This is a genomic window from Oceanobacillus limi (assembly GCF_900111445.1).
Classification (GTDB): domain Bacteria; phylum Bacillota; class Bacilli; order Bacillales; family Amphibacillaceae; genus Ornithinibacillus; species Ornithinibacillus limi.
Map to the genome: position 1 here is coordinate 1 of NZ_FOHE01000015.1, position 57,671 is coordinate 57,671.

A 57,671-nucleotide genomic window follows, 5' to 3' on the forward strand; every position below is an offset into this window, starting at 1 on the left:
TTAAAAAAAGAGTTGATACAAGGTCGCCGGTTTCAAACGAAAAAACAGGCGTACACTGAAATCTATCGTTATATTGAGTTTTTTTATAACCGCAAAAGAATTCACGGATCAATAGATTATTTATCTCCAATTGAGTATGCAGAAAAATTTGATGAGGTGATTTCTGCATAAGTGGAGGATTGACATGTTGGTGGCTTGTCTAACTTAGCGACTAGCCAGATGATTCCGTGGATGGGTCAAGCGGTTTGGGCTTGACCCATCCACGGTGTCATCTACAATTAGAAAAAGTTAAGACAAGATTAACACCGTTTCGTTATTTAGGTGTCCACTTTCTTGACAGAGGTCCACATTGACCGTTATTTTACTCGATAAAGATGATCGACTTCCTAATCTCTTACCTCCTAATGACAAGGGCTATTGGATCAAGCGACCAAGTGCAGAGGAATTTTCAGATTGCTGTAATGAATTTTGGTGGGTTTCAACATACGTGGCAAAAGGTTTATGGAGAAAAGAAATCCTATATGCGCAAGAGCATCTATCTATTGTTCGGAATATGCTCTTAACAATGCTCGAATGGAAAGTAGGAATTGAAACAGCTTTCTCTGTCAGTAGTGGTAAGTCGGCTAAATACCTAGAAAAATACCTTTCTAAACGTGATTGGAAAAAAATGTTGGATACCTATCCTCGTGCAAGGTATGAATGTGTCTGGAAAGCTTTGCTTTCGATGGCTGATTTTTTCCAGGAAACAGCAAGATTTGTAGCAAGTTCCTGTCAGTTTAATTACCCAAATGAAGAATATCAACAGGTGTTACAGTATTTGAACCATGTAAAACGTCTTCCGAGTGATGCTGAAGAAATCTATTCGTATCGTTAGAGTCTATAGAAAACGCATTCCGGGACGGGGTTTGTAAAGTGAATGAATAGATGAGAAGCAAAAGACATACGGTCTTTTGCTTTGTTTTGATGTACTAAATGTCAGTTCGGAATTAATTGAATAAAATAATAATTGATAAAGTAAACAAGAACGAAGATAATAGTAAGGTAAAATGATAAGAGGGGATGACCACTTTCGAAACAATTGATTATTTGAAATTTGGTAGTGAGAAACAAAAAGTCGCTTTTCATACAATAAATGAGCTCGGGGTAATGGAGGACTTACTAGATTTTGACCCAATCTTATGTGGCACAATACCGCTTGGAATTGATGTAGATGGATCCGATTTAGACATTATCATGAAAGTTACAGATTATAAGTTATTTGAAACGAAAGTGAAACAATTATACGGAATGGAAGAAGAATTTAGAGTGAAACAAACATCTATTAGAGGTGTACCTGTTATGAAAGCTAATTTTTTGTACCATACATTTGAGTTTGAATTATTTGGTCACCCACAAGATGTAAAAAAACAAAATGCTTATCTCCATATGGTGATTGAAAATGCTATTTTAAAGAAACATCCAGAAATTAAAAAAGAAATAATCAAGTTGAAGGAGCTAGGGTATAAGACTGAACCAGCTTTTTGTAAGGTCTTAGGATTAACAGGAGATCCTTTTGAGACGTTAATAGCGTACGGAAAGCACAAAGAAATTATTAATTAATTTAATAGGAGTGTGGAGGATAGTGACGGACACTTTGCCCCAACAAGTAATTGACAAGCATTCTTTTATAAATAACAATTCTTCTGTTAAGGAGCTACATAAAGGATTTTCTTCTGATAACAAATATATCATTGATGATACCTATTTACTCAGAACTTTTTCTAGTCAAACAGCCACAGAACGCATGGAAGAGTTCGAGTATATTACCATTGCAGCTACTCATTCAGATTATGTTCCGAGAGCAATAGCATTTGATACGATAGAAGAACTAGGACTTAGTTATATGATTCTTACCTTTCTTCCAGGTGAGGATGGAGAAGTAGCTTTAAAGTATTTATCGGATAGAGAACAATACAAAGCTGGTTATCGAGCAGGGGAAGAATTAAGGAAGATACATCACATACCTGCTCCAAAGGAATATTCGGGCTGGTATGAGACGAAGAAAAAGAAAAGCGATAAGTATATTTCCCAATTGGAAAAAATTAACCTTGAAGAGGATATGAAGCTTTTACTGAAAGACTATATTAAACAACATGAACACCTAATGGTAGACCGACCAAATACCATACAGCATGATGATTTTCACCCTTCCAATCTATTAATAAAGGATAACCAGTTTGCCGGAATCATTGACTTTCAGCGCATGGATTGGGGCGATCCGGTTCATGATTTACATAAGTTAGGATTCTTTTCGAAACCGGTTAGTATACCATTCACGAACGGAATTATAGACGGTTATCACGGAGGAAGGGATCGTGTAACGATGGAGTTTTGGAGATTGTATGCATTATACAGTGCGATGCATGTTGTATCTGCATATGTTTGGGGACAAAACCAACTTCCCGAACAAAATGATTTGCTAAGGGAATATTCCATCGCCGTGCTAGACGACCATGATAATTTCAAACAAGTAATACCTAAATGGTATCCAAATTAAAACGGTGCCAGGCACTTGTCAAATATTCACAAGTGCCTGGCACTTAAATAATGGGGTGTTTTGGTGAAGGGGCGTTTACGTGTTCGAAAGTTAATGGAAGAGGATAAATCTGTATTAGTGGACTGGCTTTCCAATCCAGCAATTCTTGAATTTTATGAAGGAAGAGATAATCCTTTTAACTTAGAGAAAGTAAATAAAAAGTTTTATAATCGGAAGGATAAAGTGAATCGCTGTATTGTCGAGTATGAGGGTGTTCGCATTGGTTATATTCAATTTTATCCGATAAACCACCACACGAGTAATATTACAAATGATTCCAATGCGGATGTTGTTTTTGGAATGGACCAATTTATTGGTGAGACAATGTATTGGAATAAAGGGATAGGTACGGCATTAATACAAAAAATGGTGGATTATTTAATAGACAAAAAGAATGTGGACCGAATTATTATGGATCCACAAACAACAAACAAACGAGCCTTGACTTGCTATGAAAAATGTGGATTTAAAAAGGTGCGGATTTTACCAGGTCATGAATTACACGAGGGGAAATATCGGGATTGCTGGCTGATAGAATATGACACAAGAAATGGCTAGATTTGTCCTTATCTTCATGCTTGATCTACGAAATATGACAATGGAGGATAATTAAGGTATACTATATTCTTTGTAGAATTCACTTTTGAAGGTAGTGTTAAAACATGGAAACGAAGACAAAAATAAATTCGAAAATAATATTAGTAACTTTTTTGATTGGAGCATTTTTTGCGATATTAAATGAAACGTTATTAAATATTGCTCTCACGGAATTAATGCACGTGTTTTCGGTTGATCCTCCAACCGTTCAATGGATGGCTACGGGATTTATGCTTGTAATGGGTGTTTTAATGCCGATTTCAGCCGTATTAATACAATGGTTCACAACCCGTCAAATGTTTATAAGTGTGATGACGATATTCCTAATTGGTACGACAATTGCAGCTTGTGCGCTTAATTTCCCGATGCTATTAGTAGGGCGAATGACACAAGCGGTCGGTACAGGGTTGCTCATTCCAGTCATTATGAATACATTATTATTACTATACAAACCGGAAGTAAGAGGTAAAATAATGGGAACCTTTGGGTTAGTGATCATGTTTGCTCCTGCTATAGGGCCAACATTATCAGGGGTTATCGTTGACCTTCTCGGCTGGCGATGGTTGTTTATTATGGTTATACCATTTGCATTATTTTCTATTCTATTTGCATGGAAGTACTTACAAAATGTAGGAGAAGTGACTCGACCAAATGTAGATGTTTTCTCTATTGTATTATCAACGATAGGGATTGGAGGATTAGTCTACGGCTTTAGTAGTGCAGGGGAAGATCCGAATGGGTTTTCTTCTATTACCATAATCCTTATTATCGGAGTAAGTCTATTGAGTTTAGTATTATTTGTGCTAAGACAATTACGTCTAGAAGAACCATTGTTAGATGTTCGTGTATTTAAATATAATAACTATGCTAGAGGAGTCATTATCTTTGTCATTGTTATTATGGCGATGTTTGCTTCAGAAATTGTGATGCCAATGTATTTACAAGGACCACTTGAATATTCAGCTAAATTAACAGGATTATTACTATTGCCAGGTGCATTATTAAATGGACTATTATCTCCAGTTATGGGTACGTTATTTGATAAATACGGACCTCGTAAGTTAATTATTCCAGGAACCTTGGTATTGGTTGGAGTTATGATATTCTTCAGTAATATTTCACCAGCAGTTCCAGTGTGGTCATTTGTGATTGTTTATATTGCATTAATGGTTTCTATTTCTGCAATCATGATGCCATCGCAAACCAATGCGTTAAATGAGTTACCGAAGAAATTATATCCACATGGAACAGCTATTGCGAATACATTACAGCCAATATCAGGTGCTCTAGGAGTTTCTGTGTTTGTAAGTATTATGAGTCATGGTGAAAAATCGTACTTAGATAGTACACAAGGACCAGTGACAGAAAAAATAGCCAATGAAGCAATGACATTAGGTGTCCATCATGCCTATTGGTTTGCATTAGCTCTATGCTGTATAGCGCTTATCGTTGCATTATTCATCAATAGAGCAGTATCCCCAGATTTTGAAGAAGAGAATTAACCATTCGGTGCCAGGCACCTGTCGAAATTCGACGGGTGCCTGGCACTCATTCAATTCTGAAAATTATGATATATGAAGTGAAAGCTTTGCTCAATCATATTAATTGAAGGGGGGGTTTGCTAATCATGATTTCATTTGGTAAGAAGGAATGGGGAAAAACATATATTTTTCGTCCTGCTGTTTACGGTATATTGTTTACAAATAGGAAGAAAAAGGTAGCGTTAATTCAGACAAATGATGTTCATTTCTTTCTCCCTGGTGGTGGAATAGAAAAGAATGAGTCACATAAGGAATGTCTTATTAGGGAAGCAAAGGAAGAAATGGGAATGAAAATTTCCATTGGTCAGTTTATAGGAAGTGCACAGCAATATTTTTACTCGAAAAATGAGGATACACATTATCTTAATAGAGGTTATTTTTATTTATGTGATCCCGGGAAATTAATGGCAATACCAGTAGAGGAAGATCATAACTTAATATGGATCGATACAGAAGAAGCAATAATGAAGCTCGTTCATGAACATCAGCGCTGGGCAGTTCAGAAAAGCCTTGGGAGATTAGTAACATCTTATAACGAAGAGAGTGCATGCCGGGTTATCTACGGAAGGGGATAATTTTGAAAATTAGAGAGGCGGTATGCTCTTAGAATACATGACAGATGCCGACGTAATGTCTATAAAAAAAGATGTGGTAATGTAATACCGGGTATCGGAACAGTACAAAGATTTGATTGCAGAATACTTGAAACATTTCCGATCCTTCTGAAGTAAAAACAGGAAATGGACCAGAGAGGAGGACGGTATGAAAAAATGGTGGCATAGAAAGAAGCAAAGTACACGAAGAAGAAAAAAAGACAATGACAGACATACATTTATAGATTTCTTGGCCGATGTGTTGTTTTGGATTCCAGAGGTTATTATTTTCCCGTTTAGAGTATTAGTCTTCTTGATTAGAGGGTTAGGAAGATGGATAGGAGACTTATTTGATATTGTATAAGCATTGGTGATTAACAAAAAACGACAGGTGCCAGGCACCAAAGAGAAAGAGGGACCAAAGAAGAGTAGGAGGGGGTCGTTGGATGGGTTTTCGTGATCTGTCTGTTGAGGAGTTGTTGGATTTAGAGGAGGAACTTTTGAAGGAAAGGGATATTTCGGAGGATGTTTCTTTCTCCCGTTTGATTGGTGTTTATGAGGAACTTTATAAGAAGATTACTGCTAGCAAAAATAGTCATTATCGTTTTAGTCTACATAAGATTAGGGAACAATTGATTTTTTATCTTATAGAATATGGAACTTACTTAAAAACGGTATATAAAAAGGATGATCGCGCTGCTGAGATGAGTTTAAAAAAAGCGATTCGATATGAGCGTAACCTTCCTATTGCCTATTATCGTTTAGGCTTCCTTAACTATAAAAATAAAAATTATAGTGACTCCCTAAAATATTTTCAACATGCTATAAACTATCAACAACAGAATAATTCTACATATGAAATGAATGAGCAACAGCTTTATAACAGCCATTTATATTTGGCTAATTGTGGACTGTTTATTGCTGCCAATGCACACGAAAAACTTGATAAGCTGGGGATGGAAATGAGTAGGGAGGAGCTACCCCAATACGAAGTTTCGCCGTTATATCCCCTCATTAATGAGAATACGAAATATTTAGAAAGGCATGCATATAAAGTTGTAACAAAGGAAGAAAGTAAATACATGAGCAAAGAAGAATATGAAAATTTAATGGAACGCAAGAACACAATTATTTTAGATTTAACGGGTCGAGAGGATTTACTATCTTTTAATCATTCAGAAGTACGACTTAATAAAAATCAAGCAGAAATACTACGATATTTTTTTATGAAAAGTTCTAGGAATCAACCTGTAACAAAGTACGATATCTTTGATATTTTTGCAAAATCTAATAATTCTGGGGAAATTCCAACCAATACATATGTCCAAAATATAACGCGGTTACGCAGGAAATTACAGGACTTAAACATACAAGATAAGCTCATTGAAAATAAAAATGGGTCACGAGAGACCGCATATTTTTATAATGGTATGTTCGAGTATTGTATCATTCATCGCAGTGATGAAACATTTATTTTGCAGGAATGACAGGTCGGTCATCGCCCTTTTGCGATACTAAAATCACAAACAAAAGGGAGATGATGTAACGATGAAAAATTGGAATCAATTATTTTTACGACATGGATGGTTAATGAATCAAATAGGAAATTGTAGTTTTGATTGTAGAAGTGAGACCGGAGTGAATGTAGATTTTCTATTGGATAGCCTAGAGAAGCTTCATATTTCATATACTTTTGAAAGTGGACTACTAAAGTTATTGGATCAGCCAGTTACGGAAGAAGAATGGTTGAAAGCAGTCGATTATGAGGGGAGAGGTCGTGGAGAAGGGGTGTGGTTCCAATCTGGTAAAGAACAACCAATCGTTCAAGAGCTTGATACGTATATAAGTGGGGTTGTTAGGCAATTAAACCGTTTAGGATTTCATACGACGGGCTCTTGTGATGGTCATGGCAGACGAGTGCCACATGTCTTATTAACGAAGGATAATGATATCGAAGTGGTAACAGAGCTTTTTCTTGCATTGGGGATAAAACAAGTGAACTGTCGCAAGCGTAGGAATCATTACCATGTATCTTTGCACATAACATGTGCAGAACTTCTTGACCTCGCAGAAAAACTTGGCAAGGTAGACCAAAGCTGGCTAAGTCATGGCATCGAATATATGAAAGAGAAACGATTCTTATTTTTAATAGAGGAAATGCTTTCTATTCCAGGAAAAAGTGGTAATGAGGAACGGGTTAGAAGGGTTGTCCTCGACAAGCTAACACCATTTGTAGATCATGTAACCGTAGATCACGCAGGAAATGTTTTAGCTGAGAAAACGTATGGAACAGGTAACGGACCAACCATTCTATTAAACGCTCACCTTGATATCGCTCATGAGTTGGAGGATGAACGCAGCGTTATGAAAGAAGGTAACAGGTGGTATAGCAGTAAGGGAATATTAGGTGCAGATGACCGCGCTGGTGTAGCCATTCTTCTTCACGTTGCGGAATACCTTCACAATAACTCCTCATTTAGGGGGAGAGTTAAGTTTATTTTTACAGTAGAAGAGGAATGTGGATTAGTAGGAGCAAGAAAGGTAAATGATTACTTCCTTTGGGGAACAGATGCAGCGATTGTTGTTGACCGTAGAGGTACAGGAGATATCGTAACCACGTGTGGAGGATCAATCCCGTTTTGTCATGACGCGTATGGTGCCTTGTTCGAGGAAATTGCAGTTTTGGAAGGGATACCTGGTTGGAAGGTCACGACGGGAGGAAGTAGTGATACGAGAATATGGGCAGAACATGGAATACAAAGTGTGAATCTTTCTGTCGGGTATTCGAACGAACATACAGACTCCGAATTTCTAAATGTAGAAGCTGCCTATGGTACGGTAAAGTTGTTAGATGGAATTTTAAAAAATGAACGAAAACTAAAGCAAGTATTAAGGGAGATAAGACGTGAGAGAAGATTGGTGCATAGACGTGCAATATAGATCGTTTGTTAGAAGCTCTGAGATTTTTCAGAGCTTTTTTTTGGGTTGAAATTGGTGCCTCCACGTATTAATTAAAAAGATTAAATAAATTTTTCCATAGATGGGAAGTATATGATTAACCGAATAATTAGTGATACTAGGGAGTATTTTTTTGAGTTTTTAAGGATTAATCAATAATTTACAAAGGAAAATAGTATGGTTGGACAAATTACTGCAATAATTCTCTTTAATTATTTAGCATTCAAAACAAATAAAAACTTAAACGCAAGTCAAATTGCCCATATTTGGGTTTTTACGATTGCCTTTCAAATGAATTTTGATATCTTTGTTGATGTTAAGTATCATGGTTATTGGTATTTTAGTAAAGCGGTTGATTGGGCAGGCTTACCTGCCCATACAGTATTGATTCCACCAGTAAATATGATGTTTATAAACTGGTATCCGTTTGATGGATCTTTATGGAAGCAAATACGTTACTTTATTTACTGGGAAATTCCATTATTGATTTATGAGTTAATTACACTTTTCCCTCAACCATGGGGGTATTTTAACTATGGATGGTGGAGTATATGGCATTCATTAGCCATAAATCCTATTCTACTACTAATTTTGCTGGTATATTATAAAAAATTTATCAAGTAAGGTGCCAGGCACTTGTCGATATTCGACAGGTGCCTGGCACCTATTTGATTTAATCAATTGGAGGGGTGATTTTTTGTTCTTTATATAGACTTATAAATATATCTACTATTTCTGGATCAAATTGTGTTCCCTTATTTTCTTGCAGGACAGTCAACACAACGTTATAGTCAATTTCATCTCTATAGATACGTTTGGAGGACATGGCATCAAACACATCAGCTACGGATACAATACGGGCAACTAAGGGTATTTCTTTACCTTTTAGCCCTTTCGGATAACCAGTTCCGTCATACTTTTCATGATGATATAACACAATATGAAGGATCCCATCTTTTCGAAAAGAATCAATATGTTTGATCATGTCGTAGCCAATTATAGGGTGAGATTTAATGACCGCAAATTCTTCCTCTGTTAGTTTTCCAGGTTTATTTAAGATATACTCTGATATTCCTATTTTGCCTATATCATGGAGTAAACCACCAATTCGGATAGATTGTAAGATATTTGGTGGTAAGTTCATTTTTTCTGCAATTTGCACGGAATAGGCTGCAACGTTTTTGGAATGATTCATTGTATACTTGTCCCTAGAATCAATGGCATTTGAAAGTGCTGTTATTAAGGATAAATTATCCTTCTTTACTTGTTGGGTGCTTTTCATTAATCCGACAGAAATAAAAGTGATGGTAACGTACGTAAACAAATAGGCAATAAAGGCAGTAATGGTAAGATCAGGCTCTGAAAGTAGGAAGGATCTTGAAACTACAATGCCTAATGCAAGCAAGGCAATCAACCAAATTGAGCTATTATAGAAGCCAATACCTAAAAAAATTGAACTAAAGATGTATAGGATATAGAAATTGGATTGGCCATCAATCGAAAATTTACTTAAAATAATTCCGGAAAACATTAAGATGAAAAAACCATATTGAAACAGCGTAGGGTTAGAAAATAACCGATCAAATCGAATTTCCATAATACCTCCAGAATAATATTGATTATTCTTATTATGACAAGAGTGGATTTGGCTATCCTTACTAGAAATTGGTATATCCCAGATGAGTAAGCGGGAGTTCTTTTCTATTTGAAAAATGCAGTATTATTTCTACCATCTTTTTTGGCTATATATAACGCTTGATCGGCTTCATTAATTAACACATCTAGTGTTTTTCCTTTCGATTCTCCACTTAGTCCAATGGAAACAGTTATTTTACCAGTTGGTTGGGTTTCATCCCCTTTGAATTTATATTTTTCAACTGCTTCTCTAAATTGGTCTACAATTTCATAAGCTGTTTGTGATTTCGTTAGATTTGGTAAACAAATGATGAATTCCTCTCCTCCGTATCGTGCAAACAGGTCTTCTGATCGTAAGTTTTCTGTTAAAAGTTCTCCAACTGTCCTTAGAACTTTATCTCCAGCAGGGTGTCCATGTGTGTCGTTGTATTGTTTAAAAAAATCAACATCAATCATGGCGATATAAAAGGGTTTTCTTTGCTTACTTTCAATAAGTTGTTCTACTTTATTTTTGAAATGTCTGAGATTATATAAATTCGTAATGCTATCACGTCTTGAGTAATACTCTAACTCATTTCTATAAAGGTAATTCCGGTTGGCGTCGTTTTGCATTAGACCGATACTTAATAGGGCTAAGGTTTGGAATGAAAACATGATAATGATCAAATAGAAATCAATTGGTGTAGTCAAAAGCAAAAGTATCGAAAAAGCAACCTGGTAACATAAAAATCCTATTAGCATATGTTTAATAGGAACAATTGTTTGAGGTGGATTAAATTTTTTCCCCTTATGAAACAAAGCTCCAAAAAGGTATGGAATTAAAATCCCTAAGAGTAATCCTTCAAAAACGGTTGGCCCACCTAGATGATATCGATACCAAGCAGGAAGGGGCAAGGAAAGGAATCCCTATTTCCATCCCATTACATAGGAGATAAAATACAATGGTACACCTCTTAAATCAATTCGCATTCCGTTATATTCTAACGGGTGGTGCATAATGAGCATACTTAACAAACTAACTAAAATAGGAGTTAACAATAGTAAATAAGATGAAATTTGAATCCTAGTTATGATCAACTCTTTTAGTTTAAGGGCAATAAACATAAAGGCGATAATTGTTGTCATATTACCAAGAAAGGTATCTAATATAGAATGCATAAAAAATCTCCCTGTCATTGTATCTAGTCATTATTTTGTCTAAGAAACCAACATTGTATAACAAATAGAAAAAGCAAGTAGCCTACCAGCAAAATTCGATAGGTGCCAGGCACCGAAATGGCGCCGAATTATTTTCATGATTTGGTCAAGCCTGGAATAGGATGGTAGTGAGGATAGATTTTTTTGATGGGGAGAGGAAATAATGTTGGAATCTATATTGGGGATTTTTGCGAGTGAGCAGAAAGTAGAGGCTATTTTGTCTAATCCGATGATCGAGCTGATTTTTATGATCTTGTTCATTACGTTCATCGTTACGTTATTTGTCCATCTTGCTTTATACAGTAGATTAAAAAGGTTACGAAATTATTTAAACGGAACGAATCGAATGGATATTGCTCCTTTATCAGCTTTTAAAGAGGAGTACGACCAAAAGCAACATAGTGAATCGGTAAGGGTTGAAACCTTTGTCCAAGAAAAGTTTTCTAGTTGGCGTGTTTTTTCTGTACCAGTTGTAAGTTTGATAAAAATGGTTCAAATGACCGTTTCCATATTCATTTTAACAGGGGTACTTGGAACGTTTATTGGATTGACCATATCATTAGGTAGTATTAATGGGACAGGAGATCAATTAGTTGAAAATGTGGCAAGTGTATTATCAGGAATCGATATTGCGTTTTATACGAGTATTGCAGGTATGGGGTTTTCCCTTATTATGACGGTGCTTTTGAAAGTATTTAATAACGAGCATATGTTAACGGACATTATGTTAAAAGTTGAATCTTTTCTGGAAGGAAATGAGAAAAATGGAATGGGGCGACTTATTGATGTTTCGGAATCTATTAATCAATCAATTGTAAATCTCCAGAAATCGAATCAACAATCATTACAAGGGATTGAACAGGCATTCGAAGGGTTTCAGGAGTACACAACTGGATTACAACAATCTGCACAAGACTTAGCGAAGTTTAATGAAGGGTTGTCCAGCAACCTTACAAAATTTCAAGAACTATTTGAGAATATGAAGGAAGTAACCGATGGGTTCAGCGAAGGAACGAAACGTTTAAATGAAAACTTTGATTCGCTATTTTCCTATTTTAAAAACCTAGATCGTAAAAATGAACGAATGGTTAAAGCATTTGAAAATACGTTTGAAAAAGTCAAGGAGGTTTCTACAGCCCAGGTCGACACGCTCGATAAATTTGATGAGTCGGTAGTGGATTTAAAAACGTTCACATCATCAATTCTACAGGAGCAGAAATCGGTGCAGGATACATTTGATCGAATTATGCATCAATGCAATGAACTAACGAATAAAATGGAAGCTCATAATAAAGATTTTAAACAAGTTTTTGGTAGTGATTTACATTCGGAGTTATCTGGAATTAGCTCTTACTTGGGTCAGTTAACAAAAGATTTTGACCGGCTTGGTGAATCGATTGTTCAGTTGCCGCAAGCTCTCGAAGTGATTAACCGGACGCAAGCAGAGCATAAACATTTACTATCAGATCGTTTTGAAGAACTAAAGGAATTTAATCGAAACTTTAATGAACATTTGAAAAAACATGTGACGGACTCAATGGCATTTGAAAAACACATGCAGGAAGCTTCACAAACGTACGAGCAAGTTGGAATGAAGAACAATCAGCTCATTCAAGAAATAAATAGTACTATCACGCAAATGAACCAAGTATTTCATAACAAAGAAAACCAGCTCGAGGCAAGTGTAGGCATACTTAAGGATACACTTTCGAGTTATGTAAATAGTTTAGAAGGAACACTTGGCGACAGAATCGACCATGTTGTTCGTAATATATCGAATTCATTGGAAACAACAAATGATAGTATAAAGCGCGAGTTTCAGGAAATTAGGAGGTTATCGGAGGAAATTTTGCAAAGTAATTCTCGCTACACACAACAAATGTTGCAGGAGCTAAGCAGAGAAATACAGTCTCTAAATCGACAATTAGGAATAATTGGCCAACAACAAGCAGCACCAAGGCAAAATGGGATGGGTCCTAACATGGGAATGAGACAAAATGAATACTAAATATCAGCGACTATTTAGAAGAGAAGGTGACGATGGTCATTTTTGGCCATCATTTACCGATTTACTTACTACGATCCTCTTATGTTTTATCTTGATATTCATTACAATGATGATTATTAAATCATTACAGATTGAGGAGATGAAGCGAACGATTGACCAAATCATGGGGGTTCGAGAAAAACTTGTGAATGAGATGAAAGAAGAGTTTAATGATGCTTCGATGGGGATAGAGGTAGATGAAAAAACAGGTGCGATTATATTTAATACCGATATTCTATTTGAGTTTGATGAAGCAGAATTAAAATCGGAGTCCTTTGAATTTTTAAATGAATTTGTCCCAAGGTATTTAGATATTTTGTTAGGAAGTGAATATGAGGAATACGTAGCAGAGATTATTATAGAAGGTCATACAGATCGTAATGGAGGATATTTATATAATTTAGAGCTAGCTCAAGAACGTTCGTATAGTGTAGCAGAATATATTTTAGGAGATGAGTTTCCGTATAAAAATATCCAACAACATTTGGAGGAAAAATTAACAGTTAACAGTAAATCTTACACGGATGTCAGAACCGATGAAAATGGAGAATATAGTGCAGATGATTCGCGTCGAGTAGAATTTAAGTTCCGTTTAAAAGATGAAGAAATCTTAAATAGAACACGAGAAATATTAGGCGATTAAAAAAGCAGGTCCCTTTAGACGAGAGGGGCCTGTATTTTTTATCGACAGGTGCCAGGCACCTAGATACATCGAGATTGCTTGTGGGGGCTATTATAGATATGATGGTTGTAGGGAAATAGTAAATTTAGTTAGGTGTGTGGAGGAATGGAAACAGAAAAATTGTTTTATCATGATCCTTATCTTTGTTCGTTCAAAGCAAAGATACAGCTGGCAAAGAGGGATGAACAGGGTAGGCATTATGTTGTACTGGATCAAACAGCCTTTTACCCAATTGGGGGTGGACAGCCTCATGATACAGGAACACTTGATGGTATGCATGTAGATGATGTGAAAGAAGTTGAAGGGGAGCTTCGACACTATGTAGATGAGTCATTCGAGTTCGGCAAAGAGATTATTGGAGAAATTGATTGGAAACGACGCTTTGATCATATGCAGCAACATGCAGGTCAACACATATTATCGGCAGCATTTGAAGAGACTTATGGACACAAGACGATTAGTTTTCATTTGGGAAAAGAGATATGCTCGATTGACATTCATACAAATGAACTAATGGATGGGGAACTCCATAAGGTAGAGGAGTTAGCAAATCGCATCATATTGGAGAATCGCCCCATCGAAACGAAGTGGGTGTCAAAAGATGAACTTGCTAATTATACACTAAGAAAGGAATTGTCTGTTTCGAATAATATACGACTTGTCATTATACCAGACTTTGACTATAACGGCTGTGGTGGTACCCATCCTAATTCAACAGGACAAGTGAGTTCCATAAAGATTTTGCATTGGGAAAAGCAAAAGAAAAATATACGTGTATATTTTGTTTGTGGAAATAGGGTTTTGAAGCAGCTTGAAGAGAAGCACGGGGTTATTCAAAAGCTAACTGCCTCATTAAGTGCGCCACAGGAAGAATTAGAGATAGCTGCGAATCGGGTATTACAGCAATCGAAAGAATACGAAAAATCAATTAGCGAATTAAAACAAAAGCTGATGCATCATGAAGCAGATTCATTACTGAGTCAAGCAACTTTGATAAAAGATAGAAGGGTTGTAAAAAGTGTTTTTCAAAATAGGCCAATGCAAGAGTTGCAATACATAGCGAAATATATTACTGGTAAAACAAGCGATCATCTTGTTTTATTTGTGAATAACGCGGACAAGAAACTTCAATTTGTCTGTGCAAGTGGAGAAAGCCTGCCCAATGACATGAATAAACTTGTGAAACGTGTTTTACCTAAAATCGATGGAAAAGGTGGGGGTACAAAACATATCGCGCAAGGAGGAAGTGAACATGTAATAACAGCTGAGGAATTGATGGAGTTGCTTGTTTGTGAAATTTAAGGAGTGCTTTCACGATTTATAAGAAATTTAGTGACTTTACGAAAATGGGTGGGAAAAAGTAGCAATATTTCTATGCAAATAGGCAAAGATAAAATAGTATAACGGTACTTAAAAAGAGGAGATGACATAAGAATGGAAACAATTGAAGTAGGAGAAGTGTTCACAATTAGTGATGAAACAAATGAAGAACAAGAGGTCGAGGTCTTGGCGAAAGTAACGTTACAGGGGACGGACTATGTTGCTGTTAGTTTTTCAGAAGACCTTAAGGAAGGTAGTGAAGGTGACATCGATATATTCTTCCTCAAAATAGATGAGGATGGCGAACTTGCCGCAATTGAATCAGATGAAGAGTTTGAAAAAGTATCCGAAGCCTATGATGCACTCTTGGCAGATGAATAACAAACGCGGAAACAAAGGAACTGCAATTCGATAAAAAGAATTGCAGTTTTTCATACCTTGAACAAGTGCCTGGCACAGAAAAAACGAGGTAATAGTCAATAAAATCAACTGTTGTCTACAGGTGCCTGGCACTAGTATGGCACTAGAATGGCACTAGTAGGTTTTATTCGTTATAATGTTGTTGCTGCTTAGTAGGAGGGAGGGGGACTTGTGTGAGGTTTTCTTATTGGATTTGGTTTTTTATTTATGTAATTGCTTGGGTATTTTCCATGGCGTATTTTGATAAACCTTTTAGTGAAATGACGTTACGTTTATTGGGTGTGGCTTTATATTTTATTGGATTTTTTATTTTACCTTTACTTGTGCGTAGGCCTGTAACTTTTTCAATTGTACAAATCTTAAATGCTCTCATTGCTGTTTTTACATTATATCCGGAACCAGATAGCAGCTTTAATCCATACATCATTTTGATTCACTCTTTATTAATTGCGGAAGTGGTCTATCGTTTGTCATTCATTCCTAGTATGATAACAACTGCAAGCATTTCGTGCATGTTACTTCTTACCATTTTCACGATGGATATTCTTCCCGCAATACAAATCTTTCTACTAATCTACCTCCTATTCTTCATCATGGCGATGGTGTTTTATAAGAAGATGAAAGATCGAACAGATGACTTAGATGCTAGGTATCAAGCATTACTTAGTGAATATCGTAATTTAAAAAGAAGAGTAGTTTCAGAGGAGGACATTACGCGTCAAGAGGAGCGTATGTTAATTGCTCATGAAATTCATGATTCAGTAGGACATAAGCTAACTGCTCTCCTCATGCAATTAGAAATGTTTCGATTAAACACGACGGAAGAGCATAAAGATGAAGTTGAAAATTTAAAAGAGCTAGCGAACCAAAGTTTAGAGGAAACACGAAGTGCTGTTAAATCACTCAAAACCAATGATTCTGGTGGTCTTCAAGGGATATTACGTTTAATACGAAAGTTAGAGATGGAGAGTATATTGCGAATTCATTTTTCGGTCAAACATGGTGCATTCACCGCACCTTTAAATGGGGAGCAGTCATTTATCATTTATCGTTCTGTTCAAGAAGCGTTGACGAATATAATGAAGCATAGTAATGCGAGAGAAGTAGAAATACTGTTTGAAGCACCAGGTGGAAGTATTTTTCGCTTTGAAGTAAGTAATTCCATATCTAATACAAACCGGTTTCAAGAAGGATTTGGTCTAGGTGCCATGCGCAAACGCTTAGAACAACATGGTGGCGATCTTGAAATATATAAAACAAAGGATCAATTCATTGTTAGTGGGTATTTAAAAATAATGGATAGAGGGGAATAAAATGATTCGGATACTACTTGCAGAAGACCAGATAATGGTGAGGCAGGGATTAAAGATGATGATTGAAACAGATGAAGAATTTCGAATAACAGGGGAAGCGGACAATGGCAAGGAAGCAGTTTCCCTGTGCGAAAATCAAATGTTTGATATCGCGATACTAGACATTCGTATGCCTGTCATGGATGGACTAGAAGCAGCAAAAGTCATTCAATCTCGTTGGCCAAACACAAAGGTATTAGTGTTAACGACCTTCGATGATAACCAGTATGTCATGGAGGCACTGCGGATCGGAGTAAGTGGCTATATACTTAAAAACGCTGACACAGAATCATTGCTTCGCTCCATTAGAAGTGCATTACGCGGCGGTTTATCGATCGAAGACAAAGTAGCAGCGAAAGTAATGCCATTATTGTTAAATCGGGAAGAACGTCAGGAAGCAGATCCTTCTTTAACTTCACGTGAAAGAGATATTTTAACATGTATTGGGGAGGGACTTAGCAATAATGAAATTGCGGAAAGGCTTGCGATCTCAGTAGGTACGGTGAAAAATAATACAAGTCAAATTTTAAATAAATTGGAACTTAGGGATCGGACACAATTAGCCATCTATGCGATCCGACATAATCTTGTATAAAAAAGTGATTGAAGTAATGTATATTTAGGAATGTCGTGACTAGAGACAGTGGTGACACTGTTTCTTTTTTTGTATGCTTAGAGTAATTCAATTGAAGGAGTGCGAAAAAATGCTCGAAACAATAAACCTTAGTAAAAATTTTAAAGATAAAAAAGTGGTTGATGGAATTGATATGTACTTAGAGCAAGGAGAATCAGTAGGTCTATTGGGGCCCAATGGAGCTGGGAAATCTACTACGATATCAATGATTTCCTCCTTATTAAAGCCAACTTCTGGGGACATCAAACTGGGTGGGAAAAGCATTGTAAGAAACCCTTCAGAAATTAGAGATGTAATTGGTGTAGTACCCCAAGAAATTGCCTTATACGAAGAACTTTCAGCGTATGAAAACCTGAAATTTTTTGGTGAAATCTATAAAGTGAAAAAAGGTGTCCTTGAAAATCGAATCCAAGAAGTGCTTGAAATGGTTGGTCTAAAAGAAAGACAAAAAGAGCTAATAAAAACTTTTTCAGGTGGAATGAAGCGGAGAATTAACATTGCTGCTGCTTTAATGCACAAACCACAAGTTTTGATTTTAGATGAACCAACCGTTGGTATTGATCCACAATCAAGGAATCGTATTCTAGAGACTGTAAGGGAGCTAAATGAATCGCATGGAACAACGGTTCTTTATACTAGTCATTATATGGAAGAAGTGGAGCAGTTATGTAATCGTGTTTACATTATGGACCATGGTAAGGTGATTGCTTCAGGTAGTAAAACAGAGTTATTAAGTATTTTATCAAGTGAACTTACGGTACAAGTGCAACTAAGTGAGACAAGTGACCATATTATCGATACGATTAGGCTCCTTGATCATGTGCGTCATGTGGAAGAAACAAATGAAGGTATACGTATCATTTCGAAGAGGGATGCGAACATCTTAAGTGCAATCGTACTAGCTGCAGAAAAAGAAGGTATTCAAGTTACCCACTATCAAATGGAAACACCAAGTCTCGAAGATGTTTTCTTACATTTAACGGGTAAAACATTGCGAGATTAAGGAGGAAACAATATGCTTTCATTTTTAAAAAAAGATCTATTAGTATTTTGGAGAGACAGAAAAGAAATCCTTGTAGCCTTATTACTTCCTATCGTTCTTATTGTGGTTTTGAACTTTGCATTCTCAGGGTTCTTAAATGGTGAAACGGATTCGATTCATCTGAATGTTGCTCTTGTTCAAGATGACAATGAATCTTTAGGTTTCGAAAAGTTTGAAGAACGAGTTCATGATCTGGATATTTCTACATCCGATAAAGAATCAATTCTTAAAAAAGCACAGCTTTTATCACCAACGGAGTTATTAAATACTTTTTTTAGCGATCCTGAATTAGAAGAATTCATTAGTATTCAAAAGTTAGAGGCACAAGAGGCAACGAATTTAGTTGAAAAAGGTGATCTAGATGCGTTAATCAATATACCAGAAGGGTTTACGTACAGTGTGTTGTCCTCCATGTTACTAGATGAAACAACTGACAAGGAATTAATCATTGAAATTAAAGAAGAGTCAACAGAAGCAGGTGCGCTACAGAGTATGGTTTCTAACTACTTAAACACGTTGAATTTTCAGTTTGCGCTCGGTCAAGTTTCAGGAACTGCTATGAGTGAACCAAATTTACCTCAGGGAGGCAGAGAAGTCATTGACGGGGTGGACCCTTATACGATGGCAGATTATTTTACTTTTGCGATTGGTACACTGTTTGCGTTATTCACGGCTTCAACGCTTACTGCTAAAACCGTCACGGAAAAAAGAGAACGAGTCTTTCATCGTATTATGTTGACCAATAGTAAGCCGTTTGACTTTTTAATGGGAAAAGTAATCTCTACCTTTGGGTTAACATGGATACAGTTGATCATTACACTGGTAGCTACGCATCTGTTATTGGACATATTTTCAGGTGAAACGTCGGAATACTTGCTAGGAATTTTTATTGTTATCACTGCATTTTCAATTGCTGTAGCAGGGTTGGCTGCATTGTTTACACCAATAACGTTACGCCTAAATGATCCCGATTTGTCAAATGGAATTTTCATGATCGTCATCATGGTTATGGGGGTCATAGGCGGAAACTTCTTCCCAATTGATTTTCTTCCGGAGTGGATAAAAAAAGTTGGCGAATGGACTCCGAATGGATTAACACAAACTACGCTGTTAAAGTGGGTTCAATACAGTTCACCTACAGACCTACTTGTACCAATTATATTATTAGTAAGCTTTTTTATGATTTGTCTATTCATCGGCCTATTTCTATTTCCTAAAAGGGGGAGAATGTAATGTTCCCAGTATTTAAAGCGCAATTGAGAAAAGACAAACGGAATCCTGTAACAATTATTTTATTTATTGTCGCGAGCATTGCAGCAACACTTATTTTTGGAAATAGCACGATAGAAAGCAACACAGAAGTTGCCATTTTTAGTAGTGGGCCAAGTGCGAAGGAAATCGAAAATAAGTGGGAAAATTTATTAAATAAAAATGAGTCAAGTACGTTTGTAATAACAGAAGAAGACAAGGCGAGGGAAGATGTTATTGAAGGAAGACGTGATGTTGCGATTCATGTTATGGAAAATGATTATCGCTTGGTCACTTCTTCCTATATGCCACAAATTTTACTTGTTGAACAACAGGTTCAGGAGGTGTTTCGTAAGGAGGCACAGCTTGTAGCAGCGGCAGGCAACGAGAATACCGATGAATTAAGATCAGATATAGAGGAGTACATGGAAGATCCACCACTACAGGTACAAACACAGACATTAAATGAAGCTGATGTTTCCAAGCATGATATGGGGATTCAGCTATTGTTTGGTTTTACGCTCTTTATCGTGATGTTTACCATTGGTTTTAAGGTAAATGGGATCACAGCTGATAAAGTAAATGGGATTTGGAATCGAATGATCCTTTCATCTGTAAGCAAAACAAGCATGTACTCGGGACATCTTTGCTATAGTTTTTGTATTGGCTTTTTCCAAACACTAATCGTTTTTCTTATTTTTAAGTATGTAATGGGCTATGATCTAGGAAACTTCAGCATGATATTAGTAATTGTTGCAGTATATATCGTAAGTATGGTAAGCGTTGCCATGCTGTTTACAGGAATACTTCGAACACCAGAGCAATTTAATATGGTTTTTAGTTCCGTTATACCAATAATCCCGATCATTAGTGGTGTCTATATGCCACCTGGAACGATAAGCAATGTGTTTCTACAATTTATAGCGGATTTATTTCCGTTGACGCATGCGATGGATGCTGTATTGCATGTGGCTATTCATGACGCAGGTTGGAGTGACATAACATTACCTCTTGTTATCATGTTATTAATCGGTGTTGTGAGTATGGGAGTAGGCATAAATATGGTAGAGCGGAGAAAATAGAATCTTGTGTAGTCAGAGAAGTAATCATCCTTTTGATAGGGGGGTGATTACTTTTTTTAATGGATCCTATCTTAAAGCGATTATACTAGGAGCACATTTTTCATAATTAATTAAGGTGAGCGAGGGCTGTGTGCGTAACATTTTTGTACTTGTGAGAAAAAGGAATGTGTAAATGGACAAGTGACAGGCACTTCTGTAACCGTGTATAATTTGTGTCAGAGTGAGTTTTGTAGTCTTCAGCCTTTTATCGGTGAATATTAAGAAATTCTTCATAATTATCCTACCTTTATATTAAGAATGGTTCCTTATACTTGGAACATACGGTTGAAAGGAGGGGTTCAATGGATCATTCAGTTGTGTTAATCGTAGATGATGATAAAGAAATTCGTGATGGTATTGAAATCTATCTAAAAAATGAAGGGTTGATTGTTTTAAAAGCACAAGATGGATTAGAAGCTATAGAGATTTTAAACGAGCATGAGATACATCTCATCTTGCTTGATATTATGATGCCAAAGTTGGATGGAATTCAAACGACCTTTAAAATTCGGGAAAATAAAAATATTCCAATCATCATCTTAAGTGCAAAAAGTGAGGATACAGATAAAATATTAGGTTTGCAAGTCGGAGCAGATGACTACATTACCAAACCATTTAATTCGTTAGAACTAATCGCAAGAGTGAAGTCACAACTCCGAAGATATATGACACTTGGGCACTTTGAGGGGAAAAATAAAGTAATTAATTTAAACGGGCTTACAATTGACCAAGAAGCTAAAGAGGTAGCCGTTGATGGAAGGACGATTAAGTTAACACCAATCGAATACAAAATTACCGAATTATTGATGGTGAATGCTGGTCGTGTATTTTCCATTTCTCAAATCTATGAAAGCGTATGGAATGAGCCCGCTTATAATTCAGAGAATACAGTTGCTGTTCATATTCGTAAGATTCGTGAAAAGATAGAAGTCGATCCAAAAAATCCGAGGTATTTAAAGGTGGTATGGGGAATTGGATACAAAATGGAAAAGTAAGATAGGGATCGTAACATGGCTTGTGATAACGGCTTATGGGGTTAGTGGTGTTTTATCCGCATGGTTTCATGGTGTTTACGATGATCGATTTCAACTAGTTATTTTTTGGATCTATACGGCTGGAGCAATAATTGCACTAATTGCTAGCTTCATCCTGGAAAACAGGCATAAATTGCTTACTAAAATGGTCCCGGAAAAATGGCAGGAATTTTATAATAGAATTCCACTCGACGTAGCAGTTTTACTATTTGGAGTCACCATAATTGTTATGATGAATTTTTCCGTTGGAGCAAGTCACATTTACTATTTAGATGAGATTTTCTTTATTAGAGCTATCATTTATCAATGGCTATATACGACAATTTTGCTTGCATTAACATTACTTCAAGGTGTTTATTTTTATCGAAGGGTTAATGATTTTTCAGCTTTCCAAGAAGATTGGAAAAATGCTTTGTTCATGCGTTTGTTGCAAGCGCTAAGGGATGCATTCCTAAATAGAAAAGTAGGCACTCAGTTTTTTCTTGCGTTCGTATTCGTATTTTTTTTAGGAGTTGGAACAGGCCTTGTAGCAGTTGATGGGGAAATACTTGCCTTCGTAATCCCGAGTTATTTGTTTATTGGGATTCCTTTGTTCTTTATGGTCGTGCGTCGGGTTGGCTTTTTTAATAGGATCGTCCGTCACACGAACGCTGTTGCCGAAGGAAGTGCTGAATCAGATATAAAGATAAAAGGGAAGTCGGCATTGGCTCAGCTTGCGACAGATATTAATAAAATGAAACATGGTGTAAGAACTTCACAGCAAGCCCAGGCAAAGAGTGAACGGCTGAAGACAGAATTGATTACGAATGTAAGTCATGATTTACGAACACCGTTAACATCCATTATGACGTATTCAGATCTATTAAAAAAGCCGGACTTAACCGATGATGAGCGGCGTTCGTATATTGAAATAGTTGATCGGAAATCGAAACGGTTGAAAGTATTAATTGATGATTTGTTTGAGGCATCTAAAATGGCTAGTGGGAATATTGAGTTGACAAAAGAAAAAGTAGATATTGTTCAATTGCTACAGCAATCACTTGCGGAATACGATGAAATGATTCAAGAATCAACCATACAGTTTCGCGTTTCCAAACCAGAGGAATCCATTGAAGCCTGTGTTGACGGCCAAAAGTTATGGCGTGTGTTTGATAATTTAATCGGAAACATCTTAAAGTATTCATTGCCACATACAAGGGCCTATATTGATATTGGGGTAGAAAATCATGAAATAAAAATTACATTTAAGAATATATCGGAATATGAGCTTAGTGAGGATATTGATGAATTATTTGAACGGTTCAAACGAGGTGACGAATCTCGTCATACGGACGGGTCAGGATTGGGCTTAGCCATAGCAAAATCAATCATTGACTTACACGGAGGAGCATTAGATATTACAGTAGATGGTGACCTGTTTAAGGTTCAAATAACCATAGACATACAATCCTAATATCTCCACCTCAATCGACAGGTGCCAGGCACCTGTCGATTGGCACCTGTCGATTTTTCTCATGAATTTATCCTTGTTTCCTGGAATATAAATAGAGTTAAATTATTTGATCTTTAAAGGAGGGGTGAGAAGAATGTATAGTAAAGCAGGTAACTATATAGAAGTAGACCCTGGGGTAGAATTGTATGTGGAGGATGTAGGAAATGGGGAACCGATCGTATTTATACCAGGATTTACATTTACAACTGAGGTTTTCACGAAACAGGTTAGCTATTTTTCAAAATCTCATCGTGTTATTGTAATTGACCCAAGAAGTCATGGGAAATCCTCATTAACGCTTCAAGGAAATGATTACGTTACCCATGGAACGGATTTGGCCAAAGTTCTTCAAGAGTTGGATGTAAAAAATCCTACACTTGTAGGTTGGTCCTTTGGATGCTTAACAATTTGGGAATATGTGAAACAAAAGGGTATAGATAATATAAACAAGTTAATTTTTGTTGATATGCCCCCCAAATCTTTATCTGTTGATGATGGGGATTGGGTTGAAGGGCATTTGGATGATATTGCAGCAATATATAATAATTTCCTACGTAATCCTCAAGGACAACGAGACTTTATCACAGATTATATTCGTAACGTAATGATCCAAAAAGAACTAGATCAGGATGAGTTAACTTGGCTTGTAGGAGAGTCGCTGAAAACTCCATATTATGTTGCAGGTAATTTATTTGCTTCTGGAATGTTTGCCGATTATAGAGAAGAAGCAAAAATAGCTAGTGACAAGGTGGATACACTTACCATAGTTGCCGAGCATTGGGCTGAGGTCGCAACAGCGTATGTAAGAAGGTTAACTCCTCATTCGCAAATAGAGGTTCTTGGCGCGCATATGATGTTTTGGGAACATAGTCAGAAGTTTAATAAAATCGTAGAAAATTTCTTAGAAAATAACTAATTTGCTATAGAAGGTTGATAATTCGTTCTGACTTCCCCTTTCTTAGCCTTCGACAGGTGCCTGGCACCGATCGAAGGCTTTGTCGTTATTTCTTCAGTTTGTAGCTTCTTCTATTTGCGGTTGCTCCTCCATCCTCCCGTATTACTTTAGCTCCTTCTCGTGGGCATATTCAAATACATCCTTCATAATGATGCTGAATCTACTGGATAAATCGTTACGAAAGCGAAAGGAAGTGCCGATAAAGTTTCCTCCCATTGCAAAACTACAAAAAAGACTCGTGCAATACATCATCATTTTATCGGAAAAAGAGTAACGGTAGAGCGCGGTGCATTCTCACCAGATGGGGCAGGTACGTGTATACCGTCCTATAAAAGAATCTCGATAAGCTCCTTGATAAAACTTTTTTCTAGCTCGGTCTCTTTTGAAAAATATTTTCTAGCATCTTGTTCATTGGCATATTTTGTTCTGTTTCCTCCTTTAAATAGCTGACATTTATTATTCCATAATCGTAATGCTTTATTATTCGAATAAAAAATAGTAAAACGTCAAACGATAAAACCAATAAAAAGAAGGAGAGGCTTATGGAGAAAAATAGGAATATACCATTATCAGCATCAGAAATGGCAAGTCTATGGACGCAATATATGTTTGATACGATGTCCACCTGTTTCTTCAACTATGCATTAATACATATAGAAGACAAAGACATCAGACCACTTTATGAAAAAGCTTTAGAACTTTCCAAAGTCCATGTAGAGAAAATTAGAGGTTTTTTTGAGGGAGAAAACTACCCGGTGCCTCAGGGGTTTTCAGAAGAAGATGTAAATCTAAATGCACCCCGACTTTTTCAAGATCCATTTTATCTTAATTATCTATATATCATGACTTTACAAGGTCTGACTGGATACGGATTATCGGTTAGTACTTCCATTCGCAACGATTTACGTAAATATTATATCGAATGTAATCAAGAAACAATGCAGCTCTTCGATCAAACGATAGATACGATGTTATCGAAAGGGATTTATACGCGACCACCGACATTAACACCACCAAAATCAGTAGACTTTGTGAAGGAGCAAAGTTTTCTAACTGGTTGGTTTGGAGAACGGCGCCCGCTAACTGCGATGGAAATTGGTGATATAACATTTAACATGAATAAAATGCACTTACATGTAGCAATGAAGGTTGGCTTTAGTCAAGTTGCTCAATCGAAAAAGGTGCGAAACTATATCAATCGTGGGGTGAAAATCTCGAATAAACATATTGATGAATTTGAAAGTATTTTTCGGGAAGAAAAGCTCAATTCTCCCATGTCATGGCAGTCATTTATAACAGACTCAACAGAACCACCATTTTCAGATAAATTAATGATGTATCAAGTTCAATTGTCATCCCAAGTCTCCATTGCATTTTATGGTTCGGCTTTTAGTGTTAATACGAGAAGAGACCTGGCAGGTAAATACACTGCGCTTACAGCAGAACTGGCGAGGTTTGCAGAGGACGGTGCGAACTTAATGATTAACAAAGGGTGGTTAGAACAACCGCCATTAGCAAGTGATAGAAGACATCTTATGAAAGGGAAGAAAGTATAGATACAATTTCTGTTGCGTGAAAAATAGCATAAACCAATAAAAAGTCCCAATGGTAGAGAATCATCATGTATCTTGGTACACTGTCAATTTTCCATGGGACTTTTTCTTATAGTTACGTTCTTATGGTTCTACTTTTTTAGGAAACCAATTTACATACAGCTTTCTGAATAGGATTAACGTGATGATGAGAAGGAGAACAAAATAATGGATACCCCAATGGGCAGCTAGCTTTAGTATACCAATCTGAATGAAAAAATAATCTAGTAATACCTCGAAGCTTAATATGCCAATAATCCATCTCCAATTAAATTTCAAAACAATAACTGTGGTAACGAAGATCATATAAATAAAGATATATAACGCATTTGCCGCTAAGTGATCTCTTACTTGATCATTAAACCAACCTACTGAATAAAAATGAGATGTAAGTAGTAGAACGAGAAAAAACTTTAGTGTCGTACTATAACCAACTAATGTCATATATATGGTAACAAATTTGACTTGCTTTGATGGGTTAATAAGTAACTGATACCAGAACTTTGCCAAATAAAATCCTATTGGGAGCAACAGCCCTGTATACCATACCTTCCACCAATGGTGCTCGTAGATACCTAAGTATAAAAAAAGCCCTTCAATTCCCAAAAATAATATAGTAGTAGTAAGGATAGCCTTCCACCTTAAATGAAAGCCTGCTATTACGATCGATGCAATTGGAACAGCAATTCCTTGGGAAAATATAGATCCTAATGTGGAATCGATCCAAAGGGAATCAATGAAATGTGGTTTATATTCGTAGCCATTGAAAAGAATTAGTACAACGAAATCAACGAAATAAGATGATCCGAAGATGAAGAAATATGTTTGAATGATTTGCTTCTTACGCTTCGTTTTCATTAGTACGATGACGAAAGCTATAAGACTAACTAGTAACAATCCAAGATACCATACATAATTTGGGATCATCACTTTTACCCTTTCCTTCTAAAGATTTTTACGCCTCGTATATTGATCCGAGTTCAAGTTAGCCACGTAAATTATTTATGCTTATTACGGTTATATAGATAAATTCCCATGAAAATATAAATGGAAAATAATATGACAAAGAACATGGGCGTAGAAAATTCGCTGTTGCTCATTCGTTCACCATCTTTCATTATTTAAGCTCCGAAATAGAGGGATGAAAAAATAGGAGCAAGATAATTATAGTTGGGATCGATAAAATAATAGCAAGTAATGCATTTTTATAATGAATTTTTACGAACGTAAAAAGGATGATGTTAAAAATACATGACCAAAACGGATTCCAGCCGTTCTCGTAAATAAATAATCCCTTTCTATAAAAGAGATATTCGATGACGGTAAAATACGCGATCCAAATTGCCATATAAAGAAACTGCTTTCTACCAGTGGGATAATATCTTAAATAGATCATGATGACTACTGGTACAATGATAAATGTAAACGTAATGTCGATGAGTGTATGATTTAACCAACTTACTGTTATCGCTTCGTATTTCCATAGGGTGTGGTTATAAAAGACAAAATTATAGAGTAAGTTGCAAAGAATAAAATACTGGACTGTAGGATAATAGCTTTTCCATTGCTTCCAATCCACAAAAAGAATAGAAAATATAATATACACAACGACTACAATAATCAAATACATTGTCACAGAGCCTCTCCAATAGTATAATTACCAGTTTTTCCAACAGAAGAACACTTTAACCATGAAATCGTATATTATTGGTGCCAGGCACTTGTCGAAAATTCGACAAGTGCCTGGCACCTCTTATGATAGAATGATATTGGATAGGTTGTATAGGGAGGGGGAATATGTTTGGTACGTGTATTGTATGTTGAGGATGATGGTGAAATTGGAGAATGGATTACGAAGGATTTGACAGATCGGGGTTATGAGGTAATTTGGTTACCTTCTGGTAATAAAATCGATAGTTATATTTCCATGGTTGACATTGTGATATTAGACATCATGTTACCAGGGTTGGACGGATTTTCGCTTGGTAGACGAATCAAAAAGGAAAAAGAGGAATTACCAATATTGATGCTTTCTGCTCGCACAGCTGTAGAGGATAAAATCGAAGGGCTTGATTTTGCAGAGGATTATCTTACAAAACCATTTCACCCAGATGAATTGGCTGCACGTATTGAAGTGCTATTGAGAAGGTTTCAAAAGCGAAATGATATATTAGATATTCGGCATCTAAGGGTTTACTCGAAGGATATGCGGATCGTACATAAACAAACAAATGAAGAAATCTTACTAACTGGGAAACAGTATCATCTATTCTTTTATTTTATAAGACATTTAAACCAGATACTAACAAAAGAACAACTATATGAGAGTGTGTGGGGAGAAACGTTTTTAGAGGGAGATAAGACATTGATGGTACATATTCGTTATTTACGAGAAAAAATAGAATTAAACCCAGCAAAACCAACTATTATTGAAACAATTCGCGGAATTGGATACCGGGTGAAGTTATGAAGAGGTTTTTAAGATCTTTACTCGCAAAATATATGCTTATTATTTTTATGGCATTAATACTTTTGCAGCTAACGTACTTTATGCTAGCTCTAGTAAATATTGTCGGCATGAATTTAGCAGGTCATCCTCCTCTTGATGAAAAGTTTAGTGAGGAAGAGGTGGAACAAGAATGGCATGAAGCAGCAAGTAACATGAAAAACGTTTCCAAGGAGGAAATGTCTGAGCATTTTTCTAAGTGGAGTGAGAAATATACAGAGGCTTCTATGTTTTGGATCGACGAGAATGGGAAGTTAATTCTGGAAAAGAATGTTGAAGAAGCGTTGCCACAGGAGTGGACATCTACTTTTGCAGTTGAGTTTATCAAAGAAAGGTATGGGGGAGACCCTTTTACGGTCATTGCATTTGTTGGCACGAATAAAGAACAGGGCTTTATCGTCACAGAGATGCCGAGATCCGCATTTAACCCACCAATAGTGGACATCTATGATAAATATGGGTCCCTCTTGACTATTGGTGTTGTTGTTATTATTTTCTTATTTATTGTTGTTTCTTTCTTATTTTTTAGGGGGATTCGCAAACGGTTATTGCAATTGCAGGAAGCGATGGAGCTGCGAGATACTGACGGATTACCAATTGAAGTTAATATAATGAAAAAAGATGAAATTGGCCAACTGGAAAATACATTCAACCAAATGGTAACCGAGCTAAGGGATAGTAAAAGACGTGAGAAGGAAGAAGAACAATTACGTAGAGAATTAATTGCTAACCTATCACATGATTTAAGAACGCCGCTCACAAAGATTCGTGCACAATCCGATTCACTTAAGCAAGAAGACTTATCAACAGATGGAAAAAACGCGCTTCAAGCAATCGATTCATCGATTTATAACACGGCTCGACTTATCGATAATTTAATGTCCTATACATTATTATCAGCTAGTAAATATACGTTTGAACCAAAGAAAATAGATATCATTCGTTTTGTTCGTGAGTCTTTGGCAACATGGTATCCCTCTTTTGAAGAGGCAAATTTTGGGATTGACGTGAATCTCGCCCCAATAAACGATGCAAAATGGGTAGTAGACCCACTGTGGTTTGGTAGGATCTTAGATAATCTATTCCAAAATGTCCTCCGTCATGCAAAATCTGGTAACTATATCTCTGTGAAAACGAAGACTACCGAGCATTATGATGTAATTATTATAAGTGATCGAGGAGCAGGAATGAATCATCCTTCATATGAAAAAGGGATCGGAATAGGACTTTCGATCGTTGATATGATGGTGAAGGAGATGAATTTAGAGTGGGATATTGATAGCAACGAAAAAGGTACGACTATACGTATAAAGCGGAGTAGATAGACGATTAAAATTCGTAGGAAATGAATTCCTTCACTACTATTCTTGCATTATAATTAGCTGAATGACTTTTAATAGGGGGAACTAGGAATGGATATTTATTTTCAAAAGGTTGATAAATACAACTATAAGCAATGCGTTCATTTAACAGTCTCTGATCACCAAAAGAGTTTGTAGCTCCTAATTGGTGGTCCTTACTAGAGGCCAACTATGAACAAGGGGAGAAATATCCCTATGCAATTTACCTAAATGAGGATATGATCGGATTCATTATGTATTGCTATTACCCAGCTGATGAAGATTATTGTTTGGATTCTTGGTGGATTGAACGGTTCATGATCGATAAGAAGTTCCAAAATAAAGGGTATGGAAGGACTTCTTTACAAAAGTTCTTTGATTACTTCAGCAACAAATTCGGAAATGTTGATCTACGAATCTCCACCGAACCAGAAAATGAATTGGCTATCCGTTTGTATGAAAGCGTAGGGTTTGTGAAGACTGGTGAAGTCGCAGCGGGGGAAATTGTTCTGCATATGAAATGAGCTAAAAATCGAATTTGCTAGATATAAATTTAATCACAATTTTGTTTTGCTAGACAGCTGTGTTCGAATAATATGCAGCTGTTTTTTTAAACAAAATTTAAACTTTCATATACCATTTTCTTAACCTTCATTTTGTATGATTGATGGTGAGGTGAGAAAAATGGAATATATAGTAGAGACAAATCAGCTAACGAAACGATTTGGAAAAGAAATCGCGGTAGATCGGGTAGATATGAGAATACCTAAAGGTGAGATTTATGGATTTTTAGGTCCGAATGGAGCCGGCAAAACTACGACAATACGAATGCTATTAGGTCTAATGAAACCGTCATTTGGTTCTGTTCAAGTTTTCCAGAAGTTCTTAAACGAAGATCGATTAAACATTCTAAAAAAAGTGGGATCTTTAGTCGAGAACCCATCCTATTATCCACATTTGACCGCTTATGAAAATTTAGAAGCTTTACGCAAGGTTTATGGCATACCCAAAAGCAGCATTACTGAAGTCTTAGAGCTTGTTCGCTTATCAGATGTAGGGAATAAAAAAGTAAAGGGTTTTTCTCTCGGCATGAAACAACGACTAGGAATTGCATCTGCCTTATTACACAATCCAGAATTACTTATCTTAGATGAACCGACAAATGGCTTGGATCCGTCTGGGATTATTGAAATAAGAAATCTAATTAAACGTCTGCCTGCGGAAAGGGGAATAACAATTTTGATTTCGAGTCATTTGTTATCCGAAATTGATCAAATTGCAACAACGGTTGGTGTACTAAACAAGGGACATTTAATTTTTCAAGACACGATCGAAAGAATGCGAGAGTATTCCAAACAAAAAGTCTTACTATCGGTAAGTGATCGTGAGCATGCATGGCAATCCTTAGTTGCAGCGGGAATTAAAGCAGAGCTTCATAATGGAATGATTTCACTAAAAGAAAAATCGGATGAGAAAGTAGCGCAAGCAGTCAGGAGTCTCGTTCATAACGATTTTTCTATTTATCGAGTGGAAGAAGAAAAGGGGTCATTAGAAGGGATTTTCCTAGAAATGACAACAGAGGAGAAATCGCTATGATTGGAAAGTTAGTCGCCCAAGATGTATTAAAGATAAAACGGAAAGGTATTTGGTTTTTAACGTTTCTAGGTCCTTTTGGTGTTGTCGCTTTACAAATGGTGAATTATGGAGTGCGGAAAGCGTATCTTTTGCAACAGAGTGACGATGATTGGGCTTATTACATCTCGAATGTCAGTGCTTTTTCTCCTTTCGCCCTGATCCTAGGTATAGCGATATTAACTTCTTTTATGGCTAGTATTGAAAATGAAACCAATGGTTGGAAGCAATTGACAGCATTGCCCGTTTCCAAAATGGCTATTTATTTATCAAAATTTACAGTGCTAGTGATGCTGCTATTCTTATCTAGTATTTTACTAGCGTTATTTTCCTTAAGCTATGGTGTTTTTCTTAATTTGGGAGATGAGATACCGTATTTAGAATTATTGAAATACAGTATATACCCATTTCTAGCTTCATTGCCTGTTTTAGCATTGCAGCTTTGGGTTGCGACCGTTAGCAAGAACCAAGGCATTCCTATAACAGTTGGAGTGTTTGGAGTGATATTAAGTTATTCTGCCTATGTCCTACCAGATTGGATGATATGGAAATGGCCATCGCTATTAAACCAATGGAATGAACCAATGATTAATGTGCTGTTTGGTTTAACCTTTGGAGCAATATTATATGTAATTGGCATGGTTGACTTTATGCGAAGGGATGTGAAGTAGATGATAGGAATCCTTGGATCAGAGTGGTATAAACTGCAAAAATCAAAAGCAATATTCCTATTATTTGCCGGACCAATTGCTGGTTTGTTAATCGGCCTTGTCGTCGATATAAATTTGTTACCAGGTGAAGCGATAAACAAATGGCACCTAGCATTGCTATCGATGAATTTAAACTATGCTCTCTTATTTTTGCCCCTTATTACTGGAGTTTTTGCAAGTATGATTTGCCGATATGAGCATCAAGCAGGTGGTTGGAAACAGTTGCTAGCTATGCCTGTTACCCGGGGAAAGGTTTTTATTGCGAAGTATCTTTTGTTAGTAACTGTTATCTTAGGAATGCAGATCCTTTATTTAGGTTCCGTTTTCGTAGTAGGGATAGTCCATGGGATAACAGATCCATTTCCGATGGTTATTGTGTGGAAAAGCATTTTAGGAGGCTGGATCGCAACTTTTCCACTAGTAGCATTACAGCTAGGAATTTCTATTATGTGGAAAAGCTTCGCTGCACCGTTTGCCGTCAATGTATGTTTTACATTACCTGCTATATTGGCAATAAATTCTGATCGCTTTGGGCCCTATTATCCATGGGCACAACCTTTTTCAATGATGTATATTGGTGGAAATACGGAGGATGTATTTTTTATTCCTTGGGATCAATTATTAACGGTTGTTGGTGGATCATTTTTGATTTTCTTCATTTGTGGATATTTATACTTTCAGCGGAAAGCTGTTTAATATCATAGGGTAATGGCTTATGTCTTTGGCTATACTCCCTTTTCTATGAATAATTCTTTCATTTATTTAAAAAATAGGATTAAGAATTAAGTAGAAAAGGTGGCATCATTTTAATGAAAAAGATAATTTGGATCTTTGCTCTTACATTAATAGTAGGTGCATGTGGAACGGATTCAGAAAATGCCGAGGATAACGCAAAGAACGAGGGAAATGTCGACACAGATGAACCGGTAAACCTATATGAAAAAATAATGGATGAAGGTGTCATCTCTGTTGGGACAGAAGGTACTTATGCACCGTTTACCTTTCATAATGAGGAAGATGAGTTAACCGGGTATGATGTGGAAGTTATCCAGGAAGTAACAAATCGTATAGGGATAGAAGTAGATTTTATGGAAACGCAATGGGATTCCATGTTTGCAGGGTTAAACTCCGGTCGTTTCGATGTGATAGCAAATCAAGTAGGTATTAGGGAAGATCGATTAGCAAATTATGATTTTTCAGTGCCTTATACGATATCATCTGCAGTCGTTGTTGTACCAGAAGATAACACAGACATCAAGTCATTTGAGGACTTAGAAGGAAAGAATTCGGCCCAGTCCCTAACAAGTAACTATGGTGAAATAGCCGAGGAGCATGGTGCAGAGTTAGTTGGGGTAGAAGGGCTAGCACAAGCTATTGAGTTGATGAAACAGGGACGTGTTGATGTAACGGTAAACGATCGATTGGCTGTGCTTGATTATATGCAAGCACAGCCAGATGCTGGTATTAAAATCGTTGCACGTTCAGATGATGCTTCAGAGAATGCTTTCGCTTTTCGAAAAGACAATGAAGAACTCGTGGAGGCATTCAATGATCAACTAGAAGCGATGAAAGAAGATGGAACATTGGCAGAGATCTCTGAAAAGTGGTTTGGTGAAGATGTTTCTGAATAATATCGTTTTCGCCGTAACAGGTGATATGACAGGATGGGAGTTATTCAAAAACTCCCTTCTCCCTATGATTCAGGGTGGAATTAAATATACCATTCCTCTTACGTTAATCTCATTTGCAATTGGGATCGTTATCGCACTGCTAACAGCGCTGATGAGATTAGCAAAAACGAAAATCCTAACGGTTCCAGCACGTGTGTATGTTTCCGCTATCCGGGGTACCCCATTGCTCGTTCAACTATTTATTATCTTTTTTGGTCTAGGGAGTATTGGATTAACGATTGACCCCTTTCCTAGCGCAATCATTGCCTTTTCTTTAAATGTAGGAGCTTATGGTTCGGAGATTATTCGAGCCTCCATCGCATCGATTCCTAAAGGACAATGGGAGGCGGCACAAACAATAGGCATGAGTTATTCCCAGTCACTGAGGAGAATTATTTTACCTCAGGCAACCCGTGTATCCATTCCTCCTTTATCCAATACTTTTATTAGTTTAGTAAAAGATACATCACTTGCATCGCTTATTTTGGTGACGGAATTATTTCGTAAGGCACAGGAGATAGCAGCACGAACGTATGATTTTATGCTTCTTTATGTGGAAGCAGCAATATTATACTGGGTTATTTGTTTTGTGCTTTCGATTATTCAAGACCAAATCGAAAATCGTCTCAACCGTTATGTGGCTCGTTAAAGGAGGAATCCTCATGTTCTTATCAGTAAAAGGTTTATCAAAGTCATTTGGAGAATTAGACGTGTTAAAAACAATCAATATAACGATTGATGAAGGAAACATCATCACGATTATTGGCCCTTCAGGTTCAGGGAAAACGACATTACTACGTTGTCTGAATGCACTTGAAATTCCGGATGAAGGGGTTCTAGCATTTCATGATGGCTTTGAAATAGCATTTGGAAATAAATTAAAGAAGAAAAAATTGATGGAGTTGAGTCGAAAGGCAGGAATGGTTTTTCAATCTTATAACCTATTTCCTCATAAGACGGCTTTACAAAACGTAACTGAGGGACCTCTAATCGTACAAAATAGAAATAAGAATGAAGTATTAGAACTAGCAGAATCTTTACTTCACAAAGTAGGATTAGCAGATAAGATGAATCTTTACCCTCATCAGTTATCTGGCGGGCAGCAACAACGAGTGGGAATTGCCCGGGCACTTGCAATTGAACCAGAATTAATGCTTTTTGATGAACCAACGTCTGCTTTAGACCCAGAACTGGTAGGGGATGTTCTAAAAGTAATAAAGGATCTAGCTAAAGAAGGGTGGACGATGGTGATTGTTACGCATGAGTTAAAATTTGCCGAACAAGTCTCAGATTCAATTATTTTTATGGATCAGGGTCAAATTATCGAGCAGGGACCACCTAGCCAAGTATTGAAGCACCCGAAACATGAGCGTACAAGTCAATTTATTCAACGCGTCGTAAATCCTTAGTTTGTAGAGAGTTATTTTTCTATCTCATCCTGCAATTGTTAAGGATGTACGGATTTTTAGATTTTTAGAATGAAAACGAAATGTAAAAAACCGTCATCTCTTGAGGTGACGGTTTCTACATGATATTAGATGAACATATGGAAAGTAAATCCGAAGTGAGTTAACATTGGTTTGGGCACTGGAAAATTTTTTCGTTATTAACCCAGAACGGTTTAGCATGCATGTTATTTTTTTATCTCATATTCTTTTTCTGTTCCATCATTAAAAACGACCTCTAGGGAGGCTTTTAAGTAGTTCTCCGGTAAATGAAAGGCTGCAATGGAAGCTTCCACCGCTTCTTCGTCTGTCATTTCTGGAGTAAGCTCCAATTTTTGTAAAACCGGAAAGATAGCATCGACTGCATCGGATCCTCGTACATTCACATCGTCAAAGGGGTGATAAAACTCTGCTTCAATTAACCCATCATCATCTTCTATTTCGCCTTCAAATTCAGAGTCTTCATATAAAACATCAAAATCATATGCCCTATAATCCAATTGCTCCATTATACCTTCCATATCCATTCGATTCATTACTTCTTGGCTCTCTATTTCCGTCAGCTCCTGTGGGTCTTTTGTTGAATCTTCGTTATCAGCAGCGCATGCCACTAGAACAAAACAAGTTAAAAATAAGACAACGGAATGAAATAACTCTTTCATAATTAGATAACCCTCCAAATTTATTGTTTAAGTTAAGTATTTCCAACTTTAAAGTCGTTATTCTTGATTTCATAGAAAACAAGGTATTTTCACAGATTATTGTTGATGATACAAGTTATAAAGAAACTTCTAATTTATATGGTTATTTTTTATTCATAAGGGCAAATTACAAAGGAAGTAACGATATTTATAGTTATTCTTTATAGAAAGGAGCTCCTGTTTGAATGGAAAAATTAGAAAAATCGATGTGGATAGCCATTATTGCTGTTGTCATCATTACCGTAGGGGGATATTTTGTTTTTCAAGGAACGGGTAACAATGATCACGCGGAATCTCCAATTGAGGATACGGAGCAAGAAGATCAAGAGGGTGAGGAGCAGGGAGACTCGGGGGAGGGTGAAGCGAAGGAAAATGAAGATAGATCCCCGTCTGACCACCAATCATTTCAGCATATGGAATATACAGGGGATATTGCTCCAGACTTTTCTGCGGAAGAACTAACAGAATTACCAACAAATAATTGGATTACGTTTGGTGGAAATATTTATAATGGAAGATACTCTCCGTTAAATCGAGTTGATGAAAACAACGTAGCGGAATTAAAAGCGGATTGGGTTACTAGTCTTGGGTCTGGTTTTGATTTTAAATATTCTGGTGAAGCCACACCGCTTGTATATGATGGTGTCATGTTCACCATCACAGGTGCCAATAATGTTTCGGCGCTAGATGCGACAACAGGTGAAATCATTTGGGAATTTCGTCCGAAGCTACCAGATGATTTGGACACGCTTTGTTGTGGTTGGGCAAGTCGAGGAGTTGCACTAGGTGATGGGAAAGTTTATGTAGCATTATTAGACGCAAGACTAGTAGCACTAGATCAAAAAACTGGTGAAGTAGTATGGGAGACACGAGTTGATGAATGGGAAAAAGGATACACCATTACTAGTGCACCACTTTTTTATGATGGGAAGGTTTATACAGGGATAGCAGGTGGAGAATACGGAATTCGAGGATATGTGGCTGCCTATGACGCAGATTTAGGAAGGCAAATTTGGAGGTCATATACGATACCTGCTCCTGGAGAACCTGGGCATGAAACGTGGCCAGAGGATAACGATGCCTGGATAAAAGGTGGGGCGCCAGTTTGGCAAACACCAGCAGTAGATCCTGAGTTAAACATGATCTATTTTGCAACTGGTAATACATCTCCAGACCTTGATGGGAGCAATCGAGAGGGAGATAACTTATATGCCGATTCGATGCTGGCACTTGACGCAGACACCGGTGAATATCAATGGCACTTTCAACAAGTTCACCATGATATTTGGGACTTAGATCCAGCCAATCCAGTTGTTCTATATGATGTAGAAATGGATGGAGAAATGAAAAAAGGAATTGCTCAAGCAGGTAAAACGGGCTGGGTTTATATGCTAGATCGAACAAATGGTGAACCATTAATAGGTATTGAAGAAAAAGAAGTGCCTCAAAATGAAAATCAAAAAACTTCACCTACACAGCCTTTCCCAGAAGGAGATGCCTTTGTACCACAAGAGATTACCGAAGAAGATATCGAACGAGATCTTCCTGAGGATTTCGAAGGAGAAGTAGGGAGCATCTTTACGCCATTCTGGGATGAGCCAGTAACAATTAAACCATCGCCACAGGGTGGAGGTAATTGGCCACCATCTGCATATAATCCAGATACAGAGTTATTTTACGTATTAGGTAATGATAACTACTTTGCATACGCACATTATGCAGAAGATGAAGCAAACAAGTTTGAAGAAGGAAAGGAATGGATCGGTAGTATTTGGCAACCGATTTCCGATGCACCATTTGGTGGTACTGTCACTGCATTAGATATCAAAACGAATAGGATTGTTTGGCAAAAAGAATGGGACACCATTGCATATAGTGGTATTTTAACAACAAAAGGGAACCTCGTATTTGTAGGTCATAATGACGGGCGAATCATTGCTTATAATGCTACAACCGGTGATCAAGTATGGGAGTTTATGACAGACGCAGGAGCAAACGCCCCACCAATTACGTATGAAGTGGATGGAAAACAATATGTCTCCATATTCTCTGCTGGAAACTCCTTAGCTGGAACAAAGCATGGGGATAAGATTTATACTTTTTCATTAGATGGCGAGTTTGAGTCGTTAGAAGATATTTCAGATGAAGATATAAATCGTTCTCCAATTCAAAGCGATGAGGCAGAAGAAGCTGAGGAACAAAATGAAAGCCAAGGTTCTGCTGTTGAAAATGGACAAAAGGTATATGAAAATAATTGCCTAGCCTGTCATGGGGCCGAAGGTGTTGGCGGACATAACGGACCTAACCTACAGAATAGCCCAATGTTAGACGATGATGACAGTTTGATCCAACAAATTCTACACGGTAGTGGAGCAATGCCTGGGTTTGAAGATTCGTTAGATGAAGATGAAATCAACGCATTAGTTGAATATCTAAAGAGCTTAAAGAATGAAGAATAACAAAAAGGTAACCATTCTACGGAATGGTTACCTTTTTAAATTTATTCATTCAGAGCTAGCCTTTTCTGTAAGTGGTAAATTTATTAAACGATCATCTTTTTGTTCAGGATTACCACGTTCATCATGGTTATTTGTTATTGTAAACAAGGAATTATCTTCAATCAGAACATCCCTTAGTCGGCCAACTTCATCAAAGAAATCGGACGTTTCACCATTTGCAATATCGTAGGTGAAAATTTTGGCACCAGCTAAGGAAGCGATGTATAGCTGACCCTCATTATAGGCCATTCCAGAAGGAGCCCATGTATCTTCACCAGAGTGAAGAACTGGCTGTACCATATTTTCTGCTTCTTCATCACCTTGAATCTCTGGCCATCCATAATTTTTTCCTGCTTCTATTAAATTTATTTCATCATGGCCATCTTCTCCATGTTCGGAACTATAAAAATTCCCTTCACTGTCCCATGCAAAACCTTGTGGGTTTCGGTGTCCATAAGAAAATACGTAGGAATCCTCAAATGGATTGTCTTCAGGTATATCACCATTTAATTCAATACGGAGAATCTTACCAGCTAAACTGTCAAGGTCCTGCGCATGTTCTGCGTGCCCAGTATCTCCAGTTGTTGCATATAGCATTCCATCAGGACCTACTTGAATACGACCTCCATTATTAATTTCACCACCAGGGATTTGATCAAGTAAAACTTCTTCTTCTGTCCAAGTGTCTTCATTTAGTTTTAGACTAATGATACGATTGAGAGTTTCACCATCTTTTTGGTAAGTATGGTAAGCGATTGCCTTGTAGGAAGTTTCAAAATCTGGTGTTAACGTAAATCCAAGAAATCCACCTTCTCCTTCGTGGAGGACTTCTTCTGATACATCTACGTGCTGAACGTCCACGATCCCGAAGTCACCATCAATTTTTATAACGGTTCCATCTCGTTGACTTAGGAAAAAGTTATTGCCACTTTTGTTAATTGTCCATGGAATAAATAGGTTGTTCGCATGAATACTCCCATCGTCTGAAGCTACTACTTCAATCGACTCTTCCAATGCTTCCACAGCATCTTGTTCAAATAAATGATCTTCTTCTGTATTCGTCGTTTCATTTTGATCATCAGTTGCGTTATCTTCACCTGTATTGAATAACAATACAAGCCCTACTGCAAGTATTAGTCCTAGTAAACTTACATACAGAAACATAGACTTTTTCAAAAAATCACCTCTTATTTACTTGTAATCATAAATAGCATTAACAAAGGTAGATTATTTTAAACATATAAAGATAGATTTTATAGGAAATACCTATAAGAGATGGTAAAAATAACTAGGTCTGATGGCTCAAGTATTGTGATATAATTGGGCTGATTCATGGGGGAGCGAATGGAAGGAGGGCAGGCAGGTATTTTCATAGACATTCAAAGTTACCTATAAGATACATAGTTTAAACTGTTAGTTAGAAAGGGCTGAGGGGCATGAGTGAAAAAATATATCATTTTAATGAAATTGAAATAGCAGTTGAAATACATACATATTTATTACAATTACCTGGTGTTGAATACGATGAAAGTGCTAACGGACCAACCATTGGATACAAACATATTGACCAAACGTTTAAGATGGCAACAATGCACGGGGGAGCTGAATACCAATCCTTGGTATTGCATGTGGATCCTGATAATCGATTGTCAACGTTAGGGAAGAAGATTCAAAAAGAAATCGAAGAAATTTTAAACTTTGATATAAAACAGTTAAGAACACATCCATTAAAAGCGAATGAGGTATATATTCCATTAGAAAAGTTGGACTATCAAGATCCTATTTCACGTATTAAAGAAATCATTCATGAGACGTATGAGAAACAAGAATCAACAATCACCATATAGAAATCAAAAAAGAAACCCACTTAACTAGCGGGTTTCTTTTATTTGGTGCCTGGCACCGACGAAATTCGACATTTAGAATGGTATGGCTTGGGCGTCGGAGTAGATGTAGCCGAGTATGTCAATTTCGTATTCGCTATAGTTGGGGTCTAGCTTGTTTCCGTCCCAACGATTTCCAAATACTTCTGATATTAAGATTTCCATTCCACCTTCTGCATATTCCTCTAATCTTTTTCTAGCTTGTCTGCGGAATTCATTATCATCAAATTGCTCAATATTCTTTCCGAGTTCAGGATCCCCTAAAAGGATCGAATAAATAGTAGCCCGTTGGCTCGTATTAAAGTAGTTGGAACGAAACTCTCTACCACGGGTTTCAATTGGTGATCTACGATTATTTTTGAAGCCGATACTAGCACAAATACTGAATAAATCCTGGTATTTAACATCAAATTTCGTATTTAGATGAATATAAACTTCTTCATACTTTTCACTTGTATAGAAAAGAATTTGATCCATTAAAAAGTCCATGCTTTACCCCCTTGTCGCAATTGTTTCATTAAGATCAAGTTCAACAATTTCGGAATGGCCAGTTTTGATTTGATCGAGTCTATACCATTTTCCAAGCTTTCCAGTTGCTTTAAATTCCATTTCCTCTGTTTTAGATAGCTCCGTATCTGTTAATAGAAGAATCCATTGTGAAGATAGTCGAGGAATGTTTTGAATTAATTGGTCTCTATTTGTACCACTAATACGACCGAACGGTGTATCCATGAAAAGTGGAAATGAGATATCCGTATAGTCACCTGCAGCAACCTTGGCTAATGACGTAATAAATGATAAAGCAACAACCTGACGTTGACCCTGCGAGATATCTTGGGTTATGTTGACTTGATCCCATCCAATAATTTCAATTTCGTATTTTTCATTAATATCAATTTTACTGATCAATTCTTTGTCTTTACTATCAATTAATAGTTTAAAAATAGATGTAGCTTCTTCCGTTAGTCGGAGTCGCATGTTATCACTGTACTCTACAAAAACTCTCTCAAACTGTTCCTTTAATCCTTCAATATATTCTAGAACCTTTGCATCGACCTTTAAGCTTTCATTTTGGCGTAGTAAACGATTAAATTCTTTTTCCTTCGCCTTTCTGTTATTTTCTTTCTCGATGATTTGATCCTTCATTTTAGAAATATCCACCCGAAATTCATCTAATTCGTTCTTTTTATTTTTTAAAGTGGATTCCAAGTGGCTAAGATTTTCTTGTTCCTGAGCCTTATTTTCAATGTCAGCTTGAAAGTCATCGAGCTGTCGGTCAATTGCAGCAATATTATTTTTAATTTCTCTAAATTCCTTCAAGCTTTTATTTATTGAGCGCATTTGGTCTTCTTCGCTAATTTGGGCGTCATGAATACTAGATGTAACTAGCGAAACAAGAGGGGTGAGGTTAGAGCGTTTAAAGTTTTCCTTTAAAAATTCCACTTGTTTTTTATGCTTTGGATTTTCCTCAAGATTCGTTCCACAGCATGCGCAAACTAATTCATTTAATGATTTCTCGATAACTTCTATTGGAATTAAATCTTGCTGATCCACTAGCACCTGATCCAAATAGTTTTTAACAGAATGGTACGTATCCTTCAAAATCAGGTTTGGTCCATTAGCAACGAGGAGATTTTTCATTTCATCTTTTTTTGCTTTTAATAAACGCTGCTCATACGTTTTCCTTTCTTTTGTTTCGCGGTATTTATCCTGTATTTTTCGAACATCTTCATTTTCTGCAAGTTTGGTTTCAATCTCTTCGATTTCTGTAGAACAAGCTAACATATTGGATTCTTTTAGAGAAACTTTCTCTTCTAAGTCGGTAATTTCATTTGCTAAAGCCTCAATTTCATTTTGCTTTTGGTTTAAATCAAGGTTTTGCGAATCCTGTAGTAATCTACGTTTTTCCGTAGCATGAAGCTTATTCAATAGTTTGATGGCTTCCTCTAATTTATCAATGTGAAGAAGCTTTACAATACCATTTTTCACTTCTTCCTTTACACTTTTATCTGTCTTTGTTAAGGTTTCTATTTTCTCAGCGTCAAAGAGGAAGAAATCCTTAATACTTGCATGAAGGATGTCGTTTATTATTCGGTAAATTTCATCTTCATCGGTAATCGAGTCGGGACTAAAATTACCATTTTCATCAGTAATGTACAATTCAACCTCGCTCATGCGTTCTTTGATAATTTCGCCTGTCTTAATCCCCATGATCCTGCGATTAAGTTGATATGTTTTCCCTTTGGATTCAAATTGTAGTTGAACTTCTGCTTCTACGGGTAAATTCTTCGCTTCTTCCAGTGCGATAAAATTTACTAAGTGTATTTTTTCCTTTGGATTATCTTGCTCAATATGGGTACTACCGTATAATCCAAACATTAATGCTCGAAAAATACCAGTTTTTCCTTTTCCGTTTTCTCCAAAGATAATCGTTATATTCTGTTCACCACTAGCAAAAATTATTTCTTGTTGGCCATAAAATTGCCTAAAGTTGTTTACTGCGATTTTTTTTAATTTCATTTATTCATATCCTCCAAAACCAGTTCTTTAATTTCTTGGCGAATACGGTCTTCAATTTGTGTATTAGACAGATTTCCGTTTTCGATGTCTTTCATTAGTAATTTTGCTAATTTAGAAAGATGATCAGGAAATTCATTGATTCGTTGATCTAATTCCTTGGTTGTTTTCATGAGGCCCCTCCATTTGCTTAAATTCGTTATAAACTTCCCATGGTAATTTATCCATTAAATATTCAAGGTGGTAGGGAGCTAAAAAGGCTCCAATTTCTTGTCTTGCACGATAGCTATTAATGGCAAATCGTGAGAACTCCGAAAAGCGAGGGAGTTCCTTTGATGCGATCGATTTGTACATCTGATCATTTGCAATAGACGGCAGGACAATAAAATCATAAATCTTAGCAATGTTCTTACCAGGGTGTGCACGTAATATTCTTCCACGACGTTGCACGAATTCCCTAGGGTTAGAAGTACTAGCAAGAAAATAAGCTTCTTTTGTGCTTGGTACGTCAACGCCTTCATCTAAACATTTAATAGCAACCAGGATCTGAATCGAACCCCGGTCGAAGGCATCTAAAATTTTCATGCGTTCTTTTAAACTTACCTCCGAATCAAAACGATGAACACGGTATCCTAAGTCAGCAAGTCCTTTTGTAATACCCTCGATTTCACCCGGTGCACAATAGACTAAGGTATGTTTAACACTTTCCCTATCTTTCTGATCAAAGAGTGAGAAAAGCTTCTCCTTCTTGGCTTCTGCTTTACTAATTAGTAAACTTCTTTTTCGGTTTACTTCACTAATTTCTTCGTTATTTAATTTCTCATCACTATACAAATGAATGAGTCGTTTTGTCAGTTGATCATAACGATGTAGCTCATGGTCTGTTAAGTCAGTTTGTATCGGATGGTAGCTGTATTCCGTCAAAGCTCCATTCCTAATCGCGGTTTTCATATCGTATTCGTATACAACAGGTCCGAAAAATGCAGTTATATAGTCCGTACCGTCATCATCCCACCATCGTTGTGGAGTTGCTGAGAGTCCTACTTTAGCATCCATATCCCCTAGAAGATTTTTTCGTAGGCTTCTGACACCGAAGTAATGACATTCATCAGCAATCAAAAAAGCATTACGCTTTATACCGGCAATATAATTATTAAACTCCTTTGAAGCAGCAGTCTTGTATGTTGTAATAGCAACATGGTGATCAATGATTCCTAAATTAAAATCTCGAATATCGGCTTGTAGTTGATTCATCCAAGTTTTTTTACTACCGTAGCATTTTGTTATAGTTGAAAACCCCATCATTTCACAGTTTTCAATCCATTGTTCAACCAAATGGGTGAAAGGTACGATAATAACAAGAAACATGCGTTTTCTGTCATTCAAAAAAGCTTTGGATATTAATAAACTTGTAATTGTTTTGCCTGTTCCTGTAGCCATTTCTAAAATTCCATGCCAGTTATTTACTTGAATAGATTGAATAGCTTCTTCTTGATAAGGACGTGGTTTTATAACTTTTTTGAATGATGACCCCGGCTTATGATTGGTACGATAACTAGCGAGTTTCTCTTTAATAATATTTGGGATTTCAATAACTTTTAAACTTGGAGTTGTATCATTCCACAAATTTTCGAAGTCCTTTTCCATATCTCCAATTCGTTCCAAATCATGATCTTTAAAAAACACATCAATCTTTTCAAAGTTATCTCGTATTCCACCAACGGTTTCATTGGCAGAACCAGAGAATGCGATTCGATTTCCTACTTCGTCAAAAAAAATCCCAAATTTTTCATGATACAAACTATTATTCTTGGTAAAAGCGATTTTAATTTCTAATTTATCTTTATAAATTAACCAAGCTAACGTATTGAAAGCATCCGTTTCAATGGTTTTCTTGCTCATTTCTAACTCACGTAACAGAGATTGAATAACAACATCTTCTTTTGCCTTGTAGCCAAACTCAATGGCGTCCACATCTTCTTTGGTTAAATGTGGATTGGCAATAATTCGGATTACTCCATTTTTCTCTAAAAAGACATCGAGTCCATTTGCTAATACACTTAAGCTATTACTAGTAAAATAACCAACAGCCCGATCATATCGGACAGCCTCCTGTAAACATGGTTGATAAAAATCCTGATATATTTGGTCTTGGGAGGAACGGTATTTGTATTTTAATTCAAGGTGTTCAAACGACATAAGTCCACCTACCTTAATGTGACAATTCCTATACTATCGATTTCGATAAGATCTGACCGATGTTTGATCTCATAGGGAAGCACTTTTTCTTTTCCACTACCTTTTTGACGAATAATTCCTTTATCCGATAAGAAATCGTGAATAGCTGTTTCATGGAAGTTACCATTATATTCCTTTTTAAGAACTGTATAGACCAGTTCATTAAATGTCGTAATCGGACTATCCGCTCGAACAAGTAGAATACGATCATAACGATAATCATGGTGAATTTTCTTTATTTGACGATATCCTTTTTGTACGAGGATACTTTTAATTAGATATGGGTTCCAACGAAAATCAATGGAAGGAAGGGCGCTTCGATAGCCTTCAATTTGATTTAAAGATAAATAATCTTTTTCGCCCATCTGTGCTTCAATATAATTGATTAGTTGATTTTCTACATCTTTAGAAATAGTAAAATTACTAGCAGGATAGAAAATTCCAAGATCAATCTCCATAAAATAGTTATTCTCGATTATTTTCTCTAGTAGATTAGAAGCCATTAATGGTTTATATCCATGTTGCAGTATGAAGTCTTGAATTTCTTTTCTCGTAGTCTCTTCCCTAAACTCATGAACAATTACTTCTTCAAAACTTGTAATTTCACTATCTTCCTCATACAAGAAATTGTTCTGCCCTTTTAATGTAGGAATTAAGCTCTTAATAATAGATGCAAGTTTACTTGTGCTGTTAATCTCTTTTGTTTGAATAATTGGTGCTAGTTTTTTATTAAATAATATTTGTTCAAAAATAATGCCAGATGTGGTGTATCCATTTTCCATCGTTTTTTTGGCTACATGAATGAGTTCTGTTTTTTCTGCTTCAGTAAGCCCAAGTGCACCCAATAATTTAATCGTGTTTTTTTCCCAAGAAATAATGTGATTGGAATTTGAAATAGCTAAATCTATTTTATATCTCGGCCATTTTAATTCCTGTTCTAATTGATCTCTTGTTGCAGTTCCACCTAGGTTGTCAATTGTAGCAATGATACGGTCCTCAACGTTTAAACGTTCATTGTTATCCCGATATATATCTAACGTATTACCTCTGCCAATACTAAATTTATCGGCAAGGAAGTATTTCACAATCGAGTATAGATGGAGTTTGTTTGTAATGTGATAGGGTGCTAGTTTACTTTGAAATGCTTCAAATATTTCTTCAGCATTTATGACATCTACTTCTTCAAATCGCGCAGATATATAGCTCTGAATTTGATCGATCAACTCGGAGTGAATGGATTCCGGTTCAAACCATTGGAATGTAAAGCGATCAACTAGTAGGATGTTTTCAGAATCTCGAATTCTAGCTTCAATTGATCTAGTAGAATCGCCCAACTGATAATTAAAGTGCACTTTTGCTAGATTACGTAGCTCTTCAACCGACGAATCATCCAGTTTAAACGGTTCATGGATATAGTTTTTAAAAATTAATTCAAGTACATCGATGATTTTTAGCTTATTTAATGAATAAAAAGTTCCGTATTCATGATATCCATATTTCTCTATAATCTTTTTAAGGTCTAAATCATAATCCGTTTCCAATATCTCTTCAACCGTTTCTTCGTAATCCTTTAGATTAAAAGTAGAAGGGAGTTCTTCCATAATCCCTGTTAACTTTTCAACAAACGAAGATTTTTCCTCTGATTCTAAAAAGAATGAATCAATTTCTTCTGAATACGGAAGAACAGCATCTTTCATTTTGAACATTGCCAACATATCCTGGTGTTCCGTTCCGATGATTTGTATCAGCTTGTCAGAAGGGATAAACAAATTATTTTTAGCTATCAAACGCATAATTAAAGGGAACTTTTCCCCGTGAAGCAAACTAGTAATCTTATTAACTAACTTTTTCTCCAATTGTCGTATCCGTTCGCGTGTTACATTAAAAGCTTCTCCAGTTTCTTCTAATGTTTTTTGTTTTAGAAACCGCAACTTTAATATAAGTAACTCCCTATCCTTTAGTTGGGATTTTACTTTTTCGATGGTATCTCTTGGGCTCGATAACTTGTTTAATTGGAACGACAATTCAAAAAGTAGTTTTTTATCGTTTAATGCTGTAATTGATTCAATATGTTGATTTTCTAATTCCGAAACAGTCATGACAGGGATTGCTTCCGTTGATGATAAATGAAATACTTCAAGAAGTTCGGAGACTTCCAAATCCTTCACATATGGATATAATTCACCAGTTGAAAATATTTCTATTTCATCAAGTTGATTGGAATCGGCTATTTCATTTAATGTTTCCATGATCGTTTCTACCTTTTTTGTCCCAACCCCAGGTAATTTAGCATATTCATGAATATGGTTTGCAGTAATTTCATCAATCGTTGTTATTCCTTCGTTTTTACAATATTCAACGAATTTATTATGCTTATTTTCATAGAAAGCTTCCGTTATTGTAATTAACGAAGCTGCAAGACTTTGTTTAGGGACGACGTAATTAAAGGCCTCCTCATTTTCAAGGGTGAAAACGTCTGTTCCTTCCAATTGGACACCGTATGTTTCAAGTTTGTCTGTAACCATATAAAACTTTCGATTACCTACACCCTTGGTATTTTTATATTCAACAAGATGTTTATTGGTTATATCCTCTAAAAACGTAAGATTATTTCTTCTGCAATAACTTCGGAATGAGTTGTATTTATTTTCGTTAAATATTTCATGAATTGTTCGTGAGGTGTCAGGTTCTTTGTTAGTGGAGTTATGTTCGAGTATATGGTTCGCTGCAATTTCTTTAACGGTTTGTCGAGCTGGATCTTCCTGTATTTCAAAGCTGGCATGACGAAACTCATCCTCTAACTCAAGGATGTCAATGGATGCATTGATATAGCGAAATCCATCTAGTGGAATGTGATGAAAAAAGAGGTCACTTTGTACAGCAAATCGATCGATAAAACTAGATAGACCTAGTCGCTTCCAGTTGATTTTTTTGTATCTATCCTGATTTGATGTAACAATTATATTGTTGGTTTCTTGTAATGTAAACGTTGGCAAAATATTATTCGCTTTTTCTGTGAAAAATTGAAATCCGCGTAATGTCAGTTCATCCGTTAGGTCGATAAACTTTTCTCTATCTTCAATATAAAGTCTACGAATGGCATCCATAGGGATTTTATTATCTATAGGTTGTACCGATTGAAAAAACTCGCTCAATAGTTGACTTTGAATGTTTCTTACATTATCCACATAATTAGGGATTAAAATATAATCTATCATAAGGAACACCTCCAAGTATTGTTGAAGCATATTTCTTTTGGTAATCAAATATTAATTAGACCGTCCTTTATCTTTAACTATGATTCTATTTTGTTCTATTTATAAACCTTTGTCAACACCCTTTTTTTATGGTGCCAGGCACTTGTCAAATTCCGACAAGTGCCTGGCACCTTTTTGAAACTTCCTGTTCTAGGAAATCGTATGTAGTGATATGTGCTAATTTATTCGATCTAACAATTGAAGAAGGGGTGTTTTTGTGCAGGAACCAATGCTATCATTACAAAAAGTAAATAAGATGATTGGGAGAAATCATATCATTAGGGATCTCTCATTTGATGTGAATCCAGGAGAAATCTTCGGTTTTCTTGGTCCAAATGGAGCAGGTAAAACAACCACGATACGGATGGTTGTGGGGCTTACTGGAATATCATCTGGTGATATAAGAATTAACGATTTTAGTATTACAAAGGATTATAAAAATGCCATCCAATACGTAGGAACGATTGTAGAAAACCCTGAATTATATCCTTATCTAACTGCAGAGAAAAATCTTCTGCATTATGCTCGCATGAGTAAGAATGTCACAAAAGAAGATATCAAGCAACGCCTAGAGCTTGTTCGTCTATCTCATGTCCGAGATCAAAAGGTATCAAGGTTCTCGCTTGGTATGAAACAGCGTTTAGGTATAGCTCAGGCAATGCTTCATAACCCAAAGGTATTAATTTTAGATGAACCCACCAATGGGTTAGATCCAGCTGGGGTACGAGAAATGCGTGATTATTTACGTAAAGTAGCCAAGGAAGAAAATATTGCGATATTGGTATCGAGTCACTTGCTATCTGAAATGGAGCTCATGTGTGACCGTTTTGCTATTATTCAAAACGGAAAATTAGTAAAGGTTGAAGAGGTTTCTAGTGAAGGACAAATGGATGTTGCAAGTTTTTATCGTATAGAAGTAGATGAGCCTAACAAAGCCAAAAAACTTCTATTAGATAAATATGTTGATGAAGTCGGGCTTGATGATGAAATAATTCGTGTAAATGTTACGAAGGAAAAAATCGGTAAGATTATTACTTTCTTAACAAATAATGATATGACGATTTATGAAGTCATACGAGAAAAACAAACATTAGAAGATCGGTTCTTAGAGGCAACCGAAGGGGAGGTGTCCTAATGTTATTGAAATTGATTCAAAATGAATGGATGAAATTATTTAGTCGGATTGGTACATATGTTATGTGTGGAATATTACTTCTTGGATTGGTTACTACTGCAGCTTTTACATTTTACACGAAAACCCAAGAAGAGGACTTGCCTAGTAAGGAGCAATGGGAACAAGAATTGCTCCAAGAAAATGAGAATCTCGCTGTCGATGAGCAGGAGACCAATAACAATTATATCCTTAACTATGCTAGAAGTAATCAAGCGATCAATACATACCGTATAGAGAACGACATTTCACCATATGAAGTTACTAATGTATGGACATATATCGAGTCGAATAATATGCTTATCCAACTCATTGGAGTCTTCATTATAATAGTAGGGGCGTCTATTGTTGCCCATGAATTTAATAAAGGGACAATAAAACTATTATTGGTTCGATCTGCTTCTAGAAATCAAATACTAGCATCTAAGTTTATAACGACCATTTTGTTCGGTCTATTCTTGTTAGCATTACTATTTGGTTTATCATTTGTAGTAGGAAGTATCTTATTTGGGTTCGATGGTACGGCTGTTCACCTTTCTTATATAGACGGTGAAGTTGTTGAGCGTTCAAGGATATTATTTTTAGGGTTAAGCTATTTATCTAGCTCTGTTAAACTCGTTATGCTTACTTCGTTCGCTTTTATGATATCTACTATCTTTAGAAACGAAACCATAGCGATTGCACTATCGGTTATGCTCATGTTTGTAGGAAGTCAAGCAACTAATATTTTAGCCTTGTTTACTGATTGGGCAAAATATTCGCTATTTGCAAATACAAATCTAGATGTGTATTTTACAAATGGACCAATGGTTGAAGGGATGACATTATTATTTTCTGTTGTTGTATTAATCATTTACTTAAGCCTATTTTTATTTCTCGCATTCTTATTCTTTAAGAAAAGAGACGTCAGCATATAATTTTATAGATTCCATATCGGTGCCAGGCACCTGTCAAATTTCGACAAGTGCCTGGCACCAAGATAGGAGTTATTTTCGTTTCTAATCATATCTACAAGGTCCAATTAATTTTTGACGATCTTTTCTAATTGTTTCTTACCTTCCTCTGTTAGATATGCATTTTTGTCGTTCAGGAGTTTTTTTGCTAAGTCAGTTGTCATATTATTAGGCTTATTTGCCATAAAAATATCCTCCTTTCTGCCTCTCATTATTACAGTACGCTATCCAAATAGAAAGGAAATGGACAAGTGGACTAGGAGGAGAGTGGAATTTAGTTGACTTATCAATCAGGTATCCATATCTTTGACCATTCAATGTTCGTTTTGCAGAAATAGGAATGTAATTTGACAGAAAAAGAATGCTATATCAAACTGTCAAAATTGTAAATCACGGAATACTTTAGTATGATTTCTTTATCACTAGCGAGAGGAGCATCAAACATGAAATCAGCGTTAGTTTTTGGGGGAACTCGATTTTTTGGAAAGGATTTAGTCCGATCTCTGTTAGATAGAGGGGTTCAAGTAACAATTGCAACGAGGCAAAGCAGTGAGGATTCATTTGGTGAAGAAGTGGACCGTTTAAAAGTAGATCGATTTGATGAAGGCTCTATCCATTCAGCAGTAGAAGGTAGGGAATGGGATGTTGTGTTTGATCAACTTTGTTTTTCTTCCAAAGATGCTCAGATTGCAGTTGAAGCTCTAGAAGGTAAAGTTCAACGTTATGTTTTCACTTCAACTTTATCTGTTTATGATAATGGAGAAGCAATGCCTGAGGAATATTTTAACCCGTATACGTACGAACTGAAAATGGTAAGTAAAGATGAAGTGTCATATCAGGAAGGAAAAAGGCAAGCAGAGGCTTATTTCTTTCAGCAATCCAACCTTCCCGTTGTTGCGATGCGTATTCCAATTGTACTAGGTGAAGAAGATTATACAGAAAGATTATGGCATTATGTGAATCAAATTAAAGAAGGGAATGCGGTTTATTTTCCTAATCCAAAAGTAGAAATGTGTTTCATACATCAAAGAGAGGCTGGGGATTTTCTCTCTTGGATTGCAGAATCTGATTATACTGGACCTATCAATGCATGTGCGAACGGTCAAATTTCGATGGAGGATTTAGTATCAAATATCGAAGAACAAACGGGAAGGGAAGCTACCATTACGACAGAAGAAAAATTAACTTCACCGTATGGAATTGAGCAAACGTGGTCTCTTAGTAATGAGAAAGCTACTAATTTAGGATATGCCTTTACAGAATTAAGGGCGTGGTTACCTGAACTCATTCGGAGATTAGGTTAAGATGTAAAAATTAATAGCAAAACACTTGTAAGCTGAGGAATAAATTTACAAGTGTTTTTTGTGTAGGAGGAATGCTAATGAAGCCTTTTACAGAAAAAGTTATTTTAATCATTAAGCAAATACCTCAAGGTAGTGTCATGACATATGGACAAATCGCTCGTCTGGCAGGAAGTCCTAGAGGAGCTAGGCAAGTTGTTCGCATTCTTCATTCTATGAGTAAAAAGCATCATCTTCCTTGGCATCGAGTTATTAATGCAAAAGGGAAAGTAGCGGTAAAAGATGATGCTATTTATCAAGAGCAAATCTATTCATTACAAATGGAAGGTGTCAAAGTTTCTGAAAAAGGCAGGGTAGATTTAGAACAATATCAATGGTTTGAGGAGTAAAATAGCGGTGCCAGGCACTTGTCGAATTCGACAAGTGCCTGGCACCTTTTTTTGAAAAGTATTTGAACAAAGGAGGTTTGGTGTAGAATTTATAGGAAATAATGATAAAATTATTTAATGATACTTTTTTAATCTATAAATAATCATAGTAGGTGAGGTGTTTTTAATGGCAAGTCAAAATAAATCTCCTTTTGGATTGATTATGATTGTAACATTGGTAGTTGTTGCTTTGGCTGTTGCTCTCGTAATTATTAACAATAGTATGGAATCAGATGTTGGTACTTCATTTGATGAGGCACCTTCTATTGAAGGACAACCTGTTATGGGAGAAGAAGATGCTCCTGTTACGGTTGTAGAATTTGGAGATTTTAAATGTCCATCATGTAAAGCATGGGGAGAAAATATTTATCCACAATTCGTAAAAGACTATGTAGAAACTGGTAAGGTGAAATTTGCCTATGTGAATGTGTTATTCCATGGCAATGAATCAAAATTAGCTTCCCTGGCTGCGGAATCTGTTTACAAGCAAAACCCAGAGATCTACTGGGATTTTCATAAAGAGATTTATAAGGAACAACCGGCAAGCCATGATACAGCATGGGTAACCGAAGAAAAACTGTTAGAAATAGCAAATAATTATTCCGAGATAGACACGGAACAATTACAAAACGATTTAGAAAACAATACTGATATCAACCAGGTTAACAAGGATACAGAACTGGTCACGAAATATGAGGTCGAGTTAACGCCAACGATTATGGTTGATAATGTGGTAATAGAAGATCCATTTGATTATGAAGCAATTGAGGAAGCTATTGAAATAGCTTTAGAGGATAACTAGATGGCAAATCGAAATCAAATATTCTTATATCTTGCATGGATTGTTGCACTAGCCGCAACCTTAGGGAGTTTGTATTTCAGTGAAATTCGTGGATATATTCCTTGTGAGCTTTGTTGGTATCAACGTATTTTAATGTATCCTCTTGCACTTATTCTTGGTATTGCCACTTTTAAAAATGAAAGTTCCGTAAAAAAGTATGTCCTACCAATGGCTGTGATTGGGTGGGGGATTTCATTGTTCCATTATTTGGAGCAGAAGGTACCCGGTTTCGCAGAAATTAAACCTTGTAAAAACGGTGTCCCATGTAGTGCAGAATATATTAATTGGCTCGGTTTTATTACTATTCCATTTTTAGCATTGACGGCTTTTAGTTTCATTATTATCATCATGATTTTCATTAAATCAAAAAACTTGAATAAATAACTGTTTCAGCTTAAGCGTGTAGAGGTTCTCTACATGCTTTTTTAAATCTTTATTTAGCTCATCTCAGCCGGACTGTTTGTACGAGTACATCATGGAAACCCTATTACATTTTGTGCGGTCAATCGCCCTCCCAATCCGTATTTTAAGTGAATATGAAGAACCCTTGCGTGCACCTGCATACGATATCATATGCTCAAAGAAAGAAGGGGAGATACGTGATTCACACAGTGAAAATAGGTGAAACACTTCATCAAATATCCAAAGATTATCGTGTACCGTTACGTGAAATTATTCGTGCAAATCCAGGGATAACTCCAAATATAATATATCCTGGGCAGACAATCATCATTCCAGGAGTTCCGTCACCAGAATCAAGTCCGTATTTAATTGATGTATCGATCAATAATCGTACGCTTCAATTATTTAATAATGGGGTGCTAGAAAAACAATATCCGATCGCAGTTGGAAGAATTCTTCATGAAACACCTGTAGGGGAGTACATTATCATTAATAAAGCACCAAATCCAGGTGGGCCATTTGGAACGATGTGGATGAGCTTATCAAGACAACATTACGGTATTCACGGAACGAATGATCCAAGTTCTATAGGGAAAGCAGTATCAAGAGGGTGTATTCGTATGTATAACAATGATGTTGAAGAACTGGCTACTTTAATCCCTGTTGGAACCAAGGTTCGTATTCATCTTTAGTAGCTTGGTAAAACGAATTATTTTTTCTCATAATTATAAAAAAGGATAGGAATACTAAATCGGAGTATTGATACTACATTAAATGGAGGTACAACAATGGTACAACAGAATTTACAGCAACAGTTACAACAAGCAAGTCAGGATATCAAACAGGCTCGAGAAGCTTTTACCCAGGCACAAGGATCAGATGTTGAACTACTTAAACAAGCACATGAACAATTACAACATGCAGAACAGCAATTACAAAATGCCCAAAAGCAAGCCGGAGATGAAGCAACACAAAATTCGCAGTTTCAACAAGCTTATGAACAATTACATGATATACGTCATGAAATGCAAGAGGTAAAGCAAAAATTCAATTTTTAATGAAAAAACACATGGAAGACGGGGCCTTAACTGGAACCCGTCTTTGTTGTTCCTCGTTCTACTTTTAGCAATTTATATATTTAAATCTTGGCTTTAAAGAGTTCCCGTAAGAAAATGTTTTAACACAGTAATGATTTTCAATGGTTGTCGTTTTTAGCTGTGAAATTTATAGGGAGGGAACTAAAAAATGGATTGGGTTAAACTTATATTCGGTCTTATTGTTAGTTAGCGGAATTTTGATTTTAGTTGCAACATCTTTACAAAAGGGTGATGAAAGAAGGAAGTTTATCAATATGAAAGCTCAATCATATGCATTTATCGTAGTTATGGGGGTGCTAATTTTAGAAGTTGTACAGTCCATTTACCTAACGATTCAAGGGAATACTTCTTATAATGGTAATGGAATTTCGCCATTAGTATTTCTGTCAGTAATTTCAATTATATATCTGGTAACATTACTAATTTATAGGAAAAAATATGGTGATTAAATGAAAATCACATTAAGAAATTAAGAAGCTCAGCTAAATTATCCCAGGCAGAACTAGCTAAACTCTGTAAAGTATCCAGACAAACAATCAATGCAATTGAAAACGATAAATATGATCCTACGTTACAATTAGCGTTTGACATTGCCGCTGCGTTGAATACCACAGTAGATGAGCTTTTCATTAGTGATTTTACTAGGAAGTGAAATTTCGACCTCATAATGAGATCTTTTATTTTGCAGTTGATCGATTCATAAAACAAAGTATCATTACGCTCAAAGGTACCTTATGGTTAATGAATTCCACATCTGCTTAAAGCGTTTTAGATTTAACTATTCAATAGTAGGCAAGTGTTCTTCTAAGACTTGCCACAATTTTAATTAATAAGTATATAAAATCTTTATAAAATTAATTATTCTGCCTAGTCATTATTGATACGAAGTCATAGGCTATAGTGTGCAAGTTAATCTATTGTCAACAAAGGAGAATTTATATGTACGGAAGAACAATGCCGATGTATAGAGATACAGATCCGAGATTTTTTGCGCCAGGTGGAGCCCTAAGTCCGCTAGCAACAGGTCTTATTGGAGCAGGATTAGGCTATCTTGGTGGGGAAATATTTGGTCAGCAACCAGGTTATGGTTATGGACCAGGTTATGGTGCTTATAACCCAGGGGCAGGATATGGTGGTTACGGTCAACCTGGAATCCCAGGTGGTGGATATGGATATCCTGGTCAAGCGATGGGAGGCTTCGGAAATCCAGGAGCTGGTTATGGATTTCCTGGGTACGGTCCTGGACCGTTTAGATAAAATCTTAAAGGTGCCAGGTACCTATCGATTTACGATAGGTACCTGGCACCTTGTTAAATAAGCTCTTTAAAATAATTGATGTTGGTGTTGAAATCTGGAACGGTTTTTTCATTTTCGGCTTTTTCAACTAATTTAACTAACAAGTCGTTAAATGGGGTAGTGATTCCAGCGTTTCTACCTTTTGTTGAAATAACACCATTAATATAATTGATTTCTGACTTTCTGCCTTTTTCAAGATCCTGCAGCATGCTTGCCTTTAGTAATGCCTGTGGAGCAAACACCTTTTTGGCAAAGCCAATTACGTCTTGTAAATTACTTCGGTCATCGTTTAATTTAAAAACCTCCAAATTAATTCCAGCTAATTCAGTAAATTGAACATCTGAGGCATTTCCAACGCGTATCGTTTCATCCGCTAACATGACGGCACTCGTGACAGCAGTTTCATTTTTGAGGATATCTCCATAGGTACACCCCAATGCAGTAGACATCCCACTCATCGCAACATTTACTAATAATTTTGCCCATTTTGTTCCAACTAGATTAGTTGAAATATTGGTGCCACCAACTTGATCTAATATCCCTTTTATGCTGTTAATCCTATCTGTAATGGCTCCGTTTAACTCTCCAATTTGAAAGGCATTTGCTTGAAAAGCATCAACTGCTGTTGTTAACTCCGAAACACCAGGTTGGACCCAAGTTGCTCCAAATTCAACAGAGCCACCAATAATTCTATTTCCCCCTATTTTAGAGGTAAGGTACTCTTCTGGGACACCGTTTTGAAGAGAGAGAATAACGCTGTTATCATCTAAAAATGGCATCAGACTGTCTAAAACGTCTTCGTTATATGTTTGTTTTGTGAGTAAAAGGACCATGCCGTATGTACCGCTCATTTCTTGTGGAGTAATGGCTTTGACAGGAATTGTTTCCTTTACTGTACCGGTAATTGTTGCACCAGATTCATTTAATGCAGCTACATGTTCTTTATTTACATCAATTAGTTCAATATCATCGTTTCCTTTTGATAGATATGCACCAATTATTGTACCTAATGATCCAGCTCCCATTATTGCTATTTTCATCATAAAACCTCCAAGTTATTCTATATTCCTTAGTTGAAACTCTACAAAAATAGTATACGCTTATTTATAGATCTTGTCATAAAATATGAGATAAATGACGTTAAGTAGTTTCTCCGAGCTAAAACTATTTTATTTTTTTAAAAATTAATCTATAATTAGTAATTGTTGACATTTTAATATGTTATTTCCAAAAAACATAGAAAAGAGGTTTGTTATGGTACATCAAGATACGTACAACACTAGCAGGGTACATAAAGTAAATCTGTTTTTATTACTTTCAATTGTATTATTATTAGTTATCCCAATTGTGTTTGCAAGAGGGTTTGCGGATAGCATAGGAATTATATCTGCCGGAGTTATTGTTGTTATTTTATCCCTTGTAAATTATTTCTTATCGATGCCCGCTTATGTTAAGGGGTTTATTTTTGCACTATTACCTTACATCGTAGTAATCGCGTTATTTTTCTTAGACGGATACGCTTTAAATAAGCATTATCTTATCTTCTTAACCGTCGCTATGATTGTTTTGTATTTTAAAAAAGAACTAATCTTAATATTTGGTGCGATTGTGAATGCTTCACTTCTATTAACCTACTTTCTAAAGCCAGTAGAGTTATTAGGGTTAGACGATGATTTAAAAGGTTTCATTACGGTCATTGCTCTCATAAATGGAATATTAGTGGCGTTATACCTACTAACAAAGTGGGGAA

Annotated in this window: 61 protein-coding genes (1 of these 61 running past the window's edge); 47 read left to right on the plus strand and 14 right to left on the minus strand. The window is 36.3% G+C overall.

All coding sequences use genetic code 11. From position 1 onward, the window contains the following. The first annotated feature begins 12 nt into the window (after positions 1–12). From BMX40_RS20950 to BMX40_RS14515, 11 genes are all read left to right on the plus strand, one after another. Positions 13–171, plus strand: coding sequence for an IS3 family transposase (locus tag BMX40_RS20950; RefSeq protein ID WP_425287863.1), 159 nt, complete (start codon positions 13–15; stop codon positions 169–171). Positions 172–349: 178 nt separating this feature from the next. Further along, complete coding sequence (locus BMX40_RS14470; protein WP_090871167.1) at positions 350–874, plus strand: aminoglycoside 6-adenylyltransferase; 525 nt, start codon at positions 350–352, stop codon at positions 872–874. A gap of 185 nt (positions 875–1,059) precedes the next feature. After that, entirely contained in the window at positions 1,060–1,599 is a 540-nt protein-coding gene (locus BMX40_RS14475) for a DUF4269 domain-containing protein (protein WP_090871170.1), read from the plus strand. A 22-nt stretch (positions 1,600–1,621) separates the two neighbouring features. Beyond that, a complete protein-coding gene (locus BMX40_RS14480) occupies positions 1,622–2,536 on the plus strand; it encodes an aminoglycoside phosphotransferase family protein (RefSeq protein ID WP_244513574.1) in 915 nt (304 codons plus the stop codon). A 63-nt stretch (positions 2,537–2,599) separates the two neighbouring features. Continuing rightward, positions 2,600–3,133 (plus strand): GNAT family N-acetyltransferase, encoded by a 534-nt coding sequence (locus tag BMX40_RS14485; RefSeq protein WP_244513576.1) that lies wholly within the window; start codon positions 2,600–2,602, stop codon positions 3,131–3,133. 104 nt (positions 3,134–3,237) lie between these two features. Then, positions 3,238–4,674, plus strand: coding sequence for an MDR family MFS transporter (locus BMX40_RS14490; RefSeq protein ID WP_090871172.1), 1,437 nt, complete (start codon positions 3,238–3,240; stop codon positions 4,672–4,674). A 125-nt stretch (positions 4,675–4,799) separates the two neighbouring features. Beyond that, the gene (locus tag BMX40_RS14495; RefSeq protein ID WP_090871175.1) at positions 4,800–5,288 is read left to right on the plus strand and encodes an NUDIX hydrolase; all 489 of its coding nucleotides are present in this window, start codon (positions 4,800–4,802) and stop codon (positions 5,286–5,288) included. Between the two features lie 187 nt (positions 5,289–5,475). Continuing rightward, entirely contained in the window at positions 5,476–5,670 is a 195-nt protein-coding gene (locus BMX40_RS14500) for a hypothetical protein (RefSeq protein WP_090871177.1), read from the plus strand. A gap of 82 nt (positions 5,671–5,752) precedes the next feature. After that, a complete protein-coding gene (locus tag BMX40_RS14505; protein WP_090871179.1) occupies positions 5,753–6,793 on the plus strand; it encodes a helix-turn-helix domain-containing protein in 1,041 nt (346 codons plus the stop codon). 61 nt (positions 6,794–6,854) lie between these two features. Further along, positions 6,855–8,246 (plus strand): M20/M25/M40 family metallo-hydrolase, encoded by a 1,392-nt coding sequence (locus BMX40_RS14510; RefSeq protein WP_090871181.1) that lies wholly within the window; start codon positions 6,855–6,857, stop codon positions 8,244–8,246. A gap of 195 nt (positions 8,247–8,441) precedes the next feature. Beyond that, positions 8,442–8,888: a hypothetical protein gene (locus BMX40_RS14515; protein WP_090871184.1), complete on the plus strand. Its 447-nt coding sequence runs from the start codon at positions 8,442–8,444 to the stop codon at positions 8,886–8,888. A gap of 49 nt (positions 8,889–8,937) precedes the next feature. On the opposite strand, the gene BMX40_RS14520 is transcribed toward BMX40_RS14515, so the two are convergent. From BMX40_RS14520 to BMX40_RS20695, 3 genes are all read right to left on the minus strand, one after another. Beyond that, positions 8,938–9,861: an HD-GYP domain-containing protein gene (locus BMX40_RS14520; protein ID WP_090871186.1), complete on the minus strand. Its 924-nt coding sequence runs from the start codon at positions 9,859–9,861 to the stop codon at positions 8,938–8,940. Positions 9,862–9,965: 104 nt separating this feature from the next. Beyond that, the gene (locus BMX40_RS20690; protein WP_244513577.1) at positions 9,966–10,589 is read right to left on the minus strand and encodes a GGDEF domain-containing protein; all 624 of its coding nucleotides are present in this window, start codon (positions 10,587–10,589) and stop codon (positions 9,966–9,968) included. Between the two features lie 216 nt (positions 10,590–10,805). Next, positions 10,806–11,057 carry a hypothetical protein gene (locus BMX40_RS20695; RefSeq protein WP_244513578.1) on the minus strand — a complete coding sequence of 84 codons (252 nt, stop codon included), beginning with the start codon at positions 11,055–11,057 and terminating at the stop codon, positions 10,806–10,808. Positions 11,058–11,259: 202 nt separating this feature from the next. Between BMX40_RS20695 and BMX40_RS14530 the strand changes: the two genes are divergently transcribed. The 12 genes from BMX40_RS14530 to BMX40_RS14585 all read left to right on the plus strand — a co-directional run bounded on the left by BMX40_RS14530 (position 11,260) and on the right by BMX40_RS14585 (position 24,404). Then, entirely contained in the window at positions 11,260–13,104 is a 1,845-nt protein-coding gene (locus BMX40_RS14530; protein ID WP_090871188.1) for a MotA/TolQ/ExbB proton channel family protein, read from the plus strand. After that, positions 13,094–13,786 carry an OmpA family protein gene (locus BMX40_RS14535; protein WP_090871190.1) on the plus strand — a complete coding sequence of 231 codons (693 nt, stop codon included), beginning with the start codon at positions 13,094–13,096 and terminating at the stop codon, positions 13,784–13,786. The genes BMX40_RS14530 and BMX40_RS14535 overlap by 11 nt, the downstream gene beginning before the upstream one ends. Before the next feature lie 144 nt (positions 13,787–13,930). Continuing rightward, the gene (locus tag BMX40_RS14540; RefSeq protein ID WP_090871192.1) at positions 13,931–15,127 is read left to right on the plus strand and encodes an alanyl-tRNA editing protein; all 1,197 of its coding nucleotides are present in this window, start codon (positions 13,931–13,933) and stop codon (positions 15,125–15,127) included. A gap of 132 nt (positions 15,128–15,259) precedes the next feature. After that, positions 15,260–15,526 carry a DUF1292 domain-containing protein gene (locus tag BMX40_RS14545; protein ID WP_090871193.1) on the plus strand — a complete coding sequence of 89 codons (267 nt, stop codon included), beginning with the start codon at positions 15,260–15,262 and terminating at the stop codon, positions 15,524–15,526. A gap of 212 nt (positions 15,527–15,738) precedes the next feature. After that, the gene (locus BMX40_RS14550; protein ID WP_244513580.1) at positions 15,739–16,878 is read left to right on the plus strand and encodes a sensor histidine kinase; all 1,140 of its coding nucleotides are present in this window, start codon (positions 15,739–15,741) and stop codon (positions 16,876–16,878) included. Between the two features lies 1 nt (position 16,879). Beyond that, entirely contained in the window at positions 16,880–17,512 is a 633-nt protein-coding gene (locus tag BMX40_RS14555; RefSeq protein WP_090871195.1) for a response regulator, read from the plus strand. 109 nt (positions 17,513–17,621) lie between these two features. Beyond that, the gene (locus tag BMX40_RS14560) at positions 17,622–18,554 is read left to right on the plus strand and encodes an ABC transporter ATP-binding protein (protein ID WP_090871197.1); all 933 of its coding nucleotides are present in this window, start codon (positions 17,622–17,624) and stop codon (positions 18,552–18,554) included. Between the two features lie 12 nt (positions 18,555–18,566). Then, positions 18,567–19,826: an ABC transporter permease gene (locus BMX40_RS14565; RefSeq protein ID WP_090871199.1), complete on the plus strand. Its 1,260-nt coding sequence runs from the start codon at positions 18,567–18,569 to the stop codon at positions 19,824–19,826. Further along, positions 19,826–20,923: an ABC transporter permease gene (locus tag BMX40_RS14570; protein WP_090871201.1), complete on the plus strand. Its 1,098-nt coding sequence runs from the start codon at positions 19,826–19,828 to the stop codon at positions 20,921–20,923. The genes BMX40_RS14565 and BMX40_RS14570 overlap by 1 nt, the downstream gene beginning before the upstream one ends. 341 nt (positions 20,924–21,264) lie before the next feature. After that, the gene (locus tag BMX40_RS14575; RefSeq protein ID WP_090871203.1) at positions 21,265–21,957 is read left to right on the plus strand and encodes a response regulator transcription factor; all 693 of its coding nucleotides are present in this window, start codon (positions 21,265–21,267) and stop codon (positions 21,955–21,957) included. Then, positions 21,935–23,449, plus strand: coding sequence for a sensor histidine kinase (locus BMX40_RS14580; RefSeq protein ID WP_090871205.1), 1,515 nt, complete (start codon positions 21,935–21,937; stop codon positions 23,447–23,449). The genes BMX40_RS14575 and BMX40_RS14580 overlap by 23 nt, the downstream gene beginning before the upstream one ends. A gap of 133 nt (positions 23,450–23,582) precedes the next feature. Next, positions 23,583–24,404, plus strand: coding sequence for an alpha/beta fold hydrolase (locus tag BMX40_RS14585; protein WP_090871207.1), 822 nt, complete (start codon positions 23,583–23,585; stop codon positions 24,402–24,404). A gap of 141 nt (positions 24,405–24,545) precedes the next feature. Here the strand turns inward: BMX40_RS14585 and BMX40_RS20955 are convergent, their stop codons facing one another. After that, positions 24,546–24,698 (minus strand): YvdQ family spore coat protein, encoded by a 153-nt coding sequence (locus tag BMX40_RS20955; protein ID WP_139177950.1) that lies wholly within the window; start codon positions 24,696–24,698, stop codon positions 24,546–24,548. Between the two features lie 287 nt (positions 24,699–24,985). Here BMX40_RS20955 and BMX40_RS14590 point away from each other — a divergent pair, with 287 nt between their 5' ends. Further along, positions 24,986–25,999, plus strand: a complete 1,014-nt coding sequence (locus tag BMX40_RS14590) for a DUF3231 family protein (protein ID WP_090871209.1) — start codon at positions 24,986–24,988, stop codon at positions 25,997–25,999. A gap of 120 nt (positions 26,000–26,119) precedes the next feature. Here the strand turns inward: BMX40_RS14590 and BMX40_RS14595 are convergent, their stop codons facing one another. Together BMX40_RS14595 and BMX40_RS14600 are read right to left on the minus strand one after the other, a co-directional pair. Beyond that, the gene (locus BMX40_RS14595; RefSeq protein WP_211753629.1) at positions 26,120–26,965 is read right to left on the minus strand and encodes a hypothetical protein; all 846 of its coding nucleotides are present in this window, start codon (positions 26,963–26,965) and stop codon (positions 26,120–26,122) included. Between the two features lie 187 nt (positions 26,966–27,152). Further along, entirely contained in the window at positions 27,153–27,665 is a 513-nt protein-coding gene (locus BMX40_RS14600; RefSeq protein ID WP_090871307.1) for a CBO0543 family protein, read from the minus strand. Positions 27,666–27,836: 171 nt separating this feature from the next. Here BMX40_RS14600 and BMX40_RS14605 point away from each other — a divergent pair, with 171 nt between their 5' ends. From BMX40_RS14605 to BMX40_RS14645, 9 genes are all read left to right on the plus strand, one after another. Next, complete coding sequence (locus BMX40_RS14605) at positions 27,837–28,505, plus strand: response regulator transcription factor (protein ID WP_090871214.1); 669 nt, start codon at positions 27,837–27,839, stop codon at positions 28,503–28,505. Beyond that, positions 28,502–29,866, plus strand: coding sequence for a sensor histidine kinase (locus BMX40_RS14610; RefSeq protein WP_090871216.1), 1,365 nt, complete (start codon positions 28,502–28,504; stop codon positions 29,864–29,866). Before BMX40_RS14605 ends, BMX40_RS14610 begins: the two co-directional genes overlap by 4 nt. A 254-nt stretch (positions 29,867–30,120) precedes the next feature. Next, positions 30,121–30,405: a GNAT family N-acetyltransferase gene (locus BMX40_RS20700; protein WP_244513585.1), complete on the plus strand. Its 285-nt coding sequence runs from the start codon at positions 30,121–30,123 to the stop codon at positions 30,403–30,405. A gap of 160 nt (positions 30,406–30,565) precedes the next feature. Beyond that, complete coding sequence (locus BMX40_RS14620) at positions 30,566–31,477, plus strand: ABC transporter ATP-binding protein (RefSeq protein WP_090871218.1); 912 nt, start codon at positions 30,566–30,568, stop codon at positions 31,475–31,477. Further along, complete coding sequence (locus tag BMX40_RS14625; protein ID WP_090871220.1) at positions 31,474–32,184, plus strand: ABC transporter permease; 711 nt, start codon at positions 31,474–31,476, stop codon at positions 32,182–32,184. Before BMX40_RS14620 ends, BMX40_RS14625 begins: the two co-directional genes overlap by 4 nt. Then, positions 32,185–32,919 carry an ABC transporter permease gene (locus tag BMX40_RS14630; RefSeq protein ID WP_090871222.1) on the plus strand — a complete coding sequence of 245 codons (735 nt, stop codon included), beginning with the start codon at positions 32,185–32,187 and terminating at the stop codon, positions 32,917–32,919. A 113-nt stretch (positions 32,920–33,032) separates the two neighbouring features. Next, the gene (locus BMX40_RS14635) at positions 33,033–33,854 is read left to right on the plus strand and encodes an amino acid ABC transporter substrate-binding protein (protein ID WP_090871223.1); all 822 of its coding nucleotides are present in this window, start codon (positions 33,033–33,035) and stop codon (positions 33,852–33,854) included. Beyond that, complete coding sequence (locus tag BMX40_RS14640; RefSeq protein ID WP_090871225.1) at positions 33,841–34,542, plus strand: amino acid ABC transporter permease; 702 nt, start codon at positions 33,841–33,843, stop codon at positions 34,540–34,542. Before BMX40_RS14635 ends, BMX40_RS14640 begins: the two co-directional genes overlap by 14 nt. Positions 34,543–34,555: 13 nt before the next feature. Then, positions 34,556–35,302, plus strand: a complete 747-nt coding sequence (locus tag BMX40_RS14645) for an amino acid ABC transporter ATP-binding protein (protein WP_090871227.1) — start codon at positions 34,556–34,558, stop codon at positions 35,300–35,302. Positions 35,303–35,526: 224 nt separating this feature from the next. On the opposite strand, the gene BMX40_RS14650 is transcribed toward BMX40_RS14645, so the two are convergent. Continuing rightward, a complete protein-coding gene (locus BMX40_RS14650; protein WP_090871229.1) occupies positions 35,527–36,000 on the minus strand; it encodes a YusW family protein in 474 nt (157 codons plus the stop codon). Positions 36,001–36,224: 224 nt separating this feature from the next. Between BMX40_RS14650 and BMX40_RS14655 the strand changes: the two genes are divergently transcribed. Further along, positions 36,225–38,498: an outer membrane protein assembly factor BamB family protein gene (locus BMX40_RS14655; RefSeq protein WP_090871231.1), complete on the plus strand. Its 2,274-nt coding sequence runs from the start codon at positions 36,225–36,227 to the stop codon at positions 38,496–38,498. A gap of 45 nt (positions 38,499–38,543) precedes the next feature. Here the strand turns inward: BMX40_RS14655 and BMX40_RS14660 are convergent, their stop codons facing one another. Beyond that, complete coding sequence (locus BMX40_RS14660) at positions 38,544–39,713, minus strand: PQQ-dependent sugar dehydrogenase (RefSeq protein ID WP_090871234.1); 1,170 nt, start codon at positions 39,711–39,713, stop codon at positions 38,544–38,546. Between the two features lie 260 nt (positions 39,714–39,973). On the opposite strand from BMX40_RS14660, the gene BMX40_RS14665 reads away from it, so the two are divergent. Next, a complete protein-coding gene (locus BMX40_RS14665; RefSeq protein ID WP_090871236.1) occupies positions 39,974–40,384 on the plus strand; it encodes a hypothetical protein in 411 nt (136 codons plus the stop codon). A gap of 72 nt (positions 40,385–40,456) precedes the next feature. Here the strand turns inward: BMX40_RS14665 and BMX40_RS14670 are convergent, their stop codons facing one another. The 5 genes from BMX40_RS14670 to BMX40_RS14685 are packed head-to-tail and all read right to left on the minus strand — an operon-like array spanning position 40,457 to position 48,393. Continuing rightward, positions 40,457–40,909 carry a hypothetical protein gene (locus tag BMX40_RS14670; RefSeq protein ID WP_090871238.1) on the minus strand — a complete coding sequence of 151 codons (453 nt, stop codon included), beginning with the start codon at positions 40,907–40,909 and terminating at the stop codon, positions 40,457–40,459. Between the two features lie 3 nt (positions 40,910–40,912). Continuing rightward, positions 40,913–42,940 (minus strand): AAA family ATPase, encoded by a 2,028-nt coding sequence (locus tag BMX40_RS14675; RefSeq protein ID WP_090871240.1) that lies wholly within the window; start codon positions 42,938–42,940, stop codon positions 40,913–40,915. After that, positions 42,937–43,110 (minus strand): hypothetical protein, encoded by a 174-nt coding sequence (locus tag BMX40_RS20355; protein ID WP_170840809.1) that lies wholly within the window; start codon positions 43,108–43,110, stop codon positions 42,937–42,939. Before BMX40_RS20355 ends, BMX40_RS14675 begins: the two co-directional genes overlap by 4 nt. After that, positions 43,073–45,136: a DEAD/DEAH box helicase family protein gene (locus tag BMX40_RS14680; protein ID WP_090871242.1), complete on the minus strand. Its 2,064-nt coding sequence runs from the start codon at positions 45,134–45,136 to the stop codon at positions 43,073–43,075. Before BMX40_RS14680 ends, BMX40_RS20355 begins: the two co-directional genes overlap by 38 nt. A gap of 8 nt (positions 45,137–45,144) precedes the next feature. After that, positions 45,145–48,393, minus strand: a complete 3,249-nt coding sequence (locus BMX40_RS14685; protein WP_170840810.1) for a sigma factor-like helix-turn-helix DNA-binding protein — start codon at positions 48,391–48,393, stop codon at positions 45,145–45,147. Between the two features lie 268 nt (positions 48,394–48,661). Between BMX40_RS14685 and BMX40_RS14690 the strand changes: the two genes are divergently transcribed. The 11 genes from BMX40_RS14690 to BMX40_RS14740 all read left to right on the plus strand — a co-directional run bounded on the left by BMX40_RS14690 (position 48,662) and on the right by BMX40_RS14740 (position 55,882). Further along, on the plus strand, positions 48,662–49,567 hold the full coding sequence (locus BMX40_RS14690; RefSeq protein ID WP_090871308.1) for an ABC transporter ATP-binding protein: 906 nt from the start codon (positions 48,662–48,664) through the stop codon (positions 49,565–49,567). After that, the gene (locus BMX40_RS14695) at positions 49,567–50,520 is read left to right on the plus strand and encodes an ABC transporter permease (protein ID WP_090871246.1); all 954 of its coding nucleotides are present in this window, start codon (positions 49,567–49,569) and stop codon (positions 50,518–50,520) included. Before BMX40_RS14690 ends, BMX40_RS14695 begins: the two co-directional genes overlap by 1 nt. A 479-nt stretch (positions 50,521–50,999) precedes the next feature. Continuing rightward, complete coding sequence (locus BMX40_RS14700) at positions 51,000–51,860, plus strand: NAD-dependent epimerase/dehydratase family protein (RefSeq protein ID WP_090871248.1); 861 nt, start codon at positions 51,000–51,002, stop codon at positions 51,858–51,860. Positions 51,861–51,937: 77 nt separating this feature from the next. Continuing rightward, positions 51,938–52,246 carry an MGMT family protein gene (locus tag BMX40_RS14705; protein WP_090871250.1) on the plus strand — a complete coding sequence of 103 codons (309 nt, stop codon included), beginning with the start codon at positions 51,938–51,940 and terminating at the stop codon, positions 52,244–52,246. Positions 52,247–52,412: 166 nt separating this feature from the next. Continuing rightward, positions 52,413–53,087, plus strand: a complete 675-nt coding sequence (locus BMX40_RS14710; protein WP_090871252.1) for a thioredoxin domain-containing protein — start codon at positions 52,413–52,415, stop codon at positions 53,085–53,087. Next, the gene (locus tag BMX40_RS14715; RefSeq protein ID WP_090871254.1) at positions 53,088–53,510 is read left to right on the plus strand and encodes a disulfide oxidoreductase; all 423 of its coding nucleotides are present in this window, start codon (positions 53,088–53,090) and stop codon (positions 53,508–53,510) included. It begins immediately after the preceding gene. Between the two features lie 215 nt (positions 53,511–53,725). Continuing rightward, complete coding sequence (locus BMX40_RS14720; RefSeq protein WP_090871256.1) at positions 53,726–54,220, plus strand: L,D-transpeptidase family protein; 495 nt, start codon at positions 53,726–53,728, stop codon at positions 54,218–54,220. A gap of 96 nt (positions 54,221–54,316) precedes the next feature. Next, complete coding sequence (locus BMX40_RS14725; RefSeq protein WP_090871258.1) at positions 54,317–54,586, plus strand: hypothetical protein; 270 nt, start codon at positions 54,317–54,319, stop codon at positions 54,584–54,586. Between the two features lie 140 nt (positions 54,587–54,726). Next, positions 54,727–55,074, plus strand: a complete 348-nt coding sequence (locus BMX40_RS20980) for a DUF2178 domain-containing protein (protein WP_483143697.1) — start codon at positions 54,727–54,729, stop codon at positions 55,072–55,074. A gap of 11 nt (positions 55,075–55,085) precedes the next feature. Continuing rightward, complete coding sequence (locus BMX40_RS14735) at positions 55,086–55,277, plus strand: helix-turn-helix transcriptional regulator (protein WP_090871310.1); 192 nt, start codon at positions 55,086–55,088, stop codon at positions 55,275–55,277. Positions 55,278–55,564: 287 nt separating this feature from the next. After that, the gene (locus BMX40_RS14740; RefSeq protein WP_244513588.1) at positions 55,565–55,882 is read left to right on the plus strand and encodes a hypothetical protein; all 318 of its coding nucleotides are present in this window, start codon (positions 55,565–55,567) and stop codon (positions 55,880–55,882) included. A 53-nt stretch (positions 55,883–55,935) separates the two neighbouring features. On the opposite strand, the gene BMX40_RS14745 is transcribed toward BMX40_RS14740, so the two are convergent. Then, positions 55,936–56,961, minus strand: a complete 1,026-nt coding sequence (locus BMX40_RS14745; RefSeq protein WP_090871260.1) for a ketopantoate reductase family protein — start codon at positions 56,959–56,961, stop codon at positions 55,936–55,938. Positions 56,962–57,175: 214 nt separating this feature from the next. On the opposite strand from BMX40_RS14745, the gene BMX40_RS14750 reads away from it, so the two are divergent. Further along, positions 57,176–57,671, plus strand: the 5' portion of a protein-coding gene (locus tag BMX40_RS14750; RefSeq protein ID WP_090871262.1) for a methyl-accepting chemotaxis protein. 1,001 nt of this gene lie beyond the right edge of the window; 496 of the gene's 1,497 nt are visible here — the first part of the coding sequence; the start codon lies at positions 57,176–57,178; its stop codon lies beyond the right edge, outside the window.

Bases quoted from the DNA above. Each gene is read 5' to 3' on its own strand.
- BMX40_RS14475 (WP_090871170.1), top strand. From the start codon at position 1,060: ATGACCACTTTCGAAACAATTGATTATTTGAAATTTGGTAGTGAGAAA.
- BMX40_RS14490 (WP_090871172.1), top strand. From the start codon at position 3,238: ATGGAAACGAAGACAAAAATAAATTCGAAAATAATATTAGTAACTTTT.
- BMX40_RS14495 (WP_090871175.1), top strand. From the start codon at position 4,800: ATGATTTCATTTGGTAAGAAGGAATGGGGAAAAACATATATTTTTCGT.
- BMX40_RS14500 (WP_090871177.1), top strand. From the start codon at position 5,476: ATGAAAAAATGGTGGCATAGAAAGAAGCAAAGTACACGAAGAAGAAAA.
- BMX40_RS14505 (WP_090871179.1), top strand. From the start codon at position 5,753: ATGGGTTTTCGTGATCTGTCTGTTGAGGAGTTGTTGGATTTAGAGGAG.
- BMX40_RS14510 (WP_090871181.1), top strand. From the start codon at position 6,855: ATGAAAAATTGGAATCAATTATTTTTACGACATGGATGGTTAATGAAT.
- BMX40_RS14515 (WP_090871184.1), top strand. From the start codon at position 8,442: ATGGTTGGACAAATTACTGCAATAATTCTCTTTAATTATTTAGCATTC.
- BMX40_RS14520 (WP_090871186.1), bottom strand. From the start codon at position 9,861: ATGGAAATTCGATTTGATCGGTTATTTTCTAACCCTACGCTGTTTCAA.
- BMX40_RS20695 (WP_244513578.1), bottom strand. From the start codon at position 11,057: ATGCATTCTATATTAGATACCTTTCTTGGTAATATGACAACAATTATC.
- BMX40_RS14530 (WP_090871188.1), top strand. From the start codon at position 11,260: ATGTTGGAATCTATATTGGGGATTTTTGCGAGTGAGCAGAAAGTAGAG.
- BMX40_RS14535 (WP_090871190.1), top strand. From the start codon at position 13,094: ATGAATACTAAATATCAGCGACTATTTAGAAGAGAAGGTGACGATGGT.
- BMX40_RS14540 (WP_090871192.1), top strand. From the start codon at position 13,931: ATGGAAACAGAAAAATTGTTTTATCATGATCCTTATCTTTGTTCGTTC.
- BMX40_RS14545 (WP_090871193.1), top strand. From the start codon at position 15,260: ATGGAAACAATTGAAGTAGGAGAAGTGTTCACAATTAGTGATGAAACA.
- BMX40_RS14555 (WP_090871195.1), top strand. From the start codon at position 16,880: ATGATTCGGATACTACTTGCAGAAGACCAGATAATGGTGAGGCAGGGA.
- BMX40_RS14560 (WP_090871197.1), top strand. From the start codon at position 17,622: ATGCTCGAAACAATAAACCTTAGTAAAAATTTTAAAGATAAAAAAGTG.
- BMX40_RS14565 (WP_090871199.1), top strand. From the start codon at position 18,567: ATGCTTTCATTTTTAAAAAAAGATCTATTAGTATTTTGGAGAGACAGA.
- BMX40_RS14570 (WP_090871201.1), top strand. From the start codon at position 19,826: ATGTTCCCAGTATTTAAAGCGCAATTGAGAAAAGACAAACGGAATCCT.
- BMX40_RS14575 (WP_090871203.1), top strand. From the start codon at position 21,265: ATGGATCATTCAGTTGTGTTAATCGTAGATGATGATAAAGAAATTCGT.
- BMX40_RS14585 (WP_090871207.1), top strand. From the start codon at position 23,583: ATGTATAGTAAAGCAGGTAACTATATAGAAGTAGACCCTGGGGTAGAA.
- BMX40_RS20955 (WP_139177950.1), bottom strand. From the start codon at position 24,698: ATGATGATGTATTGCACGAGTCTTTTTTGTAGTTTTGCAATGGGAGGA.
- BMX40_RS14590 (WP_090871209.1), top strand. From the start codon at position 24,986: ATGGAGAAAAATAGGAATATACCATTATCAGCATCAGAAATGGCAAGT.
- BMX40_RS14600 (WP_090871307.1), bottom strand. From the start codon at position 27,665: ATGTATTTGATTATTGTAGTCGTTGTGTATATTATATTTTCTATTCTT.
- BMX40_RS14610 (WP_090871216.1), top strand. From the start codon at position 28,502: ATGAAGAGGTTTTTAAGATCTTTACTCGCAAAATATATGCTTATTATT.
- BMX40_RS20700 (WP_244513585.1), top strand. From the start codon at position 30,121: ATGATCGGATTCATTATGTATTGCTATTACCCAGCTGATGAAGATTAT.
- BMX40_RS14620 (WP_090871218.1), top strand. From the start codon at position 30,566: ATGGAATATATAGTAGAGACAAATCAGCTAACGAAACGATTTGGAAAA.
- BMX40_RS14625 (WP_090871220.1), top strand. From the start codon at position 31,474: ATGATTGGAAAGTTAGTCGCCCAAGATGTATTAAAGATAAAACGGAAA.
- BMX40_RS14630 (WP_090871222.1), top strand. From the start codon at position 32,185: ATGATAGGAATCCTTGGATCAGAGTGGTATAAACTGCAAAAATCAAAA.
- BMX40_RS14635 (WP_090871223.1), top strand. From the start codon at position 33,033: ATGAAAAAGATAATTTGGATCTTTGCTCTTACATTAATAGTAGGTGCA.
- BMX40_RS14640 (WP_090871225.1), top strand. From the start codon at position 33,841: ATGTTTCTGAATAATATCGTTTTCGCCGTAACAGGTGATATGACAGGA.
- BMX40_RS14645 (WP_090871227.1), top strand. From the start codon at position 34,556: ATGTTCTTATCAGTAAAAGGTTTATCAAAGTCATTTGGAGAATTAGAC.
- BMX40_RS14650 (WP_090871229.1), bottom strand. From the start codon at position 36,000: ATGAAAGAGTTATTTCATTCCGTTGTCTTATTTTTAACTTGTTTTGTT.
- BMX40_RS14655 (WP_090871231.1), top strand. From the start codon at position 36,225: ATGGAAAAATTAGAAAAATCGATGTGGATAGCCATTATTGCTGTTGTC.
- BMX40_RS14665 (WP_090871236.1), top strand. From the start codon at position 39,974: ATGAGTGAAAAAATATATCATTTTAATGAAATTGAAATAGCAGTTGAA.
- BMX40_RS14670 (WP_090871238.1), bottom strand. From the start codon at position 40,909: ATGGACTTTTTAATGGATCAAATTCTTTTCTATACAAGTGAAAAGTAT.
- BMX40_RS14675 (WP_090871240.1), bottom strand. From the start codon at position 42,940: ATGAAATTAAAAAAAATCGCAGTAAACAACTTTAGGCAATTTTATGGC.
- BMX40_RS20355 (WP_170840809.1), bottom strand. From the start codon at position 43,110: ATGAAAACAACCAAGGAATTAGATCAACGAATCAATGAATTTCCTGAT.
- BMX40_RS14680 (WP_090871242.1), bottom strand. From the start codon at position 45,136: ATGTCGTTTGAACACCTTGAATTAAAATACAAATACCGTTCCTCCCAA.
- BMX40_RS14685 (WP_170840810.1), bottom strand. From the start codon at position 48,393: ATGATAGATTATATTTTAATCCCTAATTATGTGGATAATGTAAGAAAC.
- BMX40_RS14690 (WP_090871308.1), top strand. From the start codon at position 48,662: ATGCTATCATTACAAAAAGTAAATAAGATGATTGGGAGAAATCATATC.
- BMX40_RS14695 (WP_090871246.1), top strand. From the start codon at position 49,567: ATGTTATTGAAATTGATTCAAAATGAATGGATGAAATTATTTAGTCGG.
- BMX40_RS14700 (WP_090871248.1), top strand. From the start codon at position 51,000: ATGAAATCAGCGTTAGTTTTTGGGGGAACTCGATTTTTTGGAAAGGAT.
- BMX40_RS14705 (WP_090871250.1), top strand. From the start codon at position 51,938: ATGAAGCCTTTTACAGAAAAAGTTATTTTAATCATTAAGCAAATACCT.
- BMX40_RS14710 (WP_090871252.1), top strand. From the start codon at position 52,413: ATGGCAAGTCAAAATAAATCTCCTTTTGGATTGATTATGATTGTAACA.
- BMX40_RS14715 (WP_090871254.1), top strand. From the start codon at position 53,088: ATGGCAAATCGAAATCAAATATTCTTATATCTTGCATGGATTGTTGCA.
- BMX40_RS14725 (WP_090871258.1), top strand. From the start codon at position 54,317: ATGGTACAACAGAATTTACAGCAACAGTTACAACAAGCAAGTCAGGAT.
- BMX40_RS20980 (WP_483143697.1), top strand. From the start codon at position 54,727: ATGGTTGTCGTTTTTAGCTGTGAAATTTATAGGGAGGGAACTAAAAAA.
- BMX40_RS14740 (WP_244513588.1), top strand. From the start codon at position 55,565: ATGTACGGAAGAACAATGCCGATGTATAGAGATACAGATCCGAGATTT.
- BMX40_RS14745 (WP_090871260.1), bottom strand. From the start codon at position 56,961: ATGAAAATAGCAATAATGGGAGCTGGATCATTAGGTACAATAATTGGT.